The sequence below is a fragment of the Undibacterium sp. RTI2.2 genome, assembly GCF_035018705.1.
Classification (GTDB): domain Bacteria; phylum Pseudomonadota; class Gammaproteobacteria; order Burkholderiales; family Burkholderiaceae_D; genus Undibacterium.
Genome location: NZ_JASJXN010000024.1, coordinates 1 through 57,671, shown reverse-complemented (window position 1 = coordinate 57,671; position 57,671 = coordinate 1). Strand labels below are relative to the sequence as shown.

The following is a 57,671-nucleotide window of genomic DNA, read 5'->3' as shown; positions in this document are numbered from 1 at the left end:
TAGACACCGAACAGACACAACCGATACCAACGGCGCATTGTCGCCTCTATTGCAGAACAATTTGTAAGAACAATAGGGGACGATGATGAAAGCATTTGTATACCGTGGTTCAGGACTGAAGGCGCTTGAAGAGCGGCCCAGACCGGTCATACAAGTGCCCGGTGATGCCATCGTCAGGATGCTAAAGACGACTATCTGCGGCACTGATTTGCATATTCTCAAAGGCGATGTAGCAAGCTGTGCACCAGGGCGCATTCTCGGGCACGAGGGGGTAGGCATAATCGATAGTATCGGCGCAGGTGTCACCGCTTTTCGGGTTGGTGATCATGTCTTGATTTCGTGTATCTCGTCTTGTGGTAAATGTGAATACTGCCGTCGTGGTATGTATTCGCATTGCACAACAGGCGGCTGGATTTTAGGGAATAAGATCGATGGAACACAGGCAGAATATGTGCGTATTCCGCATGCAGATACCAGCCTCTACCCAATACCGGCTGGCGCAGATGAAGAAGCTTTAGTGATGCTTAGCGATATTTTGCCAACCGGGTTTGAATGCGGTGTCCTTAACGGCAAAGTCGCTCCCGGATCAGCCGTCGCGATTGTCGGCTCTGGCCCCATCGGGCTAGCTGCTTTGCTGACAGCGCAATTTTATTCACCCGCAAAAATCATCATGATTGATCTGGATGATCATCGTCTGGAAGTGGCAAAACGGTTTGGCGCCACCGATACGATTAATAGCAAGAATGGTAAAGCGGTCGAATCCTTGATGGCGATAACCGATCAGCGCGGGGTGGATACCGCAATCGAAGCTGTCGGTATTCCTGCCACATTTGAACTATGCGAAAAAATCATCGCAGCAGGTGGCACTATCGCCAATGTGGGCGTGCATGGCACTAAGGTGGATTTATTTCTGGAAAATCTCTGGGATCGGAACATCACCATCACCACGCGACTGGTTGATACGGTTAGCACGCCAATGTTGATGAACGTAGTGCAGTCAAAAAAGATCGACCCCAAATTATTGATTACCCATCAGTTCAAACTCAACGACATCATCAAAGCCTATGATACTTTTCAGCATGCGGCAGAGACTCAGGCGTTGAAGGTGATTATTACCATGTAGTTGCTGGACTAGATTGATCTGCCTGCAGATTTGCAGGCGGTTTTAGTTATCGTTTTGCCGATTATTAGTATCGACTTTATCGGATCGTTTGGGATTAGTTCTTCTATCGGAGGCGCCTAATATATGTTTTGGATCGCCTTTAGGTATATCGGTGATTAAGCGATCAAATTCTGCTTTAACGACGGCATAACATTCGCAAACAGTTTTTTCTAATCGAGGGCGATCAATAACTTCGATGTTGCCACGAGCGTATTTGATTAATCCCATTTTTTGTAGTTTACCTGCGGCCTCGGTCACGCCTTCGCGCCTCACACCCAGCATATTAGCGATCAGTTCTTGCGTCATTTTTAAATTATCTGACGGTAAGCGATCCAGACTTAATAATAACCAGCGGCATAATTGCTGTTCAATAGAATGATGTCGGTTGCATACCGCTGTTTGTGTCATTTGTGTGATCAATGCTTGGGTATAGCGTAACAACAAGCGCAACACTGGCCCTGCACGGTTGAATTCTTCTTTCAAATGCTCCGCTTTAAGCCGATAGCCAAAGCCTTCACTTTGAACTATGGCGCGGCTTGGCGTTGTTTCTCCACCCATAAATAAGGAGATGCCGAGTATGCCCTCATTGCCGACAATAGCAATCTCAGCTGACGCTCCATTTTCTAAAACATACAGCAAGGACACGATAGACGTCGTTGGAAAGTAGACGTGTTTTAACTGTCCACCAGCTTCGTACAATATTTGGCCGAGCGGCATTTTTATCAGTTCTAAATGACGAAACAGACGGTCAAATTCAGCAGCAGGAAGAGACGCAAGTAAATGATTTTGCGTCGGGCTATGAGATGTCGTCATTGGATAGTTGAAAGTAGAAATCCCATTGTAGGGATGACATAGATTATTTAGACTAAAGTATCTGTGTGCAGAATATCAAAAAACACCGCGCGTGTATGTGCGTTATGCCACATAATTTATGTTGGTTTGCTGGCCGCGAAAAGCGAAGAGAGAAAATCGGCTTCAGTCCTGTACAAGCCGACCAAGCCGACTAAGCCGACGCTGTAGCTTGATGATTAAGGATGGTATTGCGATGAAAAGTGCTATGACGATCTGGTCACTGGCTCAATATCTAAATGCGGGATGTCATTAAGCAGGCGGTCAAACTCATGTTTAATTACTGAATAGCATTCGCATACAGCGTCTTCCAGACCGGATCTGTCGATTATTTCAATTGCACCGCGACTGTATTGGATGAGTCCGGCACGTTGTAAATTGCCTGCTGCTTCAGTGACTCGCTCACGACGTACGCCCAGCATATTGGCGATCATTTGCTGAGTCATGATCAAAGAGTCGGAGGACAAGCGATCAACACTGAGCAGTAACCACCGGCATAATTGTTGTTCAATAGAATGATGCCGGTTACATACCGCGGTCTGTGTCATTTGTATGATCAATGCTTGCGTATAGCGTAGCAGCAACCGCAACACCGGGCCGGCACGATCAAATTCTTCTTTAAGTAAATTCCCACGCAGGCGATAAGCGTAACCTGCAATTTGTACCAGGGCACGGTCGGGGGTAGTGTCGCCACCCATAAAAATAGATATGCCAACGATCCCTTCGTTACCGACAACAGCGATCTCCGCAGACTCGCCGCTCTCTAAAACATATAGCAGCGAGACAATACAGGTAATCGGGAAATACACATATTGCAAACGCATACCAGATTCATACAGAGCCTCTCCTTGATGCAGCGATACCAGTTCCAGCTGATCAGACAGGCGATCAAACTCAGCAGCAGGTAAGGCTGCTAGAAGATGGTTTTGCATCGGACTTTGAGAAATAAGCATTAATGATTTGTGGAGCTTTGCTTCAAATTTGGTTTAAAAGTGTGAGATGAGACCGAAGGAAGGTGCAGAGAAATTCACATTGAATTTCTCTTTTTTAGCGCACCACGAAGTGTAAAAAATCTATGCGCGATAGAGCACACATGCAGCCATGAATTGAATAAATAAAATCGCTGTCGCGATTGAGACAAATACTTGATTTTATAAACGTTTTTTCTCACTATGTGCGTCGACGCACAGACGATAGATTGTTCAATAAGTAGCTTTATCAGACGATTGAAAAACAATTCTAGGAATCTATATGTGGTCTCTATTTCTGATCCAAAAAAATCAAAAGACTAAATCCATGGGGTTGTTTGTCAAGGGATCGCAGGAATTTTTTTACAACATCTTTGATCTGATTATCCAAATTACCTCTGCCAGCAAACAGCTTTGTAGCGGTGCTGGCTGGCTATCGCTTACCCGCACTTATACTGCCGGGAGCAAATCGTATGGTTAATCGTATTTTGATTATTACTAGCATTCCCGCTGATGCTGTCACATTGAGTGACATACTTGATCGTGCCAGAGATGGTCCGTTTGAGATCGAATTGCAGACACAGCTTTGTACGGCATTGCACTATTTAACGCTTAATAAAACAGACGCTATTTTGGTAGATTTAAATCTATCTGATAGCCAGGGAATTACGACTTTTGACCGGCTATATTCGGCTGTACCGCATATTCCTATCCTCACATTGTCAGCAGAAGAGGCTGAAGCAGTCTCGATTGAAGCCGTACAAAAAGGAGCACAGGGTTATCTGACGAAAGGTCATTTTGGCAGCTATTTAGTACCTCAATCTTTACGCAATATTATCCATCGCAAAGCGGTAGAAGAAGCCAATTATCTGGAGAAAGCTTTGGCCGAGATAACCCTTAATTCGATTAGTGATGCGGTCATTGGTACCGATCTGTCAGGTAATGTCGAATATCTAAACATGGCAGCCGAACGAATGACTAAGTGGTCCAGGGACGAGGCACGCGGACATCCGATTAGCACAGTTATGCCCATCATCAATGGACAAACACGAGAGCCAGTACAAAATCCGGTTAATCTGGTATTACAGCAAGATACAGTCGTAGTCTTAGCGCCAGATACCGTTCTAATTCGAGCCGATAAAACCGAAGTGGCGATTGCAGATTCGACCTCACCTATTCATGACTCCACCGGAAAAATTGCTGGCGCAGTGATCGTATTTCACGACATTACCGCGGAGCGAGCGATGAAGCTTAAAATGGTACATCTGGCTCAATATGACTTTCTGACCAATTTGCCTAACCGTGTGTTGCTGAATGATCGTATTGAGCAATCCATCAGTCTGGCTAAGCGACAAGGTACGCATCTGGCTATTTTGTTTCTTGATTTAGATAATTTTAAGCATATCAATGATTCTTTAGGTCACGCTATTGGCGATAAATTATTGCAGTCCGTTGCTACACGCCTGACCTCTTGTGTCCGTGCGTCAGACACAGTGAGTCGGCAGGGTGGCGATGAGTTTGTGATCTTGGTAGCGGAGGAGCAAGGCGCAGAATTTGCATCACTGACTGCCGACAAAATTTTGCTTGCTTTGGCCGAATCACATGCGCTGACAAGTAATCCGGAAAATGAGTTGTATATCACTACCAGCATAGGAATCAGCGTTTATCCAACGGATGGACAAGATGCTGAAACCTTAATTAAAAATGCTGATACTGCCATGTATCAAGCCAAGAAAAAAGGTCGGAACAACTTCCAATTTTTTAAAAATGAAATGAATGTAAAAGCAGTGGAGCGGCAGTTAATTGAAACCAATTTACGGCGTGCGCTTGAGCGCCAGGAATTTGTTTTGTACTATCAGGTAAAAATCAATCTAGCCACGGGAGCTATCACCGGCGCAGAGGCTTTGTTGCGATGGGATCATCCCAAATGGGGTATGGTGCCACCCGGACGTTTTGTGGCGATTGCGGAAGAATGTGGTTTGATTGTACCGATTGGTCGTTGGGTACTGCATGAAGCCTGCACACAAATCAAACGTTGGCAAGATCAAGGCTTAAAGCTGGAGTCAATTGCAGTCAATATATCGGCGGTAGAATTTCGTCGATATGATTTTGTTGATGGCGTTGCCGAAGTATTAAAGCAAACAGGATTAGCGGCAGATCGTCTGCAACTAGAAATTACCGAAAGCGTGTTGATGCGCGATGCAGAGTCCAGCACGGCGATACTGAAAGAACTTAAAGCAATGGGAGTACAGTTGGCGGTGGACGATTTTGGTACGGGTTATTCTAGCTTGAGTTACCTAAATCAATTTCCAATTGATGTACTCAAAATTGATCAATCATTTGTAAAAGACATTGGCTCTGCTACAGATAGTGGTGTAATTGCTAGTGCAGTGATTGCGATGGGTAGCAGTCTAAAACAAAAAGTCATTGCAGAGGGTGTAGAGCAACAGACGCAATTAGATTTTCTGCAAGAGAAACAATGTGAAGAGGGACAAGGATATTTTTTTGGGCACCCACTGCCTGCTGATGCTTTCGCCAGTATGCTCGCGAATGGATTAGCTCAATGATATCTATAGCCGTAACGCTGCAATAGCGCAAAACATCACGACCACTGCCACGCTGCTGGCAGCTAAGCTAATACCTCAGTCAATGACTAAATTAATACCTACGCTAACGACTGGCAGGGTAACTGATTAAAATTTCTAATTATTTGACCTGTCCAGATAGTTTCTCGGTTCTGTTCGTTATCGTACATACGGTGTCAGATGGCTTAGGTATTCTCTAAAACATACTCCGACCGTAAATTGTCGAATACTAATGAGGAATACTTGATGAAGTTTTATACTCCTCTGGCCAATCGTTTGCTCGCTGGTTTATCCAGCGACGAACAAGAGCACTTAGGTAAGCATTGCGATGTCGTTCATCTGGAATATGGCCAGGTATTATTTGAGCCTGGGCAGCAGATTGAGGACATTTATTTTCCAGAGGATTGTCTCATTTCTCTTCTCGGCGTATTAAATATGCGAACGAGTCTTGAGGTAGGATTGGTCGGTAATGAGGGTGTCGTTGGGATGTCACCGAATTTGATTGCACCCGCAACTCACGACAACGCACTTAACGCTGAAAATAGAGTAGTAGCATTCAGAGTGCAAGCCAGAGCGATTGTCCAGAAAGCTGGCAGAGCGATCAAAATTTCTTCTGAAAATCTGATTGTAGAGTGTAAAAAAAATCCTCAGTTGCAATTAATTTTATTTAACTACGTTAACCGGTTTTTAGCACAGACAACCCAAATTGCCGTCTGTAGCACATTTCACATGTTGGAAGCTCGGCTGGCACGATCTCTGTTGACGACCAGAGATCATTTACAGTCGCTAGAATTTCATTTAACCCATGAGTTTATTGCTCATTCACTCGGTGTAAGACGGGTCGGTGTCACCAAAGCGGCTAGTGCGCTGCAACGACGAAATTTAATCGGTTATAGCAGAGGACAAATAAAAATCCTTGATGAGGCAGGCTTAGCATCGGTGTCTTGTGAGTGCTATCAGATCATCAAGGATATTAATAACATGCATTGAGATTAATCCAGACTAATTAAGATTGATTTAAATCATTGGTTAATTTTTTTAAGATATTTGATCTATCTTATTTTTGTAATTTAACTTCGCGTTTTGGACGATCTTGCAATATCTGATGGCGTCGATTGTCTTTCATTTTTTTCCAATCTTTACATTCTTCGCGTGTCCTCAGGCACGCGATGCAATATCCTGTTTTACCATCAAACTTACAGACCTCAATACAAGGTGATTTGGCACTCATTGGGTATATTTTCTATGGTCGGTTTTCAAATTGCTATTGGACCAATAAGCGCTTCTGGATGGACTTCAACCGTAATATGTGACAGCCCTTTTACCCGCTTTAATTCGGTATGATAAAAAGCTGGATTACGCTGTGCGACTTTAGTGACGACTGATACTACTGCACCAAAGTGCCCGGGACCAAGACGCCATACATGTAGATCGACTAATTTATCACCAGCATTTTCTACCGCGATGCGCACTTTATTTGCCAGCGCATCACTTGGGCTAACATCCATCAAAATCGCGCCAGTATCGCGGATCAGGCCATAAGACCAGTTGGCGATGACAAGAGCGCCGATAATACCTGCCAATGGGTCCATCCATAACCAGCCATATATTTTCGCTAAAACTAAGCCGATGATAGCCAGTACAGATACGGCAGCGTCCGCAATCACGTGGACGTAAGCGGCTCGCATATTATGGTCGCGCGTATCGATACCATGATCGTCATGTTCCGCATGTCCATGTTCATCACCATGCGCATGCTCTTCAAACGTAGCACTGTGTTCACTATCAGGTAGTGCGAGAAGTATTTTAAATTCGTGCGGCTCGGGAATCGCCATCGTTGATTCAAGATAATCAGATTTTTTTACAAACCCAAAAACTTGACGTGTGCCATCAGAGCGGATCGTCGTCACTGTTACATCTTGCGCTAATAATGTGACTTTTAAATCGTTCAAGGCGATACGAAATACCGGTGGGACTCCATCTTCAAAAATTGAGAGCGCAATAACACCAGCGGAGGTCTTAATCTGTTGAACTTCTTCTGCATGATCGTGACTATCTTCGTGTTTTTCATGGTGTTTGTGGTCATGATTATGGCCATGAGAGTGCCCGTGGTGATCGCCACTTAACAACCATGCACTGACAATATTCACTAATAAGCCTACGACTGCGATGGGAATTGCTTCATCAAAATGAATTGGCACTGGCGACAATAGACGAGCAATCGCTTCATATCCAATCAATAACGCAATCATCGCTAAGATAATCGCGCTGGTAAAACCTGCCAGATCACCTAACTTGCCGGTACCAAAGACAAAGCGTGGATTGTTCGCATGTTTGCGGGCATAGGTATAAGCAAGCGCCGCAATTAACATCGCACCTGCATGGGTTGACATGTGCATGCCATCGGCTACCAGCGCCAAAGAACCAAATAGGCTACCACCGATGATCTCTGCAATCATCATGGCGCTACAAAGCACAATCACTGCCCAGGTTTTACGACCATTTTTGTCGTGACTTTCACCTAAAAAAACATGGTCATGACCAAGCGAAAAGGGCGTTTCGTACAAACTGCTCATAGCGTTACCTTTAATAATTATTTCAACTAATTTTTAATAATCTCTAAGCTTCAGTCTACTTAAAATAGCTGTGAATGATTTCTACCAACTGTTCTTTGCCGTCACTCTCTTCTCCATCATGTGGCTCAGCATCGACCAGATGAGTGCGGATGTGATCTTCCAGTACAACGGCAAGCAAGCCGTTCATCGCGCCTCTGCAACTCGTGAGCTGCTGCAGTACGGTGATACAGCTACTTTCTTCAAGCAAAGTACGCTCAATCGCATCGATTTGTCCACGGATACGGCGTACACGGTTAAGAAGCTTCTGTTTATTGCGGACAGTATGACCCATGTCTGATCTCTAAATATAGGGTAGGGGACTATATTATAGTTTTAAGAAAGCCTTAAGTCAGAAGAATTTATTTGGAGTAAAAAATGAAGAGGAAGTGAGCGAAGATGTCTCATGTGGAAGACAAAAAAACACAGAAATAGTTTGATGTCCTTATATTTTTACACTGGGTTTTACTTTGTCTCAGCGTTATTCTCTATGTTACCAATATATATACTGGTAGTGTGTATATTTATATTGTCCATAAATTATATGGCCTATCGTTGATATTTATTATAAATAGAGGGGAGTATATGTAGCTGATCAATATTAAGTAGATGTCGACTTCATCTTTCTGATCTAATTACTTATATGTTTTTGCAGGGAGTTGTATACGTGGATTTATATGCAGTTTCTCGATAAAACCAGACGAAAAAAATTAAGGGGCATCGATCATTCAATCAATGCCCCCTCCAACGTAACTTGGCTTCTTAGCTTATTACGTCACTCGTTTTACCCAAATTACTTTTTGAGTGAATCTTTAATTGCTTCTTTGGCGTCGCCAACACTTTTCTCAACTTTGCCTTCGACTTGCTTCAACAAACCTTTAGCTTGCTGTTCTTTATTGCCGACTAATTTACCAGCATTTTCTTGAGCGATACCAGTAATTTCTTTTGCTGCGCCTTTGACTTGGTCTTTATTCATGATTGTTTCTCCTTTAAATAATGGACGATTCCACCAATTTACTTCGCAATGAATTGAATAACTGATGAGGCAGCTTGTTAGCGGAACGCTAGTTGCGGTCTGTACTGAATACTGCTAAAGCTGTCTCAAATCCAGTAGTTACAGATTAAAGAGTGTTGATTAAATGATCTGTACGATAGCGCACGTTTGCCTCAAAAACCTCCTCAAGCTTTGCTCTTATTAAAGCGCACCGCTGAAATATTTAAGGATATTTCTGCACATCAATTTATGTAACTCATTTTGATCAAGATAGTTTCTATGTACGTTGGCGTACCGAGTTTTTTAAAGTTAAAGCCTATAAGAAAGTAATAGCTATTTGTAATTTATTTACTTATGCCTTGCATTAACTTTGCACTAATTTTGCACTCACTCATGGTCAATTCTGCATAACTTACCTGTCCGGATTTTAAGTATCTGGACACCTTAAGTGCACGAACCATCATCGTAAAGCCCGACTCCCATGTTAAAAAAAATTACTGCCCTCAGATTTAATTCAGACGATGAGAGCGCATTGCCGCCATTAAAGTCAGAGTTGTTTAGTGCCGCTCAGATGGAACATCATGGTGGCGTACTGGCAAAATCCCACAAAGTACATCATGACAAAAAGCCCGATCAGCTTTTATCTCGTCTGGCTGATAATGAAGAAGCACTGATCAGTGCTTGTGCCGCACTGACTTCCGCATTAAAAGATAATCGTCAAATTACGCCTGCGGCTGAATGGTTACTGGATAATTTTTATTTGATTGAAGAGCAGATTCGTACGGCAAAGCAGCATCTCCCCAAAGGGTATAGCAAAGAGTTACCGCGCTTGATTAAAGGTACGTATAGCAATCGCCCAAGGGTATATGACATTGCGCTAGAGACTATTTCACATGGTGACGGCAGGGTTGATCCTGAAGGCTTAAGTCGATTTGTCGCCGCTTATCAACAAGTGACCGTGCTCAAATTAGGTGAGCTATGGGCTATTCCTATCATGCTGCGCTTAGCGTTGATTGAAAATTTACGTCGTGTAGCGACTCGTATTGCATCTAGTCGCGTCGATAGAAATTTAGCCGATAGCTGGGCCGATCAGATGATCGAGGCGGCAGAAAAAGATCCGAGTAAATTAATTTTATTAGTCGCCGATATGGCGCGTTCGGAGCCAACCTTAGACAGCGCTTTTGTGGCCGAAGTAGCGCGCCGTTTGCAAGGTCAAAGCCCTGCGTTAACGCTGCCTTTGACTTGGATATCGCAACGCTTAGCGGAATCCGGTACCACGATAGAGCATCTGGTCCAGGTAGAAAGCCAACGGCAGGCGGCGGATCAAGTATCGATCAGTAATAGCATTTGCAGTTTGCGTTTTTTAGGGACGATGGACTGGCGTGAGTTTGTAGAAACTATGAGTCATGTTGAGTATGTGCTCAGTCTTGACCATGCAGACATCTACAATAAGATGGATTTTTCTACCCGCGATTCTTACCGGCACGTGATAGAAGATCTTGCAAAACACTCTGTATTGACAGAGGTTGAAGTCGCACAGCAAGCTTTGTTGTTATCTGAGTTGGCCGCCAAACTTAGTGGTGATGAGGCTAGTCTTGATATCCGCACTGCGCATATCGGTTATTACTTGATTGGGAATGGCTTACCCGCGCTAGAAAAGCGCATTAATGTCCGGTATGGTGTATTCAGGAATCTGGCCCAAAAGAGTAAAAAAATTCCCCTACGCCTTTATCTAGGCTCCATCGCTTTACTCACTACCATTTTCACCTCTGTTCTACTGACTCATTCTTACGGCGATGGTGTTCGTGACTATATGCTTGCATTGCTGGGGGTGATTGTGGTTATTGCCAGCAGTCAATTGGCGATTGCTTTAATCAATTGGCTGGTCACCGTATTAGCAACGCCACAGGCTTTGCCGCGGATGGACTTTTCTAAGTGCATTCCATCGTCGGCGCGTACTCTAGTAGTTGTACCGACGATGTTGTTTCATGTTCAGAATATTGAGAGTTTATGCGAGGCTTTAGAGGTGCGTTACCTCGCTAACCGGGATGATAATCTGAGGTTTTGTTTATTGACGGATTTGCCAGATGCACAGACTGAAACAACGCCGGCCGATGATGCTTTGGTGGAGCAAGCCGTAGCATTAATTACTGAGTTGAACGAGCGCTACACTAAAAATACGGGCTCGAATAAAACAAGTCCATTTTTATTATTACATAGAGCACGTCGCTGGAATCCTCAAGAACAAATGTGGATGGGATATGAGCGAAAACGCGGCAAGTTATCTAACTTAAATGCGTTTTTACGCAATGGTTCTTGCGACATATTAACTGGCGAAGGATGTGAGCAACGCAATACATTGTTTGAGAGAATTGTCGGTGATGTATTCGCTCTGAGCAGCGTTAAGTACGTCATTACCTTAGATTCAGATACGCAATTACCACGGGACTCAGCGCGCCAGTTTATTGCAACGATGGCGCATCCGCTGAACCATGCACATTACGACGAAGTCAAACAGCGTGTGGTGGAGGGCTATGGCATATTGCAACCGCGTGTAGTAGCTAGTCTGCCTAGCGCCAACGCCTCAATTTATGAAAAATTATGTGGTGGAGAGGCCGGGATAGATCCTTATACGCGCTCGGTGTCCGACGTCTATCAGGATTTGTTCCAGGAGGGGTCGTTCATCGGTAAGGGTATTTATGATGTGGATGCGTTTGAGCAGGCATTGCACCAGCAATTGCCAGAAAATCGCATACTCAGTCATGATCTGCTAGAGGGCTGTTATGCCCGTGCAGGCTTAATCAGTGATCTTCAATTGCATGAGGAATATCCTTCACGTTATAGCGCAGATGTCAGTCGTCGTCACAGATGGATTCGTGGCGACTGGCAACTGATATCCTGGCTCATGCCTAAAGTACCTGTTGTATTAAGTAGTCCTGATGGTTTGGGTGCTGCATCAACTTCTAAAAAATCGTCCGCTGCTCAAAGTGAATCTATCGCTGATCAAAATACGAAGTTTGAAGCTGGCTCCTCAACTGCGCCAATCAAAACAAGTAATAGCATCCGCAAACCAAATCCGCTGTCTACCTTGTCACGTTGGAAAATTTTAGATAATTTACGACGTAGTTTGACGTCGTCTGTCTTGCTAATGCTATTGGTGCTGGGTTGGATTAAATTACCATCGCCGTGGCTATGGAGTATTTCTGTTCTTGCCGTTTTATTTTTGCCGTCGTTGGCTGCATCCGTACTGGAGTTACTACGAAAGCCGCGTGAAGTACTAATCCGTCAGCATCTGGTTGCCAGCTTCCGGTCTATGGAGCAACACACGACGAATGCGCTACTAAATCTCGCCTTCCTTCCTTACGAAGCTTTTTATAGTTTGGATGCGATATTCAGAACGGTATGGCGAAAATGGATTTCACATCGCCGTTTGCTGGAGTGGAATCCCTCTAGCGAATCAAATCAAAAAGCCGGTACAACGCTGTTTGCATCACTACGCACTATGTGGAGCGCACCCGTATTTGCCATTCTGGTTTTAGTGTCCATTGTTAGCTTACGTCCAGGTTCTTTATCCTTAGCATTGCCATTTTTATTGTTGTGGATGATTTCACCTGTAATTGCCTGGCGTATAAGTTTGCCTATTCCTGAGCGGCGCTCTGTTTTAGAGGCGAATCAGCTGGTATTTTTACATCGTCTGTCACGTAAAACCTGGTCGTTTTTTGAAACCTATGTAGGTCCAGAGGACAACTGGTTACCACCCGATAATCTGCAAGAACACCCGGTTGCCGTGGTCGCTCACCGGACCTCGCCCACCAATATTGGATTGGCGCTACTGGCAAATTTTTCTGCCTATGATTTTGCGTATATCGATATGGGGCAACTGCTGATCCGTACTGAAAATACGATGCGCAGTATGGGGCAGTTAGAACGTTATCAAGGCCACTTCTATAACTGGTATGACACACTAAGTCTAAAGCCTTTAAATCCTGTCTATGTATCAACCGTCGATAGCGGCAACCTGGCGGGACACCTGTTGACAATGCGTGCTGGGTTATTATTGCTGCCAGATCAAAGTATTTTGTTACCAACCATATTTACCGGATTGGGTCATACATTTAGTGTGTTACTTGACCTGACAAAGCAAAATATAACAGATGCTATTTTTAGCACCAATACTATTGCAGCCGTTGTTAGCGATGGCATGCTTGAGTTTAAAAAACAACTAGCTATGACATCAGCGACGCCACCAGTCACTTTATCTGAAGCTAATGAGCTGCTAACCATATTTTCTACTAAGGCCAGCGATTTAACTACCGCGATCGCATCTGACGCCAGCATCAATAATGATAAAAAGGCCGAGATGCTCTGGTGGGTAAATGCGTTAATAAAGCAATCTCATGAGGCGCAGCAGGATTTATTATTTTTAGCACCTTGGCTCGCGTTGTCCAATGTAGGAAGTTTGATTCAAGATTTGCCCGAATTAAATAGCCTTTTAAGTCTGAGTGATTTGGCAAGACTAGACGCAAAAATGCGGGCACAAATACAGACATTGGTCGGCAGCGTAGGGGACTCTCCATCAGCGTTAGTGTCGGATCTGCAAACGCGTTGGAAAAATCTGATGGACTTCGTAGCAGAAGGTAGCCGGCGTGCAAATGAGCGCATGGGCACAATTACACGCTTGGCTTTGCAGGCGACAGAGTTTGCGCGTATGGAGTATGAATTTTTATATGACGCAGCTACCCATCTGTTAGCGATTGGTTATAACGTTACGGAGCGTCGGCGCGATACTGGGTCTTATGATCTGTTAGCATCAGAAGCAAGATTGTGCAGTTTTGTCGCTATCGCACAAGGCCAGTTACCGCAAGAAACCTGGTTTGCGTTGGGACGCCAGTTAACGATTGCCGGTGGCGAACCGATTCTCTTGTCGTGGAGCGGATCGATGTTTGAGTATTTGATGCCGCTGTTGGTGATGCCAAATTATCAGAATACTTTACTCGATCAAACGTATAAATCAGTCGTTGAGCGACAAATTGAATATGGTGCGCAGCGCGTTGTCCCTTGGGGGATTTCTGAATCGGGCTATCACGCTTTTGATGCCAGTCTTAATTATCAATATCGTGCGTTTGGTGTACCTGGTCTGGGATTGAAGCGGGGTCTGGGAGATGACCTTGTGGTTGCGCCTTATGCTTCTGCAATGGCGCTGATGGTCGCGCCAAATCAGGCCTGCACTAATCTACAGCGATTAGTGGACGAGGGCGCTGAAGGACGTTTCGGTATGTTTGAGGCGATCGATTACACGCCGTCCCGTCTGCCACGCGGACAAACGCAGGCACTGATACGGTCGTATATGGCACATCATCAAGGCATGAGTTTGCTATCGCTTGCATATGTGTTGCTGGATAGGCCGATGCAAAAACGTTTTGAATCTGATCCTCTGTTTCAGGCAACGCTGTTATTGCTAAAAGAGCGGATTCCAAAACCGAGTAGTCACTATTCAAACACCACAGAACTGGCGGATATCCGCTCTACTGCCAGCGAGCAGCAGATGCCTATGCGCATCATCAACCGAGTCGATACACGTTTGCCTGAAATTCAATTATTGTCCAACGGCAGATATAACGTCATGGTGACCAATACTGGCGGCAGCTATAGTCGCTGGCGCGATTTGGCGATTACACGCTGGCGTGAAGATACTACCTGCGATAACTGGGGTATGTTCTGCTATGTGCGCGATCTGTCTGACTCTAGTTATTGGTCCACTTCATATCACCCGACTTTAAAATCACCTAAAACCTATGAAGTGATTTTTTCAGAAGGTCGGGCAGAAATTCGGCGTCACGATAATGGCTTTGATATGCATACCGAAATCGTCGTGTCGCCGGAGGATGATATCGAATTGCGTCGCACCCGTATTACCAACCGGACCCGGTTCACAAAAACAATTGACCTGACCAGTTATGCAGAAGTGGTGTTGGCACCTGCTGCCGCAGATACGATGCACCCTGCTTTTAGTAATCTGTTTGTGCAAACAGAAATCCTGTCACAACATCAGGCTATTTTATGTGTCCGTCGTCCGCGCTCTGAGAATGACTTTACCCCGACCATGTTCCATCAGATGGTGGTGCATGGCGCGACTAGTGACGCGGTCTCTTACGAGTCAGATCGCATGGCATTTATCGGGCGCGGCAATACCGTAGCAGCGCCTGTTGCAATGACGACAAAAACGTTATCTGGCAGCCGGGGATCAGTCCTTGATCCTATTGTCGCGATCCGTCATCAGATCACCTTAGCGCCAGAACAAACTGCGATTATTGATATTGTGACCGGCGTTGCAGAGACGCGTGATGCGGTGCTCGGTATGATTGAAAAATATCAAGATATGCATTTGGCTGACCGTGTATTTGAATTAGCCTGGACCCATAGCCAAGTGGTATTGCGCCAGCTTAACGCCAGCGAAGCTGATGCTCAATTGTATGAGCGTTTGGCTAGTTCAATTATTTATCCGAATGCTTTGTTGCGTGCCGACGCCAGTATTTTGGTAAAAAACCGCCGTGGTCAATCTGGTCTTTGGAGTTATGCAATCTCCGGCGATTTACCTATTGTTTTAGTGCATATTAGTGATGCAGAAAATATTGAATTAGTACGTCAGATGGTGCAGGCCCATGCCTATTGGCGTATGAAGGGTTTAGCCGTCGATTTGGTAATTTGGAATGAAGACCGTGCTGGTTATCGTCAAATATTACAAGAGCAAATCATGGGCTTAGTTGCGTCAGGTATTGAGGCACATGCGATGGAGCGTCCGGGCGGTATTTTTGTACGTCTTGCTGATCAAATACCTAATGATGACAGGATCTTATTGCAATCTGTTGCACGCGCTATTTTGTCTGATAGTCGTGGCACCTTGGCAGAACAAATCAACCGACGTGGACAAGTGGAAGTCCGTCCGCCACAGCTGATAACGACCAGACAGTTGTCAGCACCTTTGCCCGCATCATTTGCGGCAAATTCCGCAATCTCAACATCCTCATCGTCAAGTTCTAATCAGATGTTTGTTTCAGACCGACTGAATGATACGACTGACTTAATTTTGCCGAATGGTTTAGGTGGATTTAGCAAAGACGGTCGCGAATATATTATCCGTACCAATGAATCCAATCTGACTCCTGCACCGTGGGTGAACGTGTTAGCTAATCCACATTTTGGAACCGTGATTTCAGAGAGTGGTCAGTCTTATACCTGGGGTGAGAACGCCCATGAGTTCAGACTGACCCCTTGGTCTAATGATCCAGTTTCTGACAATGGAGGTGAAGCATTTTATTTGCGCGATGAAGATAGCGGACACTTCTGGTCGCCAAGCTCCTTGCCGTGCCGCGGTCAAGGAGACTATGTTACGCGCCATGGTTTTGGCTATAGCGTGTTTGAACATACCGAGGCAGGTATTACCTCCGAATTATCGGTCTTTGTTGCACCGGATGATGCGGTTAAATTTTCGGTACTTAAAATACGCAATGACACCGGTGAGACAAGACGTTTATCCGCTACCGGTTATGTGGAATGGGTCTTGGGCGATGTGCGTCAAAAATCCGTCATGCATATCGTGACTGAGGCCGATCCTGCCACAGGCGCTATATTTGCTCGGAACTTTTATAACTCTGAATTTTGTGATCGCACGAGTTTCTTTTACGTCGATGCGATGAAATTGACGATGAGTGGCGACCGGACAGAATTTATTGGTCGCAACGGCAGTCTGCAAAATCCTGCTGCAATGAGCCGATCCCGGTTGTCAGGAAAATTAGGTGCCGGGCTTGATCCTTGCGCCGCGATACAGGTGCCATTTGAATTAGGTGATGGTGAGCAGCACGAGATTATTTTTATACTAGGTGTTGCCGGACAACGTAGCGCGGATGTCAGCAATTTAATACAACGCTTCCGCAGTAAATTAGCGGCGCAGGAAACACTCACCAAAGTCAAAAATTATTGGCAAGATACTCTAGGCGCAGTGCAAGTAGAGACACCAGATATTGCCCTCAATATGCTGACCAACGGATGGTTGATGTATCAGACCATCGCTTGTCGCTTGTGGGCGCGGAGCGGTTTCTATCAATCCGGCGGCGCTTTTGGTTACCGCGATCAGTTACAAGATGTAATGGCGATTATGCATACCCGTCCGGAACTGGCTCGTGAACATATCCTGGTTTGCGCCGCGCATCAGTTTATTGAGGGCGACGTACAGCATTGGTGGCATCCGCCCATGAACCGCGGGGTACGCACTCATTGCTCTGATGATTATTTGTGGCTACCGCTAGCGACTTGCCGCTATCTGACAACTACTCATGATCATCGGATATTAGATGAGTCGGTTACTTTTATTGAAGGTCGTCAGTTGAATGCGGATGAAGATTCTTATTACGACTTGCCCGGACAATCTAATCAATCGTCTTCTTTGTATGACCATTGTGTCCGCTCGATCTTGCATGGTCTGCGCTTTGGAGTACATGGATTGCCGCTGATAGGTTCATGTGATTGGAATGATGGCATGGATAAAGTCGGTGCCGGAGGCAAGGGAGAAAGTGTCTGGTTAGGATTTTTCTTATACGAAGTCTTGATGCAATTTTCAGTGATTGCACAGCAACGAGGTGATCAAAGTTTTTCTTACCGATGCCAGCTAGAAGCTAAAAAAATACAAACTAATATTGAGCAGCACGCTTGGGACGGCGCTTGGTATCGCCGTGCTTATTTTGATGATGGCACGTCTTTAGGTTCTGCCAGCAACGCTGAGTGCAAGATTGATTCAATCTCACAAAGCTGGTCTATTTTGTCGGAAGCCGGCGACCCTGTTCATGCCAATACTGCTATGCAGGCAGTCAACCAATATTTGGTTCGTCGTGACCATGCTTTAGTCCAATTGCTCGATCCACCATTTGATAAATCTGATCAAAATCCCGGCTATATCCGGGGGTATGTCCCGGGTGTGCGTGAAAACGGCGGGCAATATACTCATGCCGCAATCTGGACGGCGATGGCATTCGCCAAACTAGGTGACAGCGAAAAAGCTTGGGAACTAATGACCATGATTAATCCAATCAATCACTCGCTCACTCCCGCCGCAGTTGCCACTTATAAAGTAGAACCCTACGTGATCGCAGCTGATGTCTACGCAGTATCACCACATATCGGACGGGGCGGTTGGACATGGTATACCGGATCATCTGGCTGGATGTACCGCTTTATCATCGAGTCATTATTAGGTTTGACACTCGATGGAGAAAAACTATATTGCGTACCTTGTATGCCTGTCGATTGGATTACATTTAAATTACGCTATCGATACAAACAAACCAGCTACCAGATCACCGTGACACAAAAATTTGCTGGCGAAGTTAGTAAAGGAATTTCAGTGGATGGTGTTACGCAAGACTCCCCATTTATACCGTTGATCAATGATCAGCAAGAGCATACTGTCGAGATTATGTTAGTCAACCTGAAACCGCTTGTGCTGGCTGATGGCAGTATTAAAGCTTAAGTGGATGACTCCGGTAAAGCAATACACAAAGCACTACAGTAAGTAGAGAAAATGTCCGATACTTAATGCGTAGAAGATGCATGAAATAATGCATTTTATACGTCATTGTGCTCAACATTCTTAGGGTTTTTAATCTAATGGTTATATACTGGTAATGAGTATTTACTAGTCATCCATTATTTATGTGGTCATTGGAGTATGTTTAATAAAATAAATGGGGAGTATAGGTAAAACGACTAACAGTTAGGAATCAGTTTAATTTATTCTATAAAAAGAGAACTGTCGATTGATTTGATTGCTCATGTGCAGGTTTTTTCTATCGCGAACGATATATAACAATCAAAATTGTTCAGAATATTCCTCAGTAAATTCAGTGTCAGCCTTAAATTTTTTAGCGGCCGGACAGGACTAATTCCCTTTTAAATTCCTCACAACTACCTTGGTTAGATCAGCATGCACCACCTCATGTGCATGCTGTAGTTGTGTACTTTTTTAAAAAATTTACTTTTTTAATTTCTATGTTGGTTAGCGCACAGAAGCCATATGTACAACTCCGTAAGCTCCGTTCTCATGCGTTGCCGTGAGATCGTCTCTAGTTCTTTGTAGGAAGAATTTTTAAATCTCTCCGTCATCAATATTTTTAATATTAGTTTCAATTTGTTTTCTAATTCATTTTTATTTCTAACTTTCTACTCAGGGTCTTATATGCATAAATTTAATAAAATCACGCTCGCTGTTAGCTTATTGTGCGGAGTAGTATCCAGCAGCATGGCACAACGCGCGCCAGAAAATTATGACTACAATCCATCTTGGTATGTCGCACCTAGTTTGGGCGTATTGGATGCAGATACGCACTATGGCGTGACGGGACATGGCGAAGCCGCTGCAATTCGTTTCGGTAAAGCGTTCTCCCAGGATTGGGATTTGCAATTCGGTACCAGCTATGGTCGTCAGCGCACAAACGGAACACGCTACCAGCAAAATACATTAGGCGCAGATGCTTTATATATGTTTTCTCGTAAGAGCTTTCGCCCGTTTGTGTTAATCGGCGGCGGCGTTGAGTATGACAAAGTAAATATCAATGCGCAGGCACTTCAAAGAGATGCAAATTCTGCTTATTTAAATGCTGGCGTTGGTTTTCAGTATGGATTCTCAGACCAGTGGGCAATGCAAGCTGACTTGCGCCGGGTACATGGTTTTGTACATGGTAACGACTTTAACTTTAGTAACTCAAACAATAATTATTTGAACGTTGGTCTGGTCTATACCTTCGACAAACCTGTGCAACGTGTTGCTCGTGTAGAACCCGCGCCAGTGGCCGCACCATTGGTCATTACAGAGACAATGCCCCAACCACCAGCGCCACCAGCTCCACCACCAGTTCGCTTTGAAAAAGTCACATTGTCAGCGACGGAGTTATTTGGTTTTGACAGCGCTAAACTAGGTATGCCACAACAAAAATTAGATGAAATCGCTAACGTACTGAATAACAATACGCAAATCAATGATGTAGTCATCAGTGGATACACTGATCGTATTGGTACGACTAAATACAACATGAAATTGTCACAGCGTCGTGCCGAGGTCGTCAAAGCGTATTTGATCGATAAGGGTGTTGCTGCTACACGTTTAACGGCGCAAGGTAAAGGCGAAACAAATCCAGTCGTACAGTGTACTGAAAAGAATAAGGCCGCTTTAATTACTTGCCTGGAACAAAATCGCCGGGTAGAAGTAGAACAAATTACTGTTGAGCGTCGCGTTCAATAATATTTTGAGTATGTGAGTAAAAATAGATGGTAAGAATATAGCTAAATTATTTCTTACAAAAAAATGGCTAGAACAGATAATTGTTCTAGCCATTTTCTTTTTAACACAACATTCTCTATTCAACGTCTAGGCAAAGATTGTTTTACAGTTTCGTGATTTTAGTTAAGGTCTTATCTGAATTGAGGTCACGCAAGCTACCAAAACACAGAGCGTATTGACGGGTAAATTCTGCACCTAATAAAAATATTTGCGCTGAATAATAAACCCACAGTAATAATGCAATCATTGATCCGGCTGCACCAAAACTATTTGCTATGCCGCTGTTCCCGATGTACACACCGATACCATATTTGCCGATGGTGAATAATCCAGCGGTACCGGCCGCACCAATCCACACATCTCGCCAGGATAATCTTACTTGTGGCAACATTTTAAAAATAACCGCAAAGAGCGAGGCAATAACACCAAACCCGATTAATGAAGACAGTGGTATTAAAATCACCGCAACATCAATTTGCAATGCACCCCAATAATGCTCCAGGAATACCAATACCGCACTGACAACCAGCGATACAAGCATCAAAAATGCGAGTACCAATATCAGGCCGAATGATAATAGGCGCGTACGTATCACCACCCAAATACTGGATTGACGTGTTTTGGGTACTTGCCAAATTTCGTCCAGACTCTCTTTTAATTCTGCAAAAACGCTAGTGGCTCCAATTAATAACAACACGCTGGCAATTATGGTTGCCATACGCCCATCTTCTGGGTTGCGCGCACCAGCTAACATTGTCTGAATCGCCTCGGCACTATTACGACCGACCAAGCTTTGTAACTGATTAAATATCTCGCCCTGAGCTGCCTGTTTGCCATAAAAGAAACCCGCAATTGCCAGCACCAATACCAAAATCGGCGCCATGGAAAATAAGGTATAAAACGCTAACGCTGCACCTTTACTTGCTGCTCTATGGTTTATCCATTCTTTTATCGAAAGGAAAATGACTTTGATCATTTTTTTGATGGGGGACGAATTTGGTTTCATTGGTTGATCAATCGATTGAGTCATTATTTGATTACGAGTTTGCCTGTTAAGTTCTCAGCTTATTTTATTTTTTGCACTTTTTGATAATGCTTTAATTTAATTGGAATATGTTTATTTTTCCAAAAATAAAAATTTGTGTACGTTAGCGAACAGAGTATCAACATGGCTAAAGGCATGATTCAGTCAGCAGTGGGGATGAATTCTACTGTTCTGAACAGGATCATAAATCATTAGTAAGCAGCCTCTCTAAAGCACTGATGGATGTTATTTACAGGTAGGACTCTGTTTTGCTGATCAGTTTATCTATTCATAAAATCAAAGGACATGTCATGAAAAAATTATCCACTGGACTATATTGGGGCGCAACCGGCGCATTGTTAATCTTGCTTGCTGGCTGCAATAAACCAACCGATGTTGCTGGTAGTTCTGCACCACAGATCTCCGTCGGTACGCAAGTTGATGATACCGTTGTCAGTGCGAAAGTATCTTCTGCTTTATTGGCTGACAATGAGGTAAAAGCGTATGACATCAAAGTCGCAACTCGCAAAGGCGAAACAATGTTGAGTGGCTTTGTTGATAGCCAAAGTCAAATTGATCACAGCGTTGCAATTGCAAAAAATGTAGAAGGCGTTAAGTCTGTCGATAATAAATTAATGCTGAAAGAATCAAGAACTATCGGCAACAAAATTGACGATGGTGTGATCACAGCAAAAGTGAAATCTGCCTTGATCGCTGATGCCTCGATCAAAAGCTTAGATATCGCCGTGATTACGAGCAAAGGCGATGTTCAACTCAGTGGTTTTGTCGATAGCGATACGCAAATCATGCGTGCAACCGAAGTAGCCAAAACGATTGAAGGCGTACAAAAAGTGACTAATCAGATGAGTATAAAAAAGTAGCTTGGTCAGATATTGAGCTACCGTGCTAGGCGGATGCCAGAGAACTGCCAGCAAGCATGTGCTGGAAAAAAATTCCGATAACTAGCCCGGAGGTGGTTCACTGGCGTCACACAAGAGCCACCTCGCAATACATACTGGTTGACCATAAATTTGCCGTTGTACTCTCCAACGGCGTCTGCTTTGGCGCGAAAACCGGGGTAGGGCGCATAACTGGATTGCGTCCACTCCCATACATCACCAAACATTTGTGTCAGCCCATCCGGGGACAATAGATTGTAAAGATCCTGATCAGGCATAGGATGAAATAGTCCGCTGTCAGAAAAATGACCTTTTAACGGCAAGTTCGCAGCCGCATTTTCCCATTCAGCCTCCGTTGGTAGTCGTGCCTCTGCCCAACGAGCATACGCATCGGCTTCAAAATAAGAAATATGTACGACAGGTTGATCAGGATTGAGTGGAGCTAGTCCGTTCAAGGTAAATTCATTCCAAACGTTATTTTCTTTCACCCAATATAAAGGGTGATGGCGATCTTGTGCTTTACGCCAATCCCATCCTTCTGATAACCAATATTGCGCTTGCTGATAACCACCTTCAGCAATAAATTGAGCGTATTCGCTATTGGTCACTAAACGGGAAGCTAGTTTATACGCTTGTAAATAAACCTGATGTCGTGGTGTCTCGTTATCAAAGAAAAATTCCGTATTTTCTGACTTATTTTCTGAGCTATTGCGACCTAGCTGAACAAGCCCTGCATCAAAATTACACCACATTAAATCTTTTGTAGATTTGGGCAATTTAGTGCGCAGTTCGTTTGGTGGTTCAACTGACTCGGAAATATTTTTATAGCTTGGGAATAACGGGTTGAGTGAAAGTAAATATTTAATATCACTCAGCATCAATTCTTGATGTTGCTGCTCATGATGCAGTCCCAGTTCTATCATTTGCAGCAGCGCTTGGTTGTCGATATTGGACACTAACAATGCTTGAATCCGCTGATCGACATTGGCGCGATAAGCCATGACTTCATCCAAGCTGGGGCGACTTAACATGCCGCGTTGCGAACGAGGATGTTTGTCACCAATGGCGTTGTAGTACGAATTAAACAGAACACGAAATGCCGAGTGATAGGGCTTAAATTCAAGCTCCCAAGACTCCAACACAAAGGTCTCAAAAAACCAGGTGGTATGCGCCAGATGCCATTTGACAGGACTGGCATCTGGCATGGCCTGAACGCAACAATCCTCGGCTGACAGTGGTGCAGCCAGAGACATCGTTTGATTACGGATTGAAGTGTAATTTAGATGTGAATTGATAGATGTCATTGGCAGGACTGTTAGCATTTGATTTGGTTGAATTAACGGAATATAAATAGTTGTAGCGAACTAACAGAAATTTTTGATAAAGAATTTTTAAGGTCTGGCTAGCATCACAGCGAATAAACCATTCTCATCAGTCCACATCTGAGAATGTTTAAATCCGCCTTGCGTTAATAGATCCATAAATACTTCAGGCGTGTATTTGTAGCTGTTCTCTGTATGAATTTTCTCACCTGTTTTAAAATAACGCTTGCCATCAGGCCAAGACACTTGAGTATCTTCGATTGCTTCCAGATGCATTTCAATCCGTGATTCGTCCGTATTAAAAATCGCCAGATGCCGCCATTGCGTGAGCTTGAAATCACTTGCAATAAGACGGTTGATATGATTTAAAACATTGAGATTGAATGCCGCTGTAACACCTGCTGCATCGTCATAGGCAGCTTCCAGAATCGCACTATTTTTTCTTAAATCAACGCCAATCAATAATGCGCCGTCGACATCAATCAATCTCCGGATGCGGGTTAGCAAAGCCAATGCATCCTGGCGATCAAAATTACCAATAGACGAGCCTGGATAAAATACTAAGCGTTTTCCCATAGGTAAATCTTCTGGCAATATGACGTCAGAGGTAAGATCTGCCACCACCGGACGGATGTCAATCTCTGGGAACTCCTGTCGCAAATTACGCACTGATTCGACCAAGAAATCGGATGCAATATCAACGGCAATAAATTTGGCAGGTTTTATAGAGTGGAACAGGCGACGGACTTTTTCACAACTGCCGGCGCCTAATTCAATAATGGTCTGGTCTTTGCCAACTGCTTGTGCGATTTGTTCGCTATAACTGGCCATGATGGATTGCTCTGTTCTGGTCAGATAATATTCAGGCAAAAGCGTAATAGCTTCAAACAGTTCGCAGCCTTTGGTATCGTAAAAATATTTTGGTGAAATCTGTGCGGATGGCTGGCTTAGTCCTTCAATGATTTCGATACGTTGGAGACTTTCTGTATTTGGCATGATGGTGTTAATGTCCATGTGTTTTAAGATCCATGCTTAAGCTTCGTTTTCTTTTCGCGCATCGTCATAAATTCTTCAGCTGCTGTGGGGTGAATGCCGATTGTGTTGTCAAAGTCTGCTTTGGTCGCTCCCATGCGGATTGCGACTGCGAGTCCCTGAATGATTTCCGGTGAATCGGGACCGATCATGTGTGCACCCAGTATTTTTTGGGTTCTTGTGTCAACAATCAACTTCATCAATGTTCGCTCGTGATTGCCGGATAAGGTATTTTTCAGCGGCTTGAAGTTGGAGCTGTAGATATCGAGTTCTCCATATTGCTCTAGCGCGTCGGTTTCTCCTAAACCAACGGTACCAATCGGGGGCTGACTGAATACGGCAGAAGGAACAATACTGAAATCGGGTAAGCTGGGGGTCGGGCCAAACAACGAGTTCGCCAATGCAGCGCCCTCGCGAATTGCCACAGGAGTAAGGGCAATACCATTGGTCACATCGCCAACAGCAAAAATATGTGGAACACTGGTACGTGACGTATGATCAACGCGCACGCCGCCTGATTTGATATCGACACCAATCTTCTCTAGATGCAGATTGTCAATTTGTGGAATTCGGCCAGTCGCATACATGACAGTATCGAACAAAAGATGACCGTGATCACCTTTGTCCATGTTGACTTTGATCAGTCCGTCGTCTTGTTTGATCAATTCGCTTACGGTGCTGTTGAGTACAATCGTGATTCCCTTTTTACGCATTTCCTCTTGCAGATGCAAGCCAAGATCGGGGTCAAAACCACGTAGTACCTGCTCGCCTCGATAAGACAGAATCACCTCTGCACCAAGCGCGTTAAAAATGCCTGCAAATTCGACCGCGATATAACCTCCGCCGACAATTAAAACTTTCTTTGGTAGCTCGGCCAGTTCAAAAGCTTCGTCCGAGGTTATGGCATATTCAATTCCAGGGATTGATGGACGGTAAGGTCTGCCACCAGTTGCGATCAAAATATATTTTGCACGGATACGTTGACCATTCACCTCAACAGTATGATCGTCAACAAAATGCGCACGACCGTTTAGCACACTCACACCAGAATTATTTAACAAGTCCTGATAAATCCGACTAAGACGATCAATTTCTTTGTCCTTAGCGGTAATTAATTTTTTCCAGGAAAAAGTTGGCTTAGAAATTGTCCAGCCGTAGCCCTCTGCATCGGAGAAATCATCAGCGAAATGTGAGGCATAAACTAAGAGTTTCTTGGGAATGCAACCTCGGATAACGCAGGTGCCACCGTAACGGTCGCTTTCTGCAATCGCGACTTTCACGCCATGACTTGCTGCGACACGTGCGGCCCGAACACCGCCGGAACCGCCACCAATCACAAAAAAGTCAAAGTCAAAATCAACATTGCTCATGGAATTCCTTTCGTCTTAAAACGGATTTGAACGATCCATACGGTAGTTGATTTCACTATCAGCCATTATTCTTGGATCAGTCAGGAGAAAATCTTGGCAATAACAAGGAAGTCTATTTTTAAAACGGAAAATGCGCACGTCATATCCAGCAAACAACCTGTGAGCGTTTATTTGCATATGCTTATTCCGGAATGATTATAAACGGCTTAGATTAATGTCACATGACAAGAGAATATTCTCGAAGAGATCGAGAATATTTTTGAGGAGTGTTGGATAGATTGTCGTCAATCAATCACGGCGTGGCAGCATCCTGATCAGAGTATTATCCTTAATAATATAATGATGAAATAGGGCAGCTAAGGCATGTAGTCCAATCAAAAAATATCCTATTGTTGCGGCTGTTTCATGCGCTTCCTTGATTAACCCTGCTGTCGATTTATTTTCTCCAATTAACATTGGTAGTTGCAAACCGAAAAATGGGACTGTTTTCCCTTTCGCACTGAGTATCAGCCATCCTGCAATTGGCATACCGATCATTAAGACGTACAGCGAAATTTTCATTAATTTGGCGAGTATTTTTTGCCAATTGGCTGGCTCAGGTGTAATTATCGGCGCTGTCTGAGTCGCTCGAATTATGACGCGAGCCAATGCAAACAACAGGACTGACATACCTAGCATATAGTGCCAGGTCTTCATCGCGTCCCGCTCTTGACTTCCTTTCGGGAATATATCGCGCAGTTCCATACAGGCGTACACGGCCACAATCAAGATCAACATAAACCAGTGCAGTCCAATCGACAGCGAACCGTAGTTCGAATTGTTATTGCGTAATTTCATACATACTCTTTTTTAGTAGGTTAAAAATATTCAAAGATAAATTTGATTTTTGAATCAAACTTCTCTGGGAGAGAGAAATTTGGTTGCAACGACGAACAAGGTCAACAGCATATTGACACTGATCAGCATCAGCAATAAAACACTGGATGGTGGGGACACAAAATGGAATAACTGACTCATAAAGGGTACAAATAGGGCTAGTCCCAGCATGGTTACTCCTGAGGCGATCACCCACCATAATGCAGGATTGGGTAACTTTAATGAGGCGAAAAAGGGTAATGATGAGGATCGGTTGATCAAGATCAACCAAATGTCACCAACAATCATTGCTGAAAAAGTTAAAGCTCTGGCTTGCTCAGTATGAAGTCCTAATTGCGTAGATCCCATATAAACTGCTACTAAAATAAGTAACAAAAAAACGCCTTGCTGTAGCCCCATCATGAACAACGGCCTATCGAATATTTTCGCCTTTGTAGAGCGTGGAGGGCGGTTCATTACATTCGCTTCCTCTTGCTCCGCCTCAAATACAATCGAACAGGTTGGATTAATCATCAATTCAAAAAAAACGATATGTACCGGCAACCAGATCAAGGGCCACCCCATCATTACGGACAGTATCGACATACCTGCTATCGGGATATGTGCGGCAATGACAAATACGACGGCTTTCCGTACATTATCAAAAATCCGGCGCCCTAAAGAAATCGCCGCCACAATAGAACTGAAATCGTCATCGAGTAACACCAAGGCGGATGCCTCTCGCGCGACATCCGTGCCTCGTCCGCCCATGGCGATACCGATATGAGCTGCCTTTAGCGCGGGTGCATCGTTCACGCCATCACCCGTCATGGCTACAATTTCTCCGATATTTTTTAATGCGACGACGAGCCTTAATTTTTGTTCTGGTTGTATTCGACAAAATACGTTGGCTGAATTCGATGGATTGCTTTGTATACGCTGCTCCAAGTCAATATCGCTCATCCCCTCTAATTCTGATCCTGTAATGGCACCCGACGTAACGTCCAGTCCACTTTGCATTGCGATACTAAGAGCAGTCGCCGGATAGTCACCAGTAATCATCATCACACGAATGCCAGCAGCATGACATTCCGTAACAGCCTTCCTGACGCTAGGTCGCAGGGGATCAGCCAGAGCGATTAATCCGGTTAGCTGAAATTTAAAATCATGTTGAATTTCGGGCAGGTCGCCACGCCGGAAGCTTGCTTTGGCCACGGCGAGTACGCGTAGTCCTTGCTTTGCAACCTGATTAACCTGAATGTTAATCTGTTGCGTCGCGCTTTCCGATAGATGGCATAAATCAATGATTGCTTCGGGGGCACCTTTTGCTGCGATCACATAATCCACAAGATCAGGGGATTGCCACACGCGTGACATTGCAAGCAATTCAGGTGACAGAGGATAGTCCTCAATTAAGCTCCAATTTGCGTGTAGATGTTCGGTTCCACGCAGCGCGATTTTTCCAGCTTCGTTAATGGCTTTCTCCATCGGATCAAACGGATTTCTATGACTCGATAGGATGGCAAATTCCAAAGTTTCATGGAACTTCTCTGGAAAATGTTCTGGTTTTAAGGACTGCATGTCATTAAATTGCTGCACTAGATCTTGTTCGTCAGGGTCTTTTGCAGGAAGTATGATCTGGGACAAAGCCATGCGATTTTCAGTCAAGGTGCCAGTTTTATCGACGCACAGAACAGTCGTCGCACCTAGCATCTCAATGGCAGAAATACGTCTTGCTAAGACTCGCTTTTTTGCGATACGCCACGAGCCTATCCCTAGAAAAATCGTCAGAATCAAAGGTAATTCTGCGGGCAATAATGACATTGCTAAGGTCAATCCCGCTAAAATTCCGGTCATCCAGTCGTTACGGGAGATGCCATACCATGCCATCAAAAAGAGAACCAGAGCGATGCTCGATAATGCGATGACTTTGACAGCGTGCTGAGTCTCAGTTTGGATTCGACTTGGCTCAGTTTCCAATGTAAATAAGGCATTGCCCACACGTCCAAGCGCGGTATTGCCAGCAGTTGCCACTACTTGTGCCTTGCCGGTACCCTGCACCACCAAAGTTCCTGAATAGATACAGGGGTGATCATCGCCACCAGGCATCACCATGTCTTCGCTGAATAGCTCGCTTGCTAATTTTCTAACGGGAATAGATTCACCGCTTAACAGAGACTCATCAACGGTCAGACCTTGACTTTCGATAAGAAAGGCATCTGCCGGAATACGGTCACCTTCAACTAGTAAGATGATGTCTCCCAGAACAACATCTCGTCCTGGAACTCTCTGTTGTGTAGAGTTGCGTAAAACAAGTGCCTGTGGACTAGAAAGATCTCGCAACGCCTCAAGAGCACGTTCACTTTTTTTCTCTTGAGAAAAGCTCATTCCTATAATGATGAAGACGGATCCAAGCAAGATCGCGGCATCTTCTATATTGCCCAACACCAAATAAATAGCTCCACAGGCAATCAATAAAACAAACATAGGCTCGCTAACGATTGTCCACGCGATCGCTTGAAACGAGCGCGGCTTAGCTGACGGTAAATCGTTCCACCCGTTTGTGTGCAATTTTGTTTCTACTTCATTGGTAGTTAAACCGCTTGTCGAATTGGTTAAGATAGACATGAGTTTTCTTTCCTAACATTGATGCGCCGCATAAGAGAGAGCATTCTTGATATAAAAAATGCGAATGAAAATACATCTTTAGGTAATACCAGCTCGAACCCAGATTTTCTAGTAGTACATCTACAATTGTCTTTATAGCGTCAGCACGCAAATCACGATGGTGTTATTGCTCTCAACATCGTACGCTTTTAGGGACTCTATGAGGCGATAGCGATCCAGCCGAAAATCCAGATTCAATATAGTGTTGGGCTATATTTTGGTTTGCTCGATACCGAACAAGCTTGATTGATGAGTCTGCATTATGAATCTTCATTGCGAAGATAATCGTGTCATAAAAAATCTGAGTAACGCTTGATCTAGCTCAAGTAATCTAGTGTTAGGAATTGGCATCCCAGGACAATTTGTCTAAGGTAAAGTCTAAGGCTGAATTGTGTTTGGAAGGCGAATGTGATGTTGGAATAGGTCGAACTATGATTTAGACAAAATACGCGGTGTCATTCATCTGTTTCGCAATTCAATAAAGTCAATTTAAAAAATAAAAACTCAGTTACACAGTAGTAGGCACTGCTAACACTAACTTCAAAACACGCGTTTTAAGTTACGCATAATCTTTATTTCAATGTTAACAGTTCCTAATTTTAAATTAGAAGTACCAGCGATTTAAACTTTTGTGCTAACTACATTGCCGGTTGGTGTCGCACCTTGCAGATTTTTTTCTATATTGGTTAGAAAACTGCTCAGAGTTGCGCTGCTACCTGATTGACCATCTGCCGCCAGTAAATTTGTGAAGCTTTGTTTAAGTGCGTCGATAGCAGAATTAGATGATCCTGATGTGCTTGTTCCTGCGCTGGTAGAGTCCGAGGTGTCAGTGCTTGAGGAGGATAGTTGTTGTATCAGATTTTGTATGCCGCCTTCAAGCTTGCTGATCCCGCCACCGCCATGGTGGTGATGTCCACCGCCACCAGAACCAGATACTGCGCTGCTTGGATCTGTACCTGAGTCCGAGCTTGAGGACGATGTGCTTGAGCTTCCTGAGCTGGATTGTGATTGAAGCGCCGCAAATAAACTTTGCGCAAATGCAGCTAATGCCTGCTGTGGATCTTGTGCCGATGTTGCGTCCGAGGTGCTAGAAGTACTAGAGGTACCAGAAGTTGGCGAGGTGGCTGATGTACCAGATGTGCTTGTGCTATCCGTAGTAGAGGTGCCGCTGATGCCAAGCTGCGCTAGCGCTTGAGTCAGGGCGGATGCAAATTTGCCACCGCCACCACCGCGAACTCGTCCACCGTCTCCGTCACGATCGACGGTCGGCGTTGCGGAGTTGATTGCTGAGACATTGGATGTTTGTAAAGCTGAAAGAGGCGATATGTTTCCACCAATTGACGATATAGACATGATCTTTTCCTTTATTCAATAATTTATACGTGAGTGAATACATCACTAAGCACACCATTTAATACAGCACCAAGAAGACCCTGGGGCATCTTGTCTATATATCGATTTTTACGGTGGTTTAAATCGAAGAATAAGGGGGATTTTCCAATTGATTTGTATCTCTAAGTAGGTATTTAGTTACGTTTTCAAGTAAGTGTAACAATGTACTGTTTTAAGATAAATTCCGTTTGGATTTGATTTTTTATTGAAACATCTGTGAAGTTTTTCAAACACTTCGTGTTGGAAATTCGCTTTGTAGCATAACGATCTTCGTCACCACTTGGAGCAGATTTTCAAAAAATTCTTCAGGAGCATTTAGTGATGTCGGACTAAACGCTGACAATCGGGAGTTCAAGTTCAATTAATTTGAATCGCTTCCAAAAATCTTATCCCAGAAAGCGTTTGTTACACCAAAGTGGCTGATTTTTTTTGATGGATGATGATGCACTGCATGCCAACGTTTACGTCGAAGTAACCAAGCATAATTCGCTCGCCAATGGTGTGTTGCATGATGTGTGATTGTGTATAAAAGATAGCCAGTCAGCAGACCTAAGGTAAGAGACGATGCTCGCCATAAATCAGCTATCACTAAAGTCGGTAAAAAAACCAATCCAAATATGAGCATTGCACTCAAGATCGTCGGTGTACAAATTAAGGCTGTCGGACGTTGATGGTGTTCTTGATGCCATGTACTAAAAGGGCGCACACCATGCAGAACAAAACGATGCAATACGTATTCGATCAAAGTCCAGCTTAGTAAACCAGTAAGTACAAAGGTGATTGTTTTTAAAAATTGTTCTGATGGACTTAATGTAATCAGAAAAGTCGCCATCAAGATGGATGTAATGCTGTAGAAAATAAAATCAACGCGGTACGCCAGCTTGCTTTGTTCCAGGCTAAAAATTTGCATGTTGATCCTAATTATTGACTAAATAGTTGTCAATAATGATCGCGATTATACGACGGGTCTGTACGTTGTCGAACATACAATAAATAAGATCAGGTATAGGCTTAGCTTGAATTGTTATTTTGTATCCAGCTAGGTCAAGAGCGTTTTTTTCAGCATATTTTAGCTAACGTCATTGCTACTCCAGGTTTTTAATTCATCGCGGAAGGTTCTTGATATGAATCCACCTAAGTCATGCGTGTTAACGATTAACGGTGGTTCTTCTAGCATCAAGTTTGCATTATTTGAATCTGGACCGGATTTATACCGAGTTTTCTATGGACAGTTAGAAGGCATAGGGCAGGCAACTGGCCGTTTTATATCCAAAGGTCTGGCACCCGAGGATAACTTCACTCATACGGCCCATCTCCCTGACTATACCAACGCAATTAGCTTACTCATGGCGTGGCTGCAAAAACGGATTGATCCCGCAAGTTTGACCGCAGTAGGACATCGCATTGTGCATGGTGGACCGGAGTATTGGGAGCCACAAATCATCACACTAGCGATGATTAAAACCTTGTTGCATATGAGTCCGTTTGATACTGAGCATTTGCCAGAAGAGATTTTATTGGCAGAAGCCTTCCATCGTCGCTTCCCTCAATTACCCCAGATCGCTTGCTTTGATATGGCGTTCCATCACGATATGCCGCGTATGGCACATCTGTTGCCGATACCCCGTCGTTATCAGGACAAAGGGGTACAGCGTTATGGATTTCATGGATTATCTTGTGCTTTTTTAATGGAGGAATTAGTACGACTTACTAACCACGCCACAGCACAAGGCCGGATAGTGCTCGCGCATCTTGGTAATGGTGCCAGCATGACTGCGGTACACGGCGGCAAAAGTATCGATACCAGCATGGGATTTACACCAAGTTCTGGTTTGCCGATGGGCACACGTTCCGGTGATCTTGACCCGGCATTAGTGTGGTACCTGGTGCGCACAGAAAAAATGGCGATCAAAGATTTTTATCATATGGTGACGCACGAATCAGGTCTGCTGGGTGTATCAGAAATCAGTTCCGATATGCAGGTTTTGATTTCTAAAGAACTAGATGATGTTCGTGCCGCTGAGGCTATTGGTTTGTTTTGCTACCAGGCTAAAAAAACACTCTGCGGCTTAATCGGTGTATTGGAAGGATTAGATACCTTGGTTTTTTCAGGAGGTATTGGTGAAAATTCAGCAGAAATCCGCGCCAGAATTTGCAGCGGATTAGGCTTTTTAGGAATTGAAATTGATCCCGTAAAAAATACCGCCAACAACGAAGTTATCTCTTCTGAGCATAGCGCAATCACGGTGCGTGTGATTAAAACAGATGAAGAATTAATGATCGCCAAAACTGTTTTTCGAATGTTAGGTAAGCATCAGAATACTGCTGAAACTCCACATAGCATTTCCACCGACGCCCCTCCAGTTACTTTTACTAAAGATAACAATGACACCAATTGAATCTGAACAAGTTCAAGGCGAAAAAAACCAGCCTTTAGATCCAGCACACTTAAAAAAGATGCAGGAATATTGGGCGGCTGCTAATTATCTCTCCGTCGGACAAATTTATCTCTACGATAATCCTTTGCTCAAGTTGCCTTTAGAACTTGGACATATTAAGCCGCGATTGTTGGGGCATTGGGGTACGACGCCAGGACTGAATTTTATTTATGTGCATTTAAATCGTGTGATTAAACAACACGATCTGAATATGATTTACGTCACCGGTCCCGGGCACGGAGGCCCGGGCTTAGTTGCGAATACCTATCTAGAGGGAACGTATAGCGAAGTTTATCCGGTCATTACACAAGATGAAGATGGCTTAAAACGCTTGTTTAAACAATTCTCTTTTCCTGGCGGCATACCTAGCCATGTTGCGCCGCAAACACCGGGGTCGATTCATGAAGGTGGCGAGTTGGGATACTTACTCTCGCATGCGTATGGTGCTGCGTTCGATAATCCTGATTTGATTGTCACATGTGTAGTGGGCGATGGGGAAGCAGAGACTGGCCCGCTCGCTACGAGCTGGCATTCAAATAAATTTTTAAATCCGGTATGTGATGGGGCAGTGCTGCCGATCTTGCATTTAAATGGATACAAAATTGCAGGACCAACCGTGCTTGCACGCATTCCGCATGATGAGTTACAGGCTTTGTTCCATGGCTATGGCTACAAACCGTATTTTGTCGAGGGTGACGATCCAGAAGCCATGCATCAGTTGATGGCAGCCACATTGGATACGGTGATCGCTAGCATCAAAGCAATTCAAACAGATGCACGGACAAATGGTTTTACACAGCGCCAGCGCTGGCCAATGATTATTTTGCGCTCCCCCAAAGGTTGGACTGGCCCTAAATTTGTAGACGGCAGACAAGTAGAGGGGACTTTTCGCTCGCATCAAGTACCGATTAGCGATATGAGTCATGCTGGCCATATAGCGATTTTAGAAAGATGGATGCGGAGCTATCATCCCGAGGAGTTGTTTGATACAAGCGGAAAACTACGTGCCGATTTAGCCAAGCTTGCACCCAGCGGTAATCGGCGCATGAGTGCCAATCTACATACGAATGGTGGCATACTCTTACGCGATTTGCAGATGCCAGACTTTAGGGACTATGCGGTTGATTTACTTTATCCCGGCGCTGTTGATATTGGATCCACTACGGTGCAGGCCAAATTTATCCGCGATATTATCAAACGTAATCCGACTAATTTTCGGGTATTTAGTCCAGACGAAACTGCCTCTAACCGTTGGTCTGCAATATTCGATGTGACTAATCGTTGTTCTACAGCCGAGATCATTGCGATTGACGATCATGTCGCCGCCGATGGCCGGGTGATGGAAATGTTAAGTGAACATCAATGTGAGGGGTGGTTGGAAGGCTATCTACTGACCGGGCGGCATGGATTTTTTTCTTGTTATGAAGCCTTTATCCACATCGTTGATTCTATGTTTAATCAACATGCAAAATGGCTTAAAACCGCAAATCATATCCCTTGGCGAAAACCAATCGCATCACTTAATTACCTGTTGTCGTCTCACGTATGGCGGCAAGATCATAACGGCGGTAGTCACCAAGACCCGGGGTTTATCGACCATGTAATGAATAAAAAAGCCGAAGTGATCCGAGTCTATTTGCCGCCAGACGCCAATACCTTGTTGTCCGTTACGGATCACTGTCTGCGTAGCCGTAATTATGTGAATGTGATCGTCGCGGGCAAGCAGCCAGAACCGCAATGGCTGACGATGGAGGCTGCAATTTTGCATTGCAATGCAGGGATCGGTATTTGGGATTGGGCCAGCAACCATACCGATCAAGAGCCGGATTTGGTCATGGCTTGCGCAGGGGATGTACCAACATTAGAAACCTTGGCCGCCGTTAAATTGCTGTGGGAATTTTTTCCGGAAATAAAAATCAGAACCATCAACGTGGTGGACTTGATGAAGTTACAGCCAGACAGCGAGCATCCACATGGATTAAGTGATCAGAATTTTGATGCCTTATTCACGTCGGATAAGCCGATTGTTTTTGCTTATCACGGCTATCCGACCTTAATCCATCGTCTGACTTATCGCCGCACTAATCATCACAATTTGCATGTACGCGGTTTCAAAGAGGAGGGCACAACCACGACGCCATTTGATATGGTGGTGTTAAATGAGATGGACAGATTCCATTTATTTGAGCTGGCAATTATGCGGTTACCACAACTGACCTCAAAGATCGCCGAGGCCAAACAGTTTGTGCGTGACAAACTGACCAAGCATAAGCAATACATAGATGTGCATGGTGAGGACTTACCCGAAATTAGAAATTGGCGTTGGATGGAAGTAAATACATAAACAGACTTTTTCCTTTGCTACCGCATTTGCTATCTGGCACGGCTCGGTAGTACTAAAGACTACATTTCGACGCTAAGTATAGTTTATTTAAATATATACTCCCCAATAGTATATTTAAATTGTCCATAGAATCACTGGTCAATAGGTCAATTTTTTAAATAATATTGGAGAGTATATGTTTTTATATTTCATAAAACTTAAAGGGAATTGTCTCGGAAAAACGTCGTGACGAACATGGCGTTGCAGCATCGTCTTGTGAACTACGTACGCTGCCGAACAGATGAGGAGTCGGCCTTAAGGCACTGTGAGGATAATTATTTATTCCTGAGAGATGTCGCGTTTTATGCCAACTACTGAGACATTCGTTGCCGCAATTACTCAGCCTGCGCCTGGCAAGCTGGTTCTTTCAGGTAGCTGGACCGCATGCGCTATTGGCGATATCGATCAGCATTTAGCCCGCTTGCTGTCATCTGATCAGACCGTTATTCAACTCGATGGTTCGCAATTAATTAGTATTGATAGCATCGGCATTTGGGTCTTACAGCGGCGCTTACAAAGCTTCCTTGATCAAGGGGGCGTCATCCAGTTATCAGGATGGTCGCCGCAATATCAAAAAATGTGGGACATCGTCAGCCAGCAAAAACATGCTGCGCCACCAGCATCGGCAAGTTCTTCTTTTGTTGAAAATATTGGAAAAAAAGTCGAGAACGTGCGGCAGGACAGTCTGGCATTGCTCAGCTTTGTCGGCGAAATCGCCATGACCTTTGCACGATTATTGCCGCACCCTCAACGCTGGCGCTGGCGACCAGTGCTACACAATATTCAGCTTGCCGGATTTGAGGCATTGCCGATTGTTGGCATTACCTCTTTTTTATTGGGCATCGTGGTCGCTTATCAAGGCGCGGACCAACTCAAACATTATGGTGCCAATATCTTTGTGGTCGAACTGGTCGGCTACTCCATGCTGCGTGAATTTGCGCCTTTGATCACGGCCATCATTATTGCCGGACGCTCCGGCTCTTCTTATGCTGCGCAAATCGGCACCATGGTGGTGACAGAAGAGGTCGATGCTATGCGTACCATCGGCATCGTACCGATTGATTTGCTGGTCATACCCAAAGTGATTGCTTTATTGATCGCCTTACCTTTGCTCACCATTTTTGCTGATGTGATTGGGGTCTTGGGCGGGATGGTGATGGCAAGCTTGCAGCTGGGTGTCGGTTTTCATGAATTTGCAGAACGATTTGGCACAGAAATCCCGTTAAAGACTTTGTTAATTGGTGTTGGTAAAGCTGCTATGTTTTCAATTGCGATTGCAGTGATTGGCTGTTTTCAGGGCTTCCGCACAGAAGGCAATGCCGATAGTGTTGGCCGCCAGACGACACGTAGTGTGGTGCAGGCGATTTTTGTGGTGATTGTGTTGGATGCGCTGTTTTCCGTCATTTTTAATTTATTGGATTTGTGATGGAATCGGAAAATATTTCAACAGATCTTAGCGATAATAAAGCGGACTTCAAGCCCGATACCAAGCCCGACAACATTATCGAGATGCGGAAGGTATCCACCCGCTTTGGCAGCAAGATAGTACATACTGATCTTGATTTGGATATCCGGCGCGGTGAGATTTTTGCGATTGTCGGCGGTAGCGGATCGGGCAAATCAACTTTGCTGCGCGAAATGATTTTGCTGCATAAGCCTGACTCTGGATCAATCAACATTTTTGGAACCGACCTTGCCACAGCATCGGATGAAGAGGCCAATCTATTGCGTCAGCGTTGGGGCGTTATGTTCCAAAAAGGCGGCTTGTTTAGTACGCTCAAAGTAATAGAAAATATTGGACTGCCTTTACGCGAACACACCGCATTAGACGATCAAATCATTGATGAGATCGCCGCTTGGAAATTGTCTCTCAGCGGACTAGAACCAGAGTCAGGCTCGCGTTATCCCTCTGAATTAAGCGGCGGTATGCTGAAGTGTGCAGCACTTGCACGTGCTCTGGCACTTGATCCCGAATTGCTCTTCCTCGATGAGCCCACCGCCGGGCTAGACCCAGCCGGTGCGGCGGGTATTGATAGCTTAGTTCGGGACTTACACGCTTTGTATAACTTAACCATTGTGATGATCACGCATGATCTGGATTTATTGTGGCAAGTGACTGATCGGGTAGCTGTATTGGGTGAGGGCAGAGTGCTTGCTGTGGGCTCTATGAGTGAATTATCCACAATGGATCATCCGATTATTCGCCAATACTTTGATGGTGCACGTGGACGTGCGGCACAGCAACAGGATGGCCAAGAGCAAAAAAAACAGCAGCAAGTATCGAAAACAACGCAAACCGTAATTGAAAAAAAGTAAAAAGGAAACATGATGGAAACAAAAGTCAATTACGCAGCAGTAGGTGCATTTGTCTTGGCGCTTGGTGCGGTATTTATTGCAGGTATTTTGTGGTTGTCGGTTGGTTTAGGCAAACAAAAACAATATGAAAAATATCTTGCGATTGTGAATGAATCGGTTGCCGGCCTGAACGTTGATGCCCCTGTTAAATATCTGGGAGTCGATATTGGAAAAGTGAAAGATATCAAACTTGATCCTGCTAACCCGCAGCAAGTGCTATTACAATTTGCGATTGAGCAAGGCACGCCGATCAAGATCGATACCTTAGCGGTACTGAAGACGCAAGGATTGACGGGTATCGCCTATGTTGAGTTAAGCGGTGGTTCGCCCAATGCGCCAGCTTTGGTTGCTACCGGGCCAGATGAGTTGCCGGTGATCCGCACTAAACCGTCATTAGGTGCCCGCTTAGAAAATGTGCTTAGCTCGGTACTGGCTAATCTTGATCGTACTGCCGCCAATATCAATGCGGTGTTAAACGATGAGAATCGTGCTGCATTTACCAAAATTCTAGCAGATACATCGGCTGTCACCGGTACTTTGGCAGCGCAAAAAAATGCGATGAGCAGTGGTATCGCCAATGCGTCTAAGACGGCTGACAATGCGGCACGCGCATCAGCACAGCTTGATCCGCTGTTACAACGTATCTCCAGCAGCGCAGAGGCAATAGAAAAATTAGCGAAAGAGGCGACATCGGCCAGTATCAGCACTAAAAAAACAGTGGACGATGCTGGTTCTGCGGTACGCCAGATCAGCAATGACACAGTGCCAGAGTTAAATCGATTGCTGACAGAATTAGGCGACTTATCAAGTTCTCTAAAAAGTTTAAGTGAGCAGACTAAACAAAATCCAAGCAGCTTGATACGAGGTCGCCAACCAGTTCCTTATGGTCCAGGTGAGGGATTGGGTGATAGATCGGTAGGCAGTACTAAAGATGGCTCTGGCGAGAGTTTTGGCAAAAAAACGGGAGAGAAGAAAACACCATGATCAATTTAGCTAAACCAAAAACAGGTACGTCATTGCAATATCAATTCAGCAAACTTGCTTCGCGTAAGGCCATTGGCTTGAGCATAAGTTTGACTGTAGTGGCAATAGTGACATTGAGCGCCTGTTCCTCCCTATTGCCAGCCAATGTGCCACCACCGATGCTGTACTCTTTTGATGCGGTACAAACGAATGTAAACACCAAACCAATAGTGTCGCTACCAGCGAAATCTGCTAATGCCATAAGTGGACCAACATTAACTGTGAGCATCCCGCGTGCGGCCGCCGGTTTTGATACGCAGCAAATGATGTATATGCGCCAGCCGCATCAACTTGAATATTTTCGTGAAAGCCAATGGGTAGATACGCCTGCGGCTATGTTGTTGCCACTAGCGGTCAATGCGATAGAGCAAAGCGGGCGATTTGGTGCGGTAATGCAATCGCCTACCACCATAGTCAGTCAGTACCGGCTAGATTTAGAAGTGGTAAGGCTACAGCAAGAATTTTTTAGCCAACCAAGCCGTGTTCACTTCACTTTACGTGCGCATTTGTCCGATACCGCAAGCCATAAAATCATCGCCTGGCGTGAGTTTGATACCAACGTCAATGCGGAGAGCGATAATTCCTATGGTGGCGTAGTGGCCGCAAATCAGGCGATACGTACGATGCTGATTGAGCTTGCCAGTTTTTGTGCTGATACGCTTAAAAACTCATCCGAATCGTCGGCTGAATCAGCTACAGTACCAGCTATACAATCAGCTACTGGATCAGCTTTTAAGCGGCCAGCGCCTGATCGACGATAACTTGTGCCTCGTTCAGTATTTTTTGCAGATGCACATCGCCGAGAAAACTCTCGGCGTAGATTTTATAAATATCTTCTGTACCTGAAGGGCGGGCAGCAAACCAACCATTTGCTGTAATCACTTTTAACCCGCCAATGGCAGCATCGTTACCAGGTGCACGCGTCAAAATAGCCTGTATGGTTTCGCCGGCTAAGCTGGTTGATTGCACTTGTTCCGGCGACAGTTTAGATAACTTGGCTTTTTGCTCGAAGCTAGCATACGCCTGCTTACGGTCAGCCACAGGCTCACCAAACTCATGGGTTAAATCGCTATACACATCGCCAAGATCATGTCCCATTTTTGCAGTGATTTCGGCTGCGAGCAAGGCTAAAACCATACCGTCTTTATCCGTCGTCCAGGCGCTGCCATCACGCCGGGCAAAGCTGGCGCCAGCGCTTTCTTCCCCCGCAAAAGCCAGACTACCATCGGCTAATCCTGCAGAAAACCATTTAAAGCCAGCGGGCACTTCAATTAATTGTCGCCCCAGTTTGGCTGCCACACGATCAATCATCTGGCTACTGACGACTGTTTTTCCTACAGCAGAGTTTTTACTCCACTGAGGTCGGTGTTGAAACAAGTAATAGATAGCTACCGATAAATAATGATTGGTCGGCAATAGTCCCACTTTGGGCGTGACGATTCCATGTCTGTCGTGATCGGTGTCACAGGCAAAGGCAATATCAAAGCAATCCTTCAATGCAGTCAGGTTATGCATTGCATAAGGTGAGGACGGATCCATCCGTATTTGCCCATCCCAGTCAACTGTCACAAAGCGGAATGTGGTGTCTACCAATGGATTCACGACGCTTAAATTGAGTTTGTAATGATCGGCAATCGCCGGCCAGTAATGCACACCGGCACCTCCGAGTGGATCAACACCCATGTGGATATTCGCCTCACGAATCGACTTCATGTCGATCACGTTCTCTAGATCATTAATGTAGGTGTTTAGAAAATCGTAGTAATGCGTGGTCGATGCCCGCAGGGCTTTTTCAAATGGCATGCGTAAAATGCCGGGCGAATCACCCGAGCCACCTTCAGCACTTTTTTGCAAAAAATCATTTGCCTGTTTTTCTATCCAGCCGGTGATGATCGTATCCGCTGGTCCGCCATTGGTGGTGTTGTATTTGATACCGCCATGCTCTGGCGGATTGTGTGAAGGCGTGATGATGATGCCGTCTGCCAGACCAAGCTGGCGCCCACGGTTATACGTCAAAATCGCATGCGATACGGCCGGTGTCGGCGTGTATTCTCCTTTGGCTGCCATCATTAACTCAACCCTATTTGCAGCTAAAACTTCTAATACGCTGGCAAATGCGGGTTCGGACAAAGCATGGGTATCAATTCCGATAAAACATGGCCCGGTAATACCTTGTTGCTTGCGATAGAGACAAATTGCCTGACTAATCGCCAGCACGTGCATCTCGTTAAAACTATGAGTAAATGCTGAACCACGATGACCTGATGTACCAAACAACACTCGTTGCGACGCGATAGACGCATCGGGTCTTTCTGTGTAATACGCCGTCACGAGTTTAGCGACATTGATGAGTAATTCTGGCGGTGCTGGTTTGCCAGCTAGAGGGCTGATTATCATAAGCTATGTTGTGTTGGGTTGAATTGACGAAAAAAATGGAACATACAAAGGAGTGGAAATGAGAATTCTTATATACTCCCTAAATAATTTAAAAAAAGCTCTATATTGATCAATGATTGTATGGACAATTAATATATACATCCACTCAGTATTAAATCTGTCCTATCATTACCCCTTCAGTGCTGGGGCTTCAATGCGATGTGGTGTCGGATGCAGGATCATTTGTACTTTAGCCGATGCCACTACATGTTCGGGCTCAAATCCGAATTGTCTTAGTAGAACTTTGATCGGTGCCGACATACCAAAAGTGTGCATCCCTAAAATGCTGCCATCTCCACCAGCATAGCGTTCCCATCCAAAAGTAGAGGCTGCCTCTACCACGACACGCGCCTTGATTGAAGGTGGCAGTATTTTGTCTTTATAGGCTTGAGTCTGACTTTCAAATATTTCCCATGAGGGCATACTGATGACTCGGGCGTGGATGCCCTCCGTTTTCAGCTGCTCGTATGCCTTGATGCAAATTCCCACTTCGCTGCCGGAAGCGATTAGTAAGACGTCAACTTGATTGTCCGTGGTCTCGGCCAAGATGTAAGCACCAAAAGCAAGGCCGCTGGCGCTGGCATAAATCGATCGATCTAAAGTTGGTACCGCTTGTCGCGTCAACACTAGGCAGACTGGGGTCTGTTTAAATTGCATCATCACTCGCCAGGCCTCTACTACCTCATTCGCATCTGCCGGTCGCAACACCACTATGCCGGGCATTGCGCGTAGTGATGCCAATTGTTCTATCGGCTGATGGGTGGGGCCATCTTCTCCCATGCCAATTGAATCATGCGTCCAGACAGAAATCAGTGGCAACTCCATCATGGCGCTCAGCCGGAGCGCGGCACGACAATAGTCGGTAAAGATTAAAAAACTGGACACGAACGGACGCAGACCAGACAAACTCATTCCATTTGCAATGGCGCACATCGCATGTTCATGCACGCCAAAATGAAAATTACGGCCTGCATAATTGCCTTCCGCCGCTTGTCCAATCGCTTGAAAATTACTCGGTCCCAATAAGTTCAGTTGCGTTTTGGTCGATGGCGAAAGATCCGCAGCACCGCCCATTAGCCAAGGTATTTTGAATGCCAGCGCATTTAACACGATACCTGAGGAATCACGCGTTGCCATTCCTTTTTCATCCTGACCGAAAACCGGTAAGACTGTCTCCCAGTTTTCAGGCAAATTACGCACTTGTATCTTGTCAATCTCTGAAGCCTGATCTGGATATTCGTTGCGATATGCCAGATATAAAGCGTTCCACGTCGCATGTGCAATTGCCCCACGCAATCCAAATCGCTTCTTAAAATGATCAATAACCCCATCTGGTACATCAAACTGTAGATCAGGATTGCAGCCATAGAATTGTTTTGTCAGACGGGCTTCCTCGACTCCGAGCGGTTCGCCATGCGCTTCACGTGTATCTTGTTTGTGTGGCGCACCATAACCAATATGGCTTTCCACAATTATGAGAGTTGGTCTGTCCTCATTCGCATCATGCGTGTGCTGCTGATGATCACCGCGTTCGTCGGGATCGGCAAAAATCTGGTACGCCTTGGTCAATGCTGTCAGATTATTGGCATTCTTGACCCTCAATACCTGCCAACCATAAGCGAGGAAACGCGCTGCAACATTTTCGGTAAAAGTGATTGACGTCGCACCTTCAATACTGATGTGATTATCGTCATAAATCCAGCATAGATTGGCTAGTTTTAAATGTCCTGCCAGCGATGCAGCCTCGCTGCTAACGCCTTCCATCATGTCGCCGTCACCGCATAAAGCATAGACATGATGGCTGAACAACTCGTAACTAGGGCGGTTATAGGTCGCTGCCAGCCAACGCTCTGAGATCGCCATGCCGACGCTGTTTGCCAGTCCTTGTCCTAACGGTCCGGTTGTCGTTTCTACTCCAGACGTCCAGCCAAATTCAGGATGTCCGGTGCAGCGACTTCCTGCTTGCCTAAAATTTTTCAGATCCTCTAAAGTCACTGCCAGACGATCGCCGGGTGGATAGCTCGACGATTTCGCTTTTACGCCTGTCAGAAAAAGCAGGCTATAAAGCAAAGCTCAGGCGTGACCAGCCGACAAAACAAACCGGTCACGATTGATCCATTCGGGATTATCCGGATCGTATCTCAAGAAGCCTTGCCACAAGCAATACGCGGTTGGAGCCGCGCCCATCGGAGTGCCGGGGTGACCTGATTGCGCTTTTTGTACAGCATCGATAGACAGCGTACGTAAGGTGTTAATACATCGCTCATCGATTTCTAGCTCGGCAAATTGTTCTGGCTCGTTCACAAAAGACTCCGGTTAAAAACGCAATACAATAATTTGGCGACAATTTTGACAACCCATCTTTACAAAGGATTGCTTCCTTATTCAAAGGGATTGCTGTCAACTATTTTTTCCTACATATCGACATGAGCAAGTTGCCGTCCCTTTTCAGCGATTAGTAAGATCAGGGCTTCCCATGATTTTGCAAACGATGCAACGCCTTCAGTTTGAAGTCTTTCTGCCAAAGCCTCATCATCGACGCCTTCGCGCCTGAATTCCTCCAGCACCGCTGGAGCGAAGCCACCATCGGTAGGTAACACGCCGTCGGGCTTGCCGTGATCTGCAAAAGCTAATAAGGTCTTTTCAGGAACGGTATCAATACTGCCAGGAGCGATTAAGGCATCCACATACAAGGTATCTGACGCAAGAGGATCTTTGGTACCTGTGCTGGCCCATAAAATTCGCTGAGGACAAGCACCAGACTGCAGAATTTTTTGCCAGCGTGCGGAGACCATCAAAGTTTGATAATTCTTATAAATCAGCATTGCCATCACAATGCCAAGCCGATTGTGGTACTCCGGTGATATTTCCTGTTTGACTGCTGTATCCCAACGACTGACAAAAATCGATGCAACAGAAAATACTTTGGCATCCAACCCGACGGCGATGCGCCGCTCGATGCCGCACAAATAAGCTTCTGCCGCTGCAAGATATTGCTGGCTTGAAAATAATAAGGTTACGTTCACCGGCACTCCAGCAAAAATAGATTCTTCAATCGCTTTCAGGCCTGCGGGCGTTCCCGGGATTTTGATGAATAAATTAGGACAATTTGCTGCACGATAAAGCCGCTTTGCCTCTGCTATCGTACCCTTGGCGTCATTCGCTAATAATGGTGACACCTCGAGCGATACCCAGCCATCTAAGCTGTCTGTAACCTTGAAAATAGGAAGAAGCAAGGCTGCCGCTTGGGTTAAATCGCTGATCGCCAATTCAAAAAATACAGCCTCAGCAGATTTTCCTTCTTCCAATTTTTGATGGATATCTGCATCGTAAGCATTGGTGTTTCGGATTGCCTGCTCAAAAATGGTGGGATTGGATGTCAGCCCCGTGATAGAAAATTCTGCAAGATATTTTGCTAAGGTACCGCTGCTTAACAGGTCTCTTGTGATGTTATCTAACCAGAGACTTTGTCCTAGCTGATGTAGTTGTATTGTTGGTTTCATGATCGTCTGAATGAGAGGAGGTGGTAGAGAGTGGTCGTTATGGAGGATCGGATGATTTAGGCGCATGGATGACCTCAAGAAAATCAATATCGATTAAATCTGCTGTATGATCAATCGTGACATCAGCTGCTGGAAAATTGGCGATATTCTCCGGATCAAGTGCGTAGTGACCCTGACGAACAAAGATTGTCGTCAGTCGATCACCCCAATGACTTTTCATCGTCGACAAAATACGTAATTTATCGTCGACCATTACATAATGTTGCGCGGGGTACTGCGCCTCTACTACATCCAGCATGTCTTCTTTGTGGACGTAGACCAGTACTCGTCCTGCAACCGCATTCCACAGCCCAGAGCGTTGTATTTTTCTCGGCTGAAAAACCACATCACCATCCGATAAGATTACACTTTTTCCCCAGGTTGACAGGTGTGAAATCGCTGCTTTTACGTTGGGGTACAGCAAGTCGGAGAAGGGGAAATCCATTAGATATGCCGACATTAGTAATAGCCGCGGATCACTCATATCTTGTACTCGATACCGCTGTAATGCCCCCAAATAATCCACATAGCCTAATTCTTCACGCAGCTCTTCCAGAATAGTGTTGTAGCGATCCTCATTTTCAGGGCCAAATTCTTGAGAAAGATGGCAGCGCAGATCACTACGCAGGCGATCGTTATCCAGCAACGTATTGTCTACGTCCAATAGAAAAATAATCTCGTCGGGTTCTGCCATTAGTCATCTTTCATCGAACAAAAATAGGTTCACTAAAAAGTCGAGGTCAGCGCAAAATAGTAAAAAAGATCATTAGCTATATTGATCAGGAATCTGTATCCAATTTCTCAACATGTCCACCAAATTGATGCCGCATCGCGGACAATAATTGATTGGCGAAACCAGCATTCCCCCGAGAGCTAAAACGCTCAGATAGAGCTGCGTTCAGTACAGGGGCGGGGACAGCTTCATCAATTGCAGCAATCATCGTCCAGCGTCCTTCGCCAGAATCTGACACATGCCCTTCAAATGTACTTAAGGAGGGATCTTTTTGTAGCGCCTTCGCAGTTAAATCGAGGAGCCAGGAACTAATGACACTGCCACGTCGCCAGACCTCAGTGATCTCAGCCAAATCAAATGGGTATTGATAAAATTCTGGATTGCGTAATGGTGTGGTTTCGGCATCTGTCGCAGTTTTTGAGTGACCGGCAGAGGTACTGTTCATGGCACCTATATTAGCGTTATGTAGAATATTTAGGCCCTCTGCATAAGCCGCCATCAAGCCGTATTCAATGCCGTTGTGCACCATTTTTACGAAGTGGCCAGCGCCATGCGATCCACAATGCAGGTAGCCATATTGAGCTGTACTTTTGTTTTTTTTATCACTGATCGCTGCTTCTTCGGACATCCCACTTTTTGTCCGGTCATTCGCAGTGTCGTGTGATGCCGCGCCTGGCGCGAGTGACTCAAAAATAGGGGAGAGATAATTTACGATGCCAGACTCGCCTCCGATCATCAGACAATAGCCACGCTCCAAGCCAAATACACCGCCGCTAGTTCCGACATCGACGTAATGAATGCCGCGTGAACTCAAGGCAGTGCTGCGTTGAATATCGTCACGGTAATATGAATTGCCGCCATCAATGATAATGTCGCCAATGTCGAGTAATGGTGTCAGAGTCACCAGCTCTTGATCAACCAGTCCAGCGGGCAGCATCAACCAGATCACTCTGGGTTGTTCTAATTGCGATACTAGAGCTGCAATCGAGTCGGCGGCCACCGCACCTTGCCGTTGTAGTTTTTCTACCGTAGCAGACTGTATGTCAAAGACAACGCAGCGGTGATCTTTTTGAATTAACCGCAATGCCATATCGCTACCCATGCGACCCAAGCCAATCATGCCTAACTGCATAGATCTTCTCCAGTGTATTACGCGGTTTTCCAGGAAGAGGAATTAGCTAAGATGGAATACGCTTTTGCCACTTCTTCGGTATCGCCATGAATGAGCAAAACATACTTATCCACTTTGAGCGCAGTCTCATATTTAATGATTTGGTCGTTGGGTACTCCGATGTTCACTAATACGGCTCCCAGAGCAGAGACACCTCCGACAACGACAGCGCCCTCAAGCGCTCCCACGAGCGCAGCTGCAATTGGGCCTGCCATCGCCATCACACCTAGGCCAGGTAAAAAGAACACAGCAGGAGCCAATAGCAATCCCCAGATAGCGCCCCAGAATGCGCCATTGCCACCCCAAGTTTTTACCCGGTCGCCTAAGGTATAAAACCCTAGAGGATGTTCTTCGGAGTGATAGCCCTTACCGATCAAGGATAGATTTTTCATATCAAAGCCAGCTTTGCTGAGTGTCTGTATGGCTTCCTCTGCTTCAATGTGGCTATTAAAAATATGCACTGGTGAATCTTTGGTTTCCATGTTGTTACTCCGTAACGTAATTAATATTTCGATTTAATATTTCGATTTAATATTTCGATTTAATATTTCGATTTAATATTTCGATGATGAGACAGGCGGACATCGTCAGGCGCAATGCAATGCAGTTCAATGTCCGTTATTTAGCAATACGGCTCACTTTTACAAAATCAATATCGAATCGTTGTATGATCCACTACGTTTTTTACACCAGGTGTTCCCCAAGCCGAATGCATGACCAGATCGCGCTCTAGCCAGCTATGCACGGTTCCCGCCAAAGTCACCTCTGCGCCGTTGACGCTGACTGAAACATTCTTTGCGTCGTTATGAGCACGCCGTTTCAAGGCTGCTTCGATATCTGATTTCACTGCATCCAGGGAGACTTTTGGTTTGATGATAATTTGATCGCTGAGGCCGGTAACACCCATCAGATTGCGCACGGCATCAGTCACCGCTTGCCGTTGATATTCCCAGTCAACTTCGCCCGTTAAGGTGATGAAGCCAGCCTCGACAGTTACGTTCACTGCCTTGGTTGGCACATAGGTCAACCATTCAAGTGCATTTTTTGCGGTACGCGCTATGTCGCCATCAGTTCTTTGGCTGGTTCCTGGTAACCGAACATCCATTTCGATTGCCAGCGCCTTTACACCATAAACCCGCTGTGCTGCTCGCTCTGCATCCCACTTTTCTGCAAAGCTGCTGACATGACCTGCTAGTGTGACCACGCCGTCAGATACTTCAACGCCGATATGGGAGGAATCGACAGAAGGTTCCCATTCCAACTCAGCGAGAACGTCTTTTTGAATTTGTGTATCGGTATTCATTTTTAACTTTCGTTTAGGTTAAAGAACAGTCAGCTTGTGCTAAACGAAAATCTTAATCTGTGCGGTGTGCCGCTTACGCCAAATGAATGTTGGCATGGTAGCCAAGTCGTTCAATTACTTCTTCTACTTGCGATGCAGTAACGCATGTCGGATCAGTAGATACGATAGCTTGCCCATCGCGTAAAGATAGTTCTGTATCGCTGACCCCATCCATGCCTTCCAACGCGCGGTAGATATGACCTAAACAGGCACCGCTGGTCATGCCCTGAATATCAAAAATCATCGTTTCCATTGCTATTCTCCATCTTTAAAAAATAACCAAGTTCAGAAAAAATCGTCGATGTCTCATGGAGAATTTCCGTTTTGAATTCTCTATTGATGCTTGTATGAAAGCAGGCTAGGCGAGCAGAGTAAGACCTGTCTGTGCGCTATCTAACCGATAGGGAATAGTTGAACCCAGATTTTCCATTAGACCACTACCACTTCACCGAAACGCAGATGGCGTACGGTGTTCAGAGGAGTAGCACCAACGCGATTTGAGTGGATGCGCAACAGCGGCAATTACAGCTTTGGCGAACTGCCTGACGTTGTTGCTCCTCCTAACAATAGGCAGCTTGCGTCGTCGGCGCGTCTAGCCAGTCAGTCCGCCAAAGGCATACTTGTCACTGTTCCAATAGAAAATCTGGGTTGAACTAAGATTTCTATTACGCCAACCTTAGGTGCCGCATGAGAGAGCGATCAATATCCTTATGTGGAATTTTTTACCAAAGAGTCAAGCAGTCCAAAACGCCGCTGTACAGACGCTTTAAAAGCCGCTGCTGTTTGTGGCTTTACAAAAAAAGTCACGACCTCTGGATGGCTGGCGCGGATCTGGGTTTCAATATCTACGACCAGGGTTTCAATCTGTGATGTTGTAAGGTCATCAGCAAATTCGATACTCATCGCGGCCAGTATTTGATCTGGCGCAAGCTGTACCGTCAATACACCATTGGTTTTTACTGAGGGAGAAAGTTGATTCGCAATACTCAACATCGAGTCACTTAGCTGGCGGTCGGCACGTTCTCCGATCAGCAGACTTTTACTTTCGCGGGCGAGTAATCCTGCAGTACCTGCGAGTATTAGTCCTATCAGAACAGAAGCAATCCCGTCTGATGCCAGCATACCCAAATTAGTTGCTAGGTAAGTAGAAAATGCAGCAATCACGATCCCGATCAACGCCACGCTATCTTCAAATAAAACAATAAAAGAGGCAGGATCTTTGCTATGACGAAATGCTTCGTAATAACCCAATGTGCCCTTGGACGCTTTAAACTGTTTTAGTGAGATTAACCAGGATGTACCATCAAATACAAACGCCAGTCCCAGCACAACATAACTGACGATGGGGTCATGGATTGCTTGAGGCGCCAGCAGATGTAAAATGCCTTCATATATCGAGACGCCAGCACCTAGCGCAAATACCAGCAGAGCGACAATAAAGCTCCAAAAATATAACTCGCGGCCATAGCCAATGGGGTGCTCCGCATCGGCCTGTCGTTCAGCGCGACATATGCCATACAGCAGCAATAATTCATTGCCAGTATCCACAAATGAATGAACCGCCTCGCTCCACATAGCTGCACTACCAGTCCAGGTAGCGGCGCTGGCTTTGGTAATGGCAACTAAAATATTTCCGATTAGTGCGGCGTAGATGACCTGCTTTGAAGATGCATTCGTTGCCATATCAGTTCATTTTCATCATCTTAGGACTACGTAAAAGCATAAAGCTATTTGCAGCAGTTCACTTATAGCGATTAGGCGGGATGCAAAACGTCAAGACCTCTCACCACCGAGGCACAAAGGTACCGAGGAAGAATAAATAGCGAGAAAATCTGGAGAAGAGCGAAAACATGCATTTCTCTTTTTTTGTCACTCCGTCTTTACGTGTTTCTGTGTCTCGGTATCTATATGATGAGAGGTTTTAGTTTTTGCGTCAGTCCCATTTATTTGATGACACTCCTTGGTACCCCAAAATTCACCAATTGCAATCAATCACTGCTGTGTTTGAGACTTATTGCATGCCTCCAAATATAGAGCCCACAGCATAGGTTAAGCCCATCGCTAAAGCGCTCCAGAAAGTTACCCGTACCGATCCTTGTACGACATTAGCACCACCAACATAAGCAGCAAGCCCACCAAGAACTGCGAGAAAACCTATAGAAGTCGCTGCCACGAGCCAACTCAAATAGGGGTTAGGTATCAGAACCGATACCAATAAGGGCAGCAATGCACCAATCGTAAAACTACCGGCAGAGGCAAAGGCGGCCTGCAATGGACGGGCGCTCAGAGTTTCAGAAATACCTAACTCATCTCTGGCATGGGCATTCAGCGCATTATTTTTCATCAGATCGATAGCGACCTGTCGCGCTAAGGAGGTATCTAGCCCTCGATTAATATAGATCTCAGTTAATTCTCTTAACTCACCCTCGGGATCAGTTTTTAATTCTCGTCTTTCGGTCTCCAGCGCCGCATTTTCTGTGTCCGCCTGGGACTGAACGGAAACATATTCTCCGGTTGCCATGGACATCGCGCCCGCCACCAGACCCGCTACGGCCGCAATCAAAATACTAGTATGGCTGGCGTTAGATGCTGCAACACCTAAAATTAAACTCGAGGTAGAAACGATGCCGTCGTTCGCACCCAGCACAGCAGCTCGCAGCCAGCCGATATGTTCAAGTTTATGTTGCTCAGGATGCTTTCTTCTCATGATCTCATTTACCGTATTTGTGTTTCGTACTCATTTTTTTACTTCTATTTCCATGACGTAAGATAGTTTCTGATTAGGAGTTATGCAAAATTGTTCCAGCAAGGCGTAGTGACGACAGTGCTTTAGTGCGGCTAGTCGCTGCAACGCAGCTGGGGCGGTTTTGCGTCAGTCCTACTAATACTTTTCTTGATTCATACGTCAACAACTTTATACGAGTATGTCGCAAAAAATAATTTATTTACTCGCTATTTTTAGCCTGTATCAATTACGTCAACCGACTAACTGATTCTGTGTGCCACCTGATATTGGCTAAGCGAACTACCGCACAGACGACTTGATCTTGTCAGGCTCAATATGAGCTAACTAAAACGCCTGCATGAGAGTTCGCCATGACATCCATAACGTCCATAACATCGATAACACCCGCAACATTTAGTGAGGTGAACACATCTACCAACACAATTACGGCTGCAAGTCCAAGTAATCAAGCCGGGATAAATGCAAAACCAGTATGGTTTGTTACTGGTTGCTCCACAGGCTTTGGCAGGGAATTAGCGCAACATCTGATCGGTCTGGGCTATAACGTTATTATCACCTCGCGTAATACAGATGACTTAAAGGAGCTGGCACACCATAAAAACGTGCTGATCTTGACCTTAGATGTGACCGACCAGCAGCAAATTAATCAGGCGATTAAAGCCACAGAAGACAAGTTTGGTCGTATTGATGTGCTAGTCAACAATGCTGGAATAGGCTACTTCGCAGCGGTTGAAGAAAGCGAGGAAGAAGAGATCAGGAAGATGTTTGAGGTCAATGTCTTTGGCTTGGGCAATATGATCCGTGCGGTGTTGCCTGGAATGCGGCAACGACAATCGGGTTTTATCGTCAACATCTCTTCAATTGGCGGTATTTGTGCTTTTCCAGCAGTGGGTTATTACAACGCGACCAAATTTGCGGTAGAGGGTTTGTCCGGCGCACTGTGTCAGGAAGTGGAACCTTTAGGTATCAAAGTCATGCTAGTCGAACCGAGTGGTTTTCGGACGGATTGGGCGGGGCGGTCAGCCAACGAAAGTAAGCTACAAATTGAGGATTATGCCTCCACTGCAGGTGTCTGGCGTAGTCAGGTAAGAGCGATCTCCGGCAAACAACCTGGCGATCCTGTTCGCGCTGCACATGCGATTGTTCTGGCGGTGGAATCACCCAAACCACCGCATCATCTGTTGCTTGGTAACGCTGCATTTGAAGGCGCGATGGCTAAACTGACCGACTTGCGTAAAGATTTTTTAGCATGGGAAGACGTTACACGCGCTGCTGATTTTCCTAAAAATCAATCCAAAAATATGACTTGATCTTGGTTTGATCAAAGCGAATAACTAACTTTGTGATGTTTTTTTCTGTCGATAATTCAACAGACCAGATTGACAAATGGAGCAATAAAATGACCTATGCAAGCTTGATGGTTAACGTTGAATTAGGACGTTCAAATAAGGGACTTTTGACAACCGCTACCGGTCTTGCCAATCGATTTAATGCTCACTTGATCGGTATTGGTGTTTGCAAGCCTATGCAATTTGCTTACGGCGATGGCTATATTTCTGGCGATCTGATCAGACAAGATCAAGATGAAATTAATAAAGAAATCCATGAGGCGGAAACAGAGTTTCACGCTGTTTTAAAAGAGGGTATGGCTGAAGGTTTGCAAATATCCGAATGGCGTTCTGCGATTACTCTGACGCAGTTATCAGACTATGTCGCACAACAGGCTCGATGCGCCGATCTGATTATTACCCGCGCTAAATCTGGTTCTATATTTGACGATGCGCGGGTTATGAATATTGGTGATCTGGTTATGCAGACTGGCAGACCTGTTCTGATCGTTCCACCAGATATGGCACGGCTGGAGCTTAACTGTGTCGTCATTGGATGGAATGACACACGTGAGTCCAGGCGAGCCATTATCGATGCTTTACCTTTGCTCAGGCAAGCAACTAAGGTTGTGGTAGTTGAGATATCTAAGGACGATAATTTATCGGATGCCCATGCAGATTTAGATGATGTCGTCGCCTGGCTGCACCGGCACGATATTAAGGCAGAATCTCTTGCATCTTTTTCGGTCAATGACGATACCAAGCAATTGCTCGCAATTATCCAAGACTATCGAGCTAACATGATTGTGGTAGGCGCGTTTGGTCATAGTCGCTTTCGGGAATGGGTATTTGGCGGCGTCACCCATGATCTGTTACTGCGCGCTGATTGCTGTACTTTTATATCACATTAATTTCCGGATATTTTTCTCGATGCAGAAAGTGCAATCTCCGGTTTTATTTTTGATTTTTATGAAGGGTTGGATGCTTTATGTGTCCAAATATCTAAGCATTCAAACGCAAACAATTTCAAGTTTGGGAAGTCTAATGGAAGAGCTAAAATCAAATCCCCTTAATGGTTGCCTGACAAAGGCAGATTTACAATTTTCATATTCTCTCGATCTGAGTGGCGATATTAGTGATCCCCATGCTGAAAATAACTTTAAACAAGACAATACCGTTCTTGATAGAGACGATGGGGATCAGGTTTTATGTTTTGTGAATGAATTTGCTAAACAGCATCCCGACCTGGGAGAAGAGAAAGTGGTAGCGCTACGTACCGAACGTATTCTCAAAACTATAATTCCCGACGATATCAGCAGCTGTAAGGACATGACCAGCTGGCTAGTTCATAGCTGGCATCGTTATTCTTCTATTTGATTATATTTTCTAAGCAAGCTTATTTAGCAAGCTTATTAAACAACCTTAATAAGAAAATTCACTGAAAATAGTGACTAAGCATGCAGTCAGATATCAACTCTATTCTTTGATCTGGATCAACAAAATCGGAGAATCAATGGGTATGTTGGATGACCAACAGACGAAATAAGTCTCAAAAGTCTACAAGTAGTACGTCACCAAAATACGACGAAAAAATCCTACAGGTGTTACGCCCGTTTTGATTTTCCTTGTTACCTAAATTGATAGAAAAGAAAAAAATGAAACTCACAAAAAATAGAATTCTCATCGCCGTTGCAAGCACGCTGGCAATCTCAGGCGCATTAATGTTCACAGACACTGGCGTTGCTAGCGCACAAGTTGCTGGATCTACCACCATGATCGGTATGACAGTATCGGAAGTGCAGCAAGTTGCGACTGGTTGGAGTGCCAAAAAAAGTATTTTAGGCAAATCAGTTTATAACGAGACTGGAGAAAAAATCGGTAAGGTCGAAGATCTGATCATCACACCGGAAAAGAATGTGTCTTATCTGATTATTGCTGTAGGCGGGTTTATCGGACTTGGTCAGCATAATGTGAGCATCCCCTCACCGCAAATTATCGAACAGGACGGTAAATTAATTTTACCGGGTGCATCTAAAGAGGCTGTAAAGGCAATGCCTCCATTTAATTACGCTAGTGACACCGCAAAACGCGATCTGTTTTTAGCAAATGCTGAGCAAGATCTGAATAAAGCAAAAGCAAAAATCGCAGAGATTCAAAAAAAATCTGCAACCCTCTCAGGTGAAGCAAAAACTAAGCTTGACCAGCAATTACAGACTCTGCAGCAAGACGTTAAATTGGCTGAAGATAAGCTGACTGCAATGAAGCGTGCAGAGGCAAAAAAATGGAAAAATTTTGAGGCTGATGTCAATAAAGCGTTCGTTCGCATGAAGCATTCAATGGAAAGCATCATTACCTGATTTATCAGGAACTCAGTGATCTATATGGTCTTGAGTTACGGTGTCAATGTCGAAAAAACGTTTGCACCAGCGACACGATTTTCTCTTCTCAGTTAATAACAATAGGACTTACGCATAATGGTCTAGGTAAGGCGTAGTGGCAAATCAGTATTTGGTGCGTTAGTTAGTACCAAAGGCAGCTACAAGGCAACTGGGGCGGTTTTTTGTAAATCCTGAACAAGTATCATCTAAAGGACGACATATCATGAGCAAAATTATTGGCATAGATCTTGGAACAACTAATTCCTGCGTTGCAATTATGGAAAATGGCCAACCAAAAGTCATTGAAAACGCAGAAGGCGCGCGTACCACTCCATCCATCATCGCCTATCAAGAAGACGGAGAAATTTTGGTCGGTGCCTCCGCAAAACGGCAGGCAGTGATTAATCCCAAAAATACGCTATTCGCGGTCAAGCGTTTGATCGGACGTAAATTTGATGAGAAAGAAGTCCAAAAAGATATAGGACTCATGCCATTCCAAATTATCAAAGCGGATAACGGTGACGCATGGATTAGCGTCAGAGATAAAAAGCTTGCACCACCGCAAATTTCAGCCGAGATATTGCGCAAGATGAAAAAGACCGCAGAAGATTATCTTGGGACAGAAGTGACCGAGGCAGTGATTACTGTGCCGGCTTATTTTAATGACGCTCAGAGACAAGCGACTAAAGACGCCGGACGCATTGCTGGGCTAGATGTCAAGCGCATTATCAACGAACCGACTGCAGCGGCTCTAGCATTTGGTCTTGATAAAAAAGAGAAAGGTGATCGTAAAATTGCGGTCTATGACTTGGGAGGTGGTACGTTTGACGTATCGATTATAGAAATTGCAGAAGTCGATAACGAAAGACAATTTGAAGTACTGTCCACCAACGGCGATACCTTTTTAGGTGGCGAGGATTTTGATCAGCGCATTATTGATTTCATTATTGACGACTTTAACAAAATCAATGGCATTGATCTCAAAAAAGATCCGATTGCGTTACAACGGATTAAAGCCTCTGCGGAGCGCGCAAAAATTGAATTATCTTCTGCCCAGCAGACAGAAATTAACGAGCCGTATATTGCCATGGCTAATGGTGCACCGGTGCATCTGACCATGAAAATAACCCGTGCCAAATTAGAATCTCTAGTAGAAGAATTAATCGAGGCCACCATTGCCCCTTGCAGAACGGCGATGAAGGATGCCGGCATCAGTGTGGCAGATATCGACGATATTATTTTAGTGGGTGGCATGACACGTATGCCAAAAGTACAGGAAAAGGTAAAAGAATTTTTTGGTAAAGAGCCACGCAAAGATATTAATCCTGATGAGGCGGTAGCGGTTGGCGCAGCAATTCAGGGTGCCGTATTGTCGGGTGATCAGAAAGATCTTTTGCTGCTCGATGTCACGCCTTTATCGCTGGGGATAGAAACGCTGGGTGGCATGATGACGATGATGATACAAAAAAATACCACGATTCCGACTAAATTTAGCCAGGTATTTTCCACTGCAGATGACAATCAGAATGCGGTGACGATCAAAGTGTTTCAGGGTGAACGGGAAATCGCTGCCAAGAACAAAGCATTGGGAGAATTTAATCTGGAAGGCATTCCACCATCCTCGCGCGGCACGCCACAAATTGAAGTGAGCTTTGACATTGACGCCAACGGTATTTTGCATGTCGGTGCCAAAGACAAAGCGACCGGCAAAGAAAATCGAATTACGATCAAAGCCAATTCGGGTCTGACTGAAGTAGAAATCCAGAAAATGGTGAAAGACGCCGAAGTCAATGCAGAAGAAGACAGGAAGCTAAAAGAATTAACAGAGTCCAGAAATCACGCAGATACTTTGATCCACAATACCAATAAATCGATGCTTGAATACGGTACAACATTGGATGCTTCGGAAAAAGACGCTATTGAAAAAAATATTGCGGAATTGGAGTTATCCTTAAAAAGCTCAGACAAAACCGATATCGATAGCAAGATTTCTGCTTTATCCAGCTCAGCACAAAAGTTGGGAGATAAGATGCAAGCCAATGCGGCTGCAAAACAGTCTGCTCAGCATTCCGGCACGGCAAGCAACGATTCTGCCTCCCACTCTTCTAAGCAGGAAGCACAGTCAGATGATGTGGTTGATGCGGAGTTTGAAGAGGTCAAAGAGCATAAATAAGTTGTGGTTATTTATTCGCTCAGCGGTCGCCTATTCTTAGCTAAAAATGTTCGTTGCGCCTGAGGATGATCAGATCCAGAGACCTTGATGTTGGAAGTCTCTGGCCTCTCTCGCTGTGACACTGAATCGGTAGCGTTGTTGATTATTGTCATCCTCGTATTAGTCACTCCCTAAAAGGTATCCGATTGAAAACCAAAAAAACACCTTCCCCGTTGCCAACGCATAAAGACGATAGCAATGTATTGAAAGGGGAGAGTCATGCTGACAGCGCGCTAGATGAGGCGTTAAAAGAGAGTTTTCCTGCCAGCGATGCGATTGCAGTCGAGATATCGGTTCCGCCATCACTACCAAAGACAACAGTGCAGTCAAGCACGCTTAAAATCAAGAAAAAATAAACGCAAACTGGTCTGACAAATACGGGGAAAAATATCCATTTTTGCCAAGAGAGTTTTATATACTCCCAGAAAAAATTAATAAAAATGCGGTGGATTCAAGTACGAAGAGCAACGTTGAATAAAAAGTCAAAGGGTCAGATGCGATAGCATTCTGCCTTTTGACCAGCC

At 44.9% G+C, this 57,671-nt stretch carries 43 protein-coding genes and 1 pseudogene; 19 read left to right on the top strand and 25 right to left on the bottom strand.

Going from position 1 to position 57,671, the window contains the following annotated elements:
• The first annotated feature begins 85 nt into the window (after nucleotides 1-85).
• Nucleotides 86-1,123 (top strand): zinc-dependent alcohol dehydrogenase family protein, encoded by a 1,038-nt coding sequence (locus tag QN395_RS13995; RefSeq protein ID WP_322118443.1) that lies wholly within the window; start codon nucleotides 86-88, stop codon nucleotides 1,121-1,123.
• 42 nt (nucleotides 1,124-1,165) lie between these two features.
• On the opposite strand, the gene QN395_RS13990 is transcribed toward QN395_RS13995, so the two are convergent.
• Nucleotides 1,166-1,975, bottom strand: a complete 810-nt coding sequence (locus tag QN395_RS13990; RefSeq protein WP_322118444.1) for a Crp/Fnr family transcriptional regulator — start codon at nucleotides 1,973-1,975, stop codon at nucleotides 1,166-1,168.
• Between the two features lie 242 nt (nucleotides 1,976-2,217).
• Nucleotides 2,218-2,964, bottom strand: a complete 747-nt coding sequence (locus QN395_RS13985; protein ID WP_323492215.1) for a Crp/Fnr family transcriptional regulator — start codon at nucleotides 2,962-2,964, stop codon at nucleotides 2,218-2,220.
• Nucleotides 2,965-3,262: 298 nt separating this feature from the next.
• On the opposite strand from QN395_RS13985, the gene QN395_RS13980 reads away from it, so the two are divergent.
• The 3 genes from QN395_RS13980 (at nucleotide 3,263) to QN395_RS13970 (ending at nucleotide 6,554) form a co-directional block, all read left to right on the top strand.
• Nucleotides 3,263-3,460 carry a hypothetical protein gene (locus tag QN395_RS13980; RefSeq protein ID WP_322118446.1) on the top strand — a complete coding sequence of 66 codons (198 nt, stop codon included), beginning with the start codon at nucleotides 3,263-3,265 and terminating at the stop codon, nucleotides 3,458-3,460.
• On the top strand, nucleotides 3,453-5,546 hold the full coding sequence (locus QN395_RS13975; RefSeq protein ID WP_322118447.1) for an EAL domain-containing protein: 2,094 nt from the start codon (nucleotides 3,453-3,455) through the stop codon (nucleotides 5,544-5,546). Before QN395_RS13980 ends, QN395_RS13975 begins: the two co-directional genes overlap by 8 nt.
• Before the next feature lie 264 nt (nucleotides 5,547-5,810).
• Nucleotides 5,811-6,554 (top strand): Crp/Fnr family transcriptional regulator, encoded by a 744-nt coding sequence (locus QN395_RS13970; protein WP_322118448.1) that lies wholly within the window; start codon nucleotides 5,811-5,813, stop codon nucleotides 6,552-6,554.
• Nucleotides 6,555-6,621: 67 nt separating this feature from the next.
• Here the strand turns inward: QN395_RS13970 and QN395_RS13965 are convergent, their stop codons facing one another.
• From QN395_RS13965 to QN395_RS13950, 4 genes are all read right to left on the bottom strand, one after another.
• The gene (locus QN395_RS13965; RefSeq protein WP_322118449.1) at nucleotides 6,622-6,795 is read right to left on the bottom strand and encodes a DUF1289 domain-containing protein; all 174 of its coding nucleotides are present in this window, start codon (nucleotides 6,793-6,795) and stop codon (nucleotides 6,622-6,624) included.
• A gap of 25 nt (nucleotides 6,796-6,820) precedes the next feature.
• On the bottom strand, nucleotides 6,821-8,140 hold the full coding sequence (gene dmeF / locus QN395_RS13960) for a CDF family Co(II)/Ni(II) efflux transporter DmeF (protein WP_322118450.1): 1,320 nt from the start codon (nucleotides 8,138-8,140) through the stop codon (nucleotides 6,821-6,823).
• A gap of 55 nt (nucleotides 8,141-8,195) precedes the next feature.
• Nucleotides 8,196-8,471, bottom strand: a complete 276-nt coding sequence (locus QN395_RS13955) for a metal/formaldehyde-sensitive transcriptional repressor (RefSeq protein WP_322118451.1) — start codon at nucleotides 8,469-8,471, stop codon at nucleotides 8,196-8,198.
• A gap of 498 nt (nucleotides 8,472-8,969) precedes the next feature.
• On the bottom strand, nucleotides 8,970-9,152 hold the full coding sequence (locus tag QN395_RS13950) for a CsbD family protein (protein WP_322118452.1): 183 nt from the start codon (nucleotides 9,150-9,152) through the stop codon (nucleotides 8,970-8,972).
• A 499-nt stretch (nucleotides 9,153-9,651) separates the two neighbouring features.
• Between QN395_RS13950 and QN395_RS13945 the strand changes: the two genes are divergently transcribed.
• Nucleotides 9,652-18,693: a GH36-type glycosyl hydrolase domain-containing protein gene (locus QN395_RS13945; RefSeq protein WP_322118453.1), complete on the top strand. Its 9,042-nt coding sequence runs from the start codon at nucleotides 9,652-9,654 to the stop codon at nucleotides 18,691-18,693.
• Between the two features lie 705 nt (nucleotides 18,694-19,398).
• The gene (locus tag QN395_RS13940; RefSeq protein WP_323492214.1) at nucleotides 19,399-20,460 is read left to right on the top strand and encodes an OmpA family protein; all 1,062 of its coding nucleotides are present in this window, start codon (nucleotides 19,399-19,401) and stop codon (nucleotides 20,458-20,460) included.
• 142 nt (nucleotides 20,461-20,602) lie between these two features.
• Here the strand turns inward: QN395_RS13940 and QN395_RS13935 are convergent, their stop codons facing one another.
• Nucleotides 20,603-21,505 carry a YihY/virulence factor BrkB family protein gene (locus QN395_RS13935; protein ID WP_323492213.1) on the bottom strand — a complete coding sequence of 301 codons (903 nt, stop codon included), beginning with the start codon at nucleotides 21,503-21,505 and terminating at the stop codon, nucleotides 20,603-20,605.
• Nucleotides 21,506-21,834: 329 nt separating this feature from the next.
• On the opposite strand from QN395_RS13935, the gene QN395_RS13930 reads away from it, so the two are divergent.
• A complete protein-coding gene (locus QN395_RS13930) occupies nucleotides 21,835-22,404 on the top strand; it encodes a BON domain-containing protein (protein WP_322118456.1) in 570 nt (189 codons plus the stop codon).
• 17 nt (nucleotides 22,405-22,421) lie between these two features.
• Here the strand turns inward: QN395_RS13930 and egtB are convergent, their stop codons facing one another.
• The 7 genes from egtB to QN395_RS13895 all read right to left on the bottom strand — a co-directional run bounded on the left by egtB (nucleotide 22,422) and on the right by QN395_RS13895 (nucleotide 31,970).
• Nucleotides 22,422-23,726 carry an ergothioneine biosynthesis protein EgtB gene (gene egtB, locus QN395_RS13925; protein WP_322118457.1) on the bottom strand — a complete coding sequence of 435 codons (1,305 nt, stop codon included), beginning with the start codon at nucleotides 23,724-23,726 and terminating at the stop codon, nucleotides 22,422-22,424.
• Between the two features lie 87 nt (nucleotides 23,727-23,813).
• On the bottom strand, nucleotides 23,814-24,740 hold the full coding sequence (gene egtD / locus QN395_RS13920; protein ID WP_322118458.1) for an L-histidine N(alpha)-methyltransferase: 927 nt from the start codon (nucleotides 24,738-24,740) through the stop codon (nucleotides 23,814-23,816).
• A 23-nt stretch (nucleotides 24,741-24,763) separates the two neighbouring features.
• Nucleotides 24,764-26,146: a glutathione-disulfide reductase gene (gene gor / locus QN395_RS13915; RefSeq protein WP_322118459.1), complete on the bottom strand. Its 1,383-nt coding sequence runs from the start codon at nucleotides 26,144-26,146 to the stop codon at nucleotides 24,764-24,766.
• Between the two features lie 288 nt (nucleotides 26,147-26,434).
• Nucleotides 26,435-26,983, bottom strand: a complete 549-nt coding sequence (locus QN395_RS13910) for a cytochrome b (RefSeq protein WP_322118460.1) — start codon at nucleotides 26,981-26,983, stop codon at nucleotides 26,435-26,437.
• A gap of 54 nt (nucleotides 26,984-27,037) precedes the next feature.
• The gene (locus QN395_RS13905) at nucleotides 27,038-29,629 is read right to left on the bottom strand and encodes a cation-translocating P-type ATPase (RefSeq protein ID WP_322118461.1); all 2,592 of its coding nucleotides are present in this window, start codon (nucleotides 29,627-29,629) and stop codon (nucleotides 27,038-27,040) included.
• 660 nt (nucleotides 29,630-30,289) lie between these two features.
• Nucleotides 30,290-31,021 (bottom strand): hypothetical protein, encoded by a 732-nt coding sequence (locus tag QN395_RS13900; RefSeq protein ID WP_322118462.1) that lies wholly within the window; start codon nucleotides 31,019-31,021, stop codon nucleotides 30,290-30,292.
• A 400-nt stretch (nucleotides 31,022-31,421) separates the two neighbouring features.
• Nucleotides 31,422-31,970 carry a sterol desaturase family protein gene (locus tag QN395_RS13895; protein ID WP_322118463.1) on the bottom strand — a complete coding sequence of 183 codons (549 nt, stop codon included), beginning with the start codon at nucleotides 31,968-31,970 and terminating at the stop codon, nucleotides 31,422-31,424.
• Between the two features lie 214 nt (nucleotides 31,971-32,184).
• Between QN395_RS13895 and QN395_RS13890 the strand changes: the two genes are divergently transcribed.
• The 5 genes from QN395_RS13890 (at nucleotide 32,185) to QN395_RS13870 (ending at nucleotide 39,220) form a co-directional block, all read left to right on the top strand.
• Nucleotides 32,185-33,459 carry an acetate/propionate family kinase gene (locus QN395_RS13890; protein WP_322118464.1) on the top strand — a complete coding sequence of 425 codons (1,275 nt, stop codon included), beginning with the start codon at nucleotides 32,185-32,187 and terminating at the stop codon, nucleotides 33,457-33,459.
• Nucleotides 33,446-35,842, top strand: coding sequence for a phosphoketolase family protein (locus QN395_RS13885; RefSeq protein ID WP_323492211.1), 2,397 nt, complete (start codon nucleotides 33,446-33,448; stop codon nucleotides 35,840-35,842). Before QN395_RS13890 ends, QN395_RS13885 begins: the two co-directional genes overlap by 14 nt.
• A gap of 343 nt (nucleotides 35,843-36,185) precedes the next feature.
• The gene (locus QN395_RS13880; RefSeq protein WP_322118466.1) at nucleotides 36,186-37,307 is read left to right on the top strand and encodes an MlaE family lipid ABC transporter permease subunit; all 1,122 of its coding nucleotides are present in this window, start codon (nucleotides 36,186-36,188) and stop codon (nucleotides 37,305-37,307) included.
• Complete coding sequence (locus tag QN395_RS13875; protein ID WP_323492210.1) at nucleotides 37,307-38,197, top strand: ABC transporter ATP-binding protein; 891 nt, start codon at nucleotides 37,307-37,309, stop codon at nucleotides 38,195-38,197. The genes QN395_RS13880 and QN395_RS13875 overlap by 1 nt, the downstream gene beginning before the upstream one ends.
• A 9-nt stretch (nucleotides 38,198-38,206) precedes the next feature.
• The gene (locus QN395_RS13870; RefSeq protein ID WP_323492209.1) at nucleotides 38,207-39,220 is read left to right on the top strand and encodes an MlaD family protein; all 1,014 of its coding nucleotides are present in this window, start codon (nucleotides 38,207-38,209) and stop codon (nucleotides 39,218-39,220) included.
• Nucleotides 39,221-39,260: 40 nt separating this feature from the next.
• Here the strand turns inward: QN395_RS13870 and QN395_RS13865 are convergent, their stop codons facing one another.
• A complete protein-coding gene (locus QN395_RS13865; protein WP_322118469.1) occupies nucleotides 39,261-39,461 on the bottom strand; it encodes a hypothetical protein in 201 nt (66 codons plus the stop codon).
• A gap of 19 nt (nucleotides 39,462-39,480) precedes the next feature.
• Here QN395_RS13865 and QN395_RS13860 point away from each other — a divergent pair, with 19 nt between their 5' ends.
• Nucleotides 39,481-40,020 carry an ABC-type transport auxiliary lipoprotein family protein gene (locus tag QN395_RS13860; protein ID WP_322118470.1) on the top strand — a complete coding sequence of 180 codons (540 nt, stop codon included), beginning with the start codon at nucleotides 39,481-39,483 and terminating at the stop codon, nucleotides 40,018-40,020.
• Here QN395_RS13860 and pgm read toward each other — a convergent pair.
• The 10 genes and pseudogenes from pgm to QN395_RS13810 form a co-directional block, all read right to left on the bottom strand.
• Nucleotides 39,992-41,656, bottom strand: a complete 1,665-nt coding sequence (pgm, locus tag QN395_RS13855; RefSeq protein WP_322118471.1) for a phosphoglucomutase (alpha-D-glucose-1,6-bisphosphate-dependent) — start codon at nucleotides 41,654-41,656, stop codon at nucleotides 39,992-39,994. The genes QN395_RS13860 and pgm overlap by 29 nt on opposite strands.
• Before the next feature lie 168 nt (nucleotides 41,657-41,824).
• Nucleotides 41,825-43,999: pseudogene (gene tkt / locus QN395_RS13850) on the bottom strand (transketolase).
• Between the two features lie 110 nt (nucleotides 44,000-44,109).
• Complete coding sequence (gene tal, locus QN395_RS13845; protein ID WP_322118473.1) at nucleotides 44,110-45,198, bottom strand: transaldolase; 1,089 nt, start codon at nucleotides 45,196-45,198, stop codon at nucleotides 44,110-44,112.
• A gap of 37 nt (nucleotides 45,199-45,235) precedes the next feature.
• Nucleotides 45,236-45,931 (bottom strand): HAD family hydrolase, encoded by a 696-nt coding sequence (locus tag QN395_RS13840; RefSeq protein WP_322118474.1) that lies wholly within the window; start codon nucleotides 45,929-45,931, stop codon nucleotides 45,236-45,238.
• Nucleotides 45,932-46,016: 85 nt separating this feature from the next.
• Nucleotides 46,017-47,102, bottom strand: coding sequence for a phosphogluconate dehydrogenase (NAD(+)-dependent, decarboxylating) (gene gnd, locus QN395_RS13835; protein WP_322118475.1), 1,086 nt, complete (start codon nucleotides 47,100-47,102; stop codon nucleotides 46,017-46,019).
• A gap of 17 nt (nucleotides 47,103-47,119) precedes the next feature.
• Complete coding sequence (locus QN395_RS13830; protein WP_322118476.1) at nucleotides 47,120-47,623, bottom strand: DUF1269 domain-containing protein; 504 nt, start codon at nucleotides 47,621-47,623, stop codon at nucleotides 47,120-47,122.
• A gap of 167 nt (nucleotides 47,624-47,790) precedes the next feature.
• On the bottom strand, nucleotides 47,791-48,444 hold the full coding sequence (locus QN395_RS13825) for a BON domain-containing protein (protein WP_322118477.1): 654 nt from the start codon (nucleotides 48,442-48,444) through the stop codon (nucleotides 47,791-47,793).
• A gap of 73 nt (nucleotides 48,445-48,517) precedes the next feature.
• Nucleotides 48,518-48,736, bottom strand: a complete 219-nt coding sequence (locus QN395_RS13820; RefSeq protein WP_322118478.1) for a heavy metal-associated domain-containing protein — start codon at nucleotides 48,734-48,736, stop codon at nucleotides 48,518-48,520.
• Nucleotides 48,737-49,191: 455 nt separating this feature from the next.
• The gene (locus tag QN395_RS13815; RefSeq protein ID WP_322118479.1) at nucleotides 49,192-50,166 is read right to left on the bottom strand and encodes a cation diffusion facilitator family transporter; all 975 of its coding nucleotides are present in this window, start codon (nucleotides 50,164-50,166) and stop codon (nucleotides 49,192-49,194) included.
• Between the two features lie 328 nt (nucleotides 50,167-50,494).
• A complete protein-coding gene (locus QN395_RS13810; protein ID WP_322118480.1) occupies nucleotides 50,495-51,190 on the bottom strand; it encodes a VIT family protein in 696 nt (231 codons plus the stop codon).
• Between the two features lie 389 nt (nucleotides 51,191-51,579).
• Here QN395_RS13810 and QN395_RS13805 point away from each other — a divergent pair, with 389 nt between their 5' ends.
• The 6 genes from QN395_RS13805 (at nucleotide 51,580) to QN395_RS13780 (ending at nucleotide 57,503) form a co-directional block, all read left to right on the top strand.
• Nucleotides 51,580-52,539, top strand: coding sequence for an oxidoreductase (locus QN395_RS13805; RefSeq protein ID WP_322118481.1), 960 nt, complete (start codon nucleotides 51,580-51,582; stop codon nucleotides 52,537-52,539).
• Nucleotides 52,540-52,628: 89 nt separating this feature from the next.
• Nucleotides 52,629-53,468 (top strand): universal stress protein, encoded by an 840-nt coding sequence (locus QN395_RS13800; RefSeq protein ID WP_323492208.1) that lies wholly within the window; start codon nucleotides 52,629-52,631, stop codon nucleotides 53,466-53,468.
• Between the two features lie 19 nt (nucleotides 53,469-53,487).
• Nucleotides 53,488-53,934 carry a hypothetical protein gene (locus QN395_RS13795; RefSeq protein WP_323492207.1) on the top strand — a complete coding sequence of 149 codons (447 nt, stop codon included), beginning with the start codon at nucleotides 53,488-53,490 and terminating at the stop codon, nucleotides 53,932-53,934.
• A gap of 278 nt (nucleotides 53,935-54,212) precedes the next feature.
• Nucleotides 54,213-54,914 carry a PRC-barrel domain-containing protein gene (locus tag QN395_RS13790; protein ID WP_322118484.1) on the top strand — a complete coding sequence of 234 codons (702 nt, stop codon included), beginning with the start codon at nucleotides 54,213-54,215 and terminating at the stop codon, nucleotides 54,912-54,914.
• Between the two features lie 244 nt (nucleotides 54,915-55,158).
• The gene (gene dnaK / locus QN395_RS13785) at nucleotides 55,159-57,108 is read left to right on the top strand and encodes a molecular chaperone DnaK (protein WP_323492206.1); all 1,950 of its coding nucleotides are present in this window, start codon (nucleotides 55,159-55,161) and stop codon (nucleotides 57,106-57,108) included.
• A gap of 185 nt (nucleotides 57,109-57,293) precedes the next feature.
• Nucleotides 57,294-57,503 carry a hypothetical protein gene (locus tag QN395_RS13780; RefSeq protein WP_322118486.1) on the top strand — a complete coding sequence of 70 codons (210 nt, stop codon included), beginning with the start codon at nucleotides 57,294-57,296 and terminating at the stop codon, nucleotides 57,501-57,503.
• Nucleotides 57,504-57,671: the final 168 nt, after the last annotated feature.

Bases quoted from the DNA above. Each gene is read 5' to 3' on its own strand.
- QN395_RS13985 (WP_323492215.1), bottom strand. From the start codon at position 2,964: ATGCTTATTTCTCAAAGTCCGATGCAAAACCATCTTCTAGCAGCCTTA.
- dmeF (WP_322118450.1), bottom strand. From the start codon at position 8,140: ATGAGCAGTTTGTACGAAACGCCCTTTTCGCTTGGTCATGACCATGTT.
- QN395_RS13990 (WP_322118444.1), bottom strand. From the start codon at position 1,975: ATGACGACATCTCATAGCCCGACGCAAAATCATTTACTTGCGTCTCTT.
- QN395_RS13950 (WP_322118452.1), bottom strand. From the start codon at position 9,152: ATGAATAAAGACCAAGTCAAAGGCGCAGCAAAAGAAATTACTGGTATC.
- dnaK (WP_323492206.1), top strand. From the start codon at position 55,159: ATGAGCAAAATTATTGGCATAGATCTTGGAACAACTAATTCCTGCGTT.
- QN395_RS13840 (WP_322118474.1), bottom strand. From the start codon at position 45,931: ATGGCAGAACCCGACGAGATTATTTTTCTATTGGACGTAGACAATACG.
- QN395_RS13975 (WP_322118447.1), top strand. From the start codon at position 3,453: ATGGTTAATCGTATTTTGATTATTACTAGCATTCCCGCTGATGCTGTC.
- QN395_RS13910 (WP_322118460.1), bottom strand. From the start codon at position 26,983: ATGAAATTACGCAATAACAATTCGAACTACGGTTCGCTGTCGATTGGA.
- pgm (WP_322118471.1), bottom strand. From the start codon at position 41,656: ATGATAATCAGCCCTCTAGCTGGCAAACCAGCACCGCCAGAATTACTC.
- QN395_RS13885 (WP_323492211.1), top strand. From the start codon at position 33,446: ATGACACCAATTGAATCTGAACAAGTTCAAGGCGAAAAAAACCAGCCT.
- QN395_RS13970 (WP_322118448.1), top strand. From the start codon at position 5,811: ATGAAGTTTTATACTCCTCTGGCCAATCGTTTGCTCGCTGGTTTATCC.
- gnd (WP_322118475.1), bottom strand. From the start codon at position 47,102: ATGCAGTTAGGCATGATTGGCTTGGGTCGCATGGGTAGCGATATGGCA.
- QN395_RS13815 (WP_322118479.1), bottom strand. From the start codon at position 50,166: ATGGCAACGAATGCATCTTCAAAGCAGGTCATCTACGCCGCACTAATC.
- QN395_RS13820 (WP_322118478.1), bottom strand. From the start codon at position 48,736: ATGGAAACGATGATTTTTGATATTCAGGGCATGACCAGCGGTGCCTGT.
- egtD (WP_322118458.1), bottom strand. From the start codon at position 24,740: ATGCCAAATACAGAAAGTCTCCAACGTATCGAAATCATTGAAGGACTA.
- QN395_RS13895 (WP_322118463.1), bottom strand. From the start codon at position 31,970: ATGCAAATTTTTAGCCTGGAACAAAGCAAGCTGGCGTACCGCGTTGAT.
- QN395_RS13810 (WP_322118480.1), bottom strand. From the start codon at position 51,190: ATGAGAAGAAAGCATCCTGAGCAACATAAACTTGAACATATCGGCTGG.
- QN395_RS13945 (WP_322118453.1), top strand. From the start codon at position 9,652: ATGTTAAAAAAAATTACTGCCCTCAGATTTAATTCAGACGATGAGAGC.
- QN395_RS13870 (WP_323492209.1), top strand. From the start codon at position 38,207: ATGATGGAAACAAAAGTCAATTACGCAGCAGTAGGTGCATTTGTCTTG.
- tal (WP_322118473.1), bottom strand. From the start codon at position 45,198: ATGAAACCAACAATACAACTACATCAGCTAGGACAAAGTCTCTGGTTA.
- QN395_RS13805 (WP_322118481.1), top strand. From the start codon at position 51,580: ATGACATCCATAACGTCCATAACATCGATAACACCCGCAACATTTAGT.
- QN395_RS13955 (WP_322118451.1), bottom strand. From the start codon at position 8,471: ATGGGTCATACTGTCCGCAATAAACAGAAGCTTCTTAACCGTGTACGC.
- QN395_RS13900 (WP_322118462.1), bottom strand. From the start codon at position 31,021: ATGTCTATATCGTCAATTGGTGGAAACATATCGCCTCTTTCAGCTTTA.
- QN395_RS13790 (WP_322118484.1), top strand. From the start codon at position 54,213: ATGAAACTCACAAAAAATAGAATTCTCATCGCCGTTGCAAGCACGCTG.
- QN395_RS13995 (WP_322118443.1), top strand. From the start codon at position 86: ATGAAAGCATTTGTATACCGTGGTTCAGGACTGAAGGCGCTTGAAGAG.
- QN395_RS13905 (WP_322118461.1), bottom strand. From the start codon at position 29,629: ATGTCTATCTTAACCAATTCGACAAGCGGTTTAACTACCAATGAAGTA.
- egtB (WP_322118457.1), bottom strand. From the start codon at position 23,726: ATGACATCTATCAATTCACATCTAAATTACACTTCAATCCGTAATCAA.
- QN395_RS13825 (WP_322118477.1), bottom strand. From the start codon at position 48,444: ATGAATACCGATACACAAATTCAAAAAGACGTTCTCGCTGAGTTGGAA.
- gor (WP_322118459.1), bottom strand. From the start codon at position 26,146: ATGAGCAATGTTGATTTTGACTTTGACTTTTTTGTGATTGGTGGCGGT.
- QN395_RS13940 (WP_323492214.1), top strand. From the start codon at position 19,399: ATGCATAAATTTAATAAAATCACGCTCGCTGTTAGCTTATTGTGCGGA.
- QN395_RS13865 (WP_322118469.1), bottom strand. From the start codon at position 39,461: ATGGCATTAGCAGATTTCGCTGGTAGCGACACTATTGGTTTGGTGTTT.
- QN395_RS13875 (WP_323492210.1), top strand. From the start codon at position 37,307: ATGGAATCGGAAAATATTTCAACAGATCTTAGCGATAATAAAGCGGAC.
- QN395_RS13830 (WP_322118476.1), bottom strand. From the start codon at position 47,623: ATGGAAACCAAAGATTCACCAGTGCATATTTTTAATAGCCACATTGAA.
- QN395_RS13880 (WP_322118466.1), top strand. From the start codon at position 36,186: ATGCCAACTACTGAGACATTCGTTGCCGCAATTACTCAGCCTGCGCCT.
- QN395_RS13930 (WP_322118456.1), top strand. From the start codon at position 21,835: ATGAAAAAATTATCCACTGGACTATATTGGGGCGCAACCGGCGCATTG.
- QN395_RS13980 (WP_322118446.1), top strand. From the start codon at position 3,263: ATGTGGTCTCTATTTCTGATCCAAAAAAATCAAAAGACTAAATCCATG.
- QN395_RS13965 (WP_322118449.1), bottom strand. From the start codon at position 6,795: ATGAGTGCCAAATCACCTTGTATTGAGGTCTGTAAGTTTGATGGTAAA.
- QN395_RS13935 (WP_323492213.1), bottom strand. From the start codon at position 21,505: ATGAAACCAAATTCGTCCCCCATCAAAAAAATGATCAAAGTCATTTTC.
- QN395_RS13800 (WP_323492208.1), top strand. From the start codon at position 52,629: ATGACCTATGCAAGCTTGATGGTTAACGTTGAATTAGGACGTTCAAAT.
- QN395_RS13795 (WP_323492207.1), top strand. From the start codon at position 53,488: ATGCAGAAAGTGCAATCTCCGGTTTTATTTTTGATTTTTATGAAGGGT.
- QN395_RS13890 (WP_322118464.1), top strand. From the start codon at position 32,185: ATGAATCCACCTAAGTCATGCGTGTTAACGATTAACGGTGGTTCTTCT.